Here is a 57,671-nt window from a genome sequence, read left to right on the forward strand (position 1 = left end):
ACCGAAGTTCGATGAAAAAGAAGCGTTCGACTTGCATGTATTAGGCACGCCGCCAGCGTTCGTCCTGAGCCAGGATCAAACTCTCATTAAAAAAGTTGAAACAATCTTTCGATTGTTAAGCTCAAAAATTTTGCTAGCTTAATTGCTTGCTTGTTGTGTTTGTTTCTATTAATAGAAACATCCTACACTTTGGTTCGTTTGCTTGCTTTGTTCAGTTTTCAAAGGTCTACATTGTTGCTTTTAGTAACTTTATAAGTATAACAGATTCCAACGTCAGAAGCAAGTGTTTTTTTAGAATAACTTTTCTTTCGTTTGTCCTATCGAACTCATGCTGTTCACTAGCAACTTTTACATTATAACAACTCTCTTGTTATTTGTCAACAACTTTTTAAATTGTTTTTCTAACATTCATCGGCATTCGATAAGACGAAAATTGTTATTTTATAGTCGGTCATTTTTTTTATTTCTTTCAAAACCAACGTTTATCAATTTACCATTTATAGGAATTAATGTCAATCATTTTTCAATTCTTTTTTCCGAAAAATAAAACAAGGTCTGGTACTTCCTCTTCCGACCTTGTTCTTTTTTCGTCTATTATATAGTAACTTTTCCTTTAATGCGTATCTTGAATTCGTTTAAACATCCGTTCCATTTCTCGATTACTAAAGTGAATTAAAACGGGGCGACCATGTGGGCAGTTAAACGGATTTTCACATTGGGCTAAATCCGCTAATAAAACGCGCCCCTGTTCTGCATTTAAATAGTGGTTGGCTTTAATTGATTTTTTACAACTCATCATAATTGCCGTAGCTTCGCGAAATTTCGCGAAGCTAAACTGACCAGTTTCTAAAACAATTTGAATAATCTCTTGAATTACAACTTCTTCTTTGCCTTTTTCATACCACGTAGGATGCTCACGCACGATAAAACTTCGCTGCCCAAAATCTTCTAGATAAATCCCAACTTGTTCTAGCGCCGGCTTTTTCTCAACGATTTTCAGCCATTCATCTTGTGGGTATTCTAAAACAATTGGTACGAGTAAGCTTTGCAAGTCCTTGCCAACCTCGCCAATTTTTTTACGGTAATATTCGTACTTGATCCGTTCCTGCGCTGCATGCTGGTCTACAATATAGAGTCCTTCTTCGCTTTGTGCAAATAAGTAGGTTCCGTGCATCTGTCCAAAATATTCAAGGTGCGGGAAAACATGCGTGTTGCTTTTACGGGACAATGATTGCTTTTCGCTCTCCGTTTTCGAGTTATCCACAACACTCTCTGTTTCTTCGACTTTCGGAGAGTCCTCAAAACTATCTATCCTATCAAGCTCGCTTGCTCTTTCTTCTCCATGAAGCGTGCGTTTTCCACCTTCATCCCCAGTGTTTTCCACATTTTTATCCACATGTTTGACTTCTGTGCTTTCCGCTACATAAAAATGCCCAGTCGCTTGATCAAAACGTAAATCAGAGGTTGATTTTTTCGTTTCCGTCAAAGGTATTTGTAACTGTTCACTTTCAATGGTGCGCGTTTTTTTCTTTTGGAAGTGTTCGTCATAGTTTACTTTTGGAATCAGATTTTCTTCTTTTAGACTTTCTTGAATCGCTGTAGTTACAAAAGTGAATAACTCTGCTTCTTTTGAAAACTTCACTTCTTGTTTTGTTGGGTGAACATTCACATCGACGATACTTGGATCCATTTCAAGGGTTAAGACGACTAGTGGAAAGCGACCAACCATTAATTTCGAGCCATAACTACTGGAAATAATCCGATTCAAAGCGATATTTTTTACGTAGCGCCCATTCACAATCAAAGACATATAGTTCCGACTTGCTCGAGTCAGTTCAGGTAATGAAATGTACCCTGAAAGTTTAAAATCTAAATCTTGCGCAGAGACGGCTTGCATTTTCTTTGCGATCGCAACGCCATAGATTCCCGCAATACATTGGCGCAAATCCCCATTTCCAGTAGTATGTAACATTCGATTGCCATCATGAACCAGCCGAAACGCAATTCCTGGATGGCTAAGCGCTAAACGATTCACGATGTCACCAACGTTAGCAAGTTCCGTCTGAAGGGTTTTGACGTACTTTAATCGAGCAGGAGTATTAAAAAATAAATTTTCAACGGTTAATTTCGTACCAGGACGTGGAGAACCCGCCTTTTCTTCCATTAACACACCACCACGAAAGAATAGATACGTGCCTTCTTGCGCATCGGCTAAGGATGTTTCTAAGGTAATTTCAGAGACAGAGGCAATACTTGGGAGTGCTTCTCCACGAAAGCCAAGGGTTCGAATCCGATCTAGGTCATGCTGCGTATGAATTTTACTCGTCGCGTGGCGTTTAAAGGCATTTCGGGCATCCTCACGTGACATGCCTTCTCCATTGTCAATGATTTGAATTTTTTTTAAGCCTGCTTCTTCTAAGAGGATATCTATTTGTGTGCTCCCTGCATCAATGGCATTTTCAACCAGTTCTTTTACAACTGAAGCGGGTCGCTCAACAACTTCTCCCGCGGCAATTTGATTCGATAAACTTTCTGATAGTTCTTGAATTTTCCCCAAGCCTGTCCCTCCTTTTTCTTATCGGATGTTCTTTTGTAATTGATGTAAGGTATTTAGCGCCTCGAGTGGCGTCATTTCGAGGACGTTTAAATCTTTTAATTGGGCTAACACTTTTTGTTCCGCTTCATTGCCCTCGGTAAATAAAGAAAGCTGTTCGACCGGTGCTTGTTCTTCGACCGTTTGAACATGATGCCCATTTTCAAGTTGCACTAAAATGTAGTCTGCTCGTGCTAATAACGAATGGGGCAGTCCGGCGATTTTCGCAACGTGGATCCCGTAACTCTTATCGGCTGGACCAGTCATCATTTTATGCAAAAAGACCAACTCTCCGTCTTTTTCTACTGCCCCTACATGAACGTTGTGTAGCTGAGGCAAAGCTTCTTCTAAAACAGTCAATTCGTGATAATGCGTCGAAAACAAGGTTTTTCCACGAACCTCTTGGTGAATATACTCAATAATTGCTTGTGCGAGTGCCATGCCATCATAAGTCGCCGTCCCACGACCTAACTCATCAAATAAAATCAGACTATTCGAAGTAGCGTGTTGCAAGGCATGGTTAGCTTCCATCATCTCAACCATAAATGTACTTTGCCCAGCAATCAAGTCGTCACTCGCTCCAATCCGAGTGAAAATTTGATCGAAAATTGGCATTTCAGCGGATGTTGCCGGAATAAAGCAACCGATTTGCGCCATAATAACGGTTAAAGCCAGTTGACGCATGTAGGTACTTTTCCCTGACATGTTCGGCCCAGTAATCAGTAAAATCAAACTCTCTTGATCCATTTCAATCGAATTAGGAATATATTCCTGATGTCCGAGTACCTTTTCAACTACAGGATGTCGCCCATCAATGATTTTAAGGGTCTCTTTTGAATTAAAAGTCGGACGAACGTATTGGTATTTTTCACTAATGGTCGCAAAACTTTGAAGGACGTCTAAACGGCTTAACGCTTTGGCTAATTGTTGTAGCGGTTCAATTGATTGTTTCACTTCTTCTCGTATTTCTAAAAACAAACGGTATTCTAGGTCAACCGACTTTTCTTCTGCCTCTAAAATTAAGGTTTCTAACTCTTTTAATTCTGGATTAATAAAACGCTCGGCATTCGCTAATGTTTGTTTTCGTTCATAACGGCCTTCCGGTAAATGAACCAGATTCGCTTTGGTAATTTCAATATAATAACCAAACACACGATTAAAACCAATTTTCAGATTTTTAATCCCTGTTGCTTCTCGTTCTTTCGCTTCCAGCGCCGCCAACCATTTTTTTCCAGAAGACATCGCTTCATGGTACTGATCTAGCTGTTCATTAAAGCCTGTTTTAATGACTCCACCTTCGGTAATTGCGAAAGGTGCCTCTTCATCAATCCCTGTTTCAATTAAAGCGACCAGTTCATCCATGGGGGAGAGTTCGCTTAATAACGACTGCCATTCCCCGTGGTCAATTCCCTCTAAAATTTGACGAATCAAAGGGATTTGCTGCAACGAGGTTTTTAATTGCAGTAAATCACGGCCATTGACACTGCCAAAAGCGACCCGACCAGCTAAACGTTCTAAGTCATAGACCTTGCGTAAGGACTCTTGTAAATCCCCGCGTTCGAAAAAGGCTTCTAGCAAAGATGCAACTTGATTTTGACGAGCTTCTATTTCCTTTTGTTGGATTAATGGTCGGTCAATCCATTGTTTTAGCAAGCGTCCGCCCATGGCTGTTTTCGTTTCGTCAAGCAACCAGAGTAGGGTGCCTTGTTTTTTCCCTGTTCGAATCGACTGCGTTAACTCCAAGTTAAACTTAGAGGCATAATCTAACTTTAAAAAATGATCGACTTGGTAGGCAACTGCTTGTTGGAGGTGCACCAAGCTTCTTTTTTGCGTTTCACTTAAATAGCTCAATAGTTTTAAAGTAACTGCTTGTAAAGACGCACTCAGGTTTTGGACGAGCCTTAAAAAATCTGCGGATTCGACTTGTATTTCTTGTTTAGAAAAAAGGACTCCCAGACGTTCAGCTAAACTTTCCGTCACAGAAGTAGCTACTTCACTGGTTAAAACAACTTCTTTCGCTCCTAAAACAGAGATTTCATTTAAAACGGAAGACGTTTGCGCAAGATGAGCGGCCTTTAATTCGCCGGTGCTTAAGTCAACATAAGCGATTTGAAAGGTATTGCCGGTTTGAGCCAAGGCGACTAAGTAATTATTTTCTTTTGCCTGCAGACTTTTGCCTTCCATCACAGTTCCTGGTGTCACTAACTGAACGACTTCTCGCTTAACCATCCCTTTCGCCGTTTTAGGGTCTTCGACTTGCTCACAGATTGCAACTTTATGCCCTTGTTCGACTAATGTCTCAATGTATCCAGCTGCCGCATGATAAGGCACACCGCACATTGGAATCGGATCGACTGCATTTTTATTGCGACTCGTTAAAGTCAACTCTAGCAATTGCGCCACTTCAATCGCATCGTCATAAAACAGTTCATAAAAATCACCTAAGCGGTAGAACAAAAAAGCATCTGGATAAGAAGCTTTAATACCAAAATATTGTTCCATCATGGGTGTTTGCTTAGTTTTTTGCGGCATTTTCCTCCTCCTCTTCTGCCTCAATTGCGGAATTGACTTCTTTTTGAATTCTTTTTGAAAGATACTGCAATAATTCATCCGCTTCAACCAGACTGTCACGATAACTTCTCACTAATGGATGGTTTTTGTAAGCCTGATTCAAGCGTTCAATTTCAGCAATTGCTTGTTTTTCCGCTTCTGGTTTCTCATAATGTGCAAAATTCACTGCATCTTTTTGAGCAGCCTTAATTTGCTCCTCTAACGCCTTTAAACCTGGATGATTTTGCGCCCGGGATTGGATGCTTTGAAACCTTTGAATACTTTCATGGTTTTGTAGCAAGGCTAATAATTGATTCACTTCTTTTGCTAACGCTTGTTCTTCTTCTAAAAATCCCACATTCTTTCTCCTTTATTCCATGAATGGCCGATCTTCGCTAATTTGAAATGCTTGGATGCGCTTGGCTTTTCCAGTCGCTTCCTCTAGCTCAATCAGGCAGGCCGACAGTAAGTGACGCCCCGTTTCAATCACTTCAAAACGTCGAGGCAAAGCCGTCATAAATTTTTCCAAAACAGGTTCGCGTTTCATTCCCAAGATACCATCGTATGGACCGGTCATCCCTACATCGGTTAAATATGCGGTCCCTTGTGGCAAAATTCTTGCGTCATTGGTTTGCACATGTGTATGCGTTCCAACAAGCGCTGAAATTCGACCGTCAAGATACCAAGCGAGTGCTTGCTTCTCACTTGTAGCTTCTCCATGAAAATCAACAAAGATAAAAGGGGTTCGTGCCCGCACTTCTGCTAATAGTTCATCCATTTTTTTGAAGGGATCGTCTAATGCCACCATAAAGGTCCGCGCTTGTAAATTAATCACTGCTAACTCGATTTGGTTCACTTTCACGTAGACTACCCCAACTCCTGGTGTCCCTTCCGGAAAATTCGCTGGACGAACAAGCTTTTTCGCCCGATCAATAAATTCAAAAATTTCACGATTATCCCAAGCATGGTTGCCCAAAGTCACGACATCCGCCCCATCTTGTAAAAAACCTTTGTAGATTTTTTCGGTGATTCCACGACCGGCTGCGGCATTTTCCCCATTAATAATCGTCACTTGTGGCCGGTACTTTTTCTTTAATTTTGGAACATATTCTGAAATGGCTGCGCGTCCTAGTGAACCGACAACATCGCCAACAAATAAAATTTTCATTTTTTTCCTCTTCTCTGACACACTTTTCGCGTTCTTTTCTATTATATCGGTTTTCGAATGAAAAAAAAAGCTTCCTTACGAGCCTTTAAAAAAAGCCTTTATTTTCTCTTTCCTAAAAAAAAAGAAATAAAGGCCTTAAAGATTCAAAAGGTAAAAAAAGACTGCAATTGCTGATTGCTCCTAAAAAACTCGTCCTTTTTGTTCGAATTTTCTTGAGGGAGAATGCAGCATTCGCAGTTTCTTTCTAACTTATATTGCAATGGGACGACGATCGCCTTCATGAACAACCGTTCGAAAATCAGCGAAACCGGCCTCTAACCCTCGAATCAGCATTTCAGCGGTGCCGATGTTGGTTGCTAGTGGGATTTCATAAACATCCGAAAGACGAATGAGGGCCGTCACATCTGGTTCATGTGGTTGTGCGGCTAGTGGATCTCTTAGGAAAATCACCATATCTAGGTCATCTTCTGAAATCATCGCGCCAATTTGTTGATCGCCCCCTAAAGGACCGGATTTAAAACGATGCACGGGTAAGCCGGTTGCTTCTGAAATACGCGTACCGGTTGTTCCCGTAGCAAACAATTCATGTTGTTCCAAAATCGGACGATAAGCCGTCACCAATTTCACCATTAAATCTTTTTTTCGATCATGAGCAATTAACGCTATTTTCATCATATCCTCCTTGCATCTACCTTTAAATTAAGTTTAATTCTTTTAACGCATACCAAATACCGTCGTTATCATTGTCTTTTGTCACAAGGTCTGCTTCTTGTTGCACAAGCATCGAGGCATTCCCCATCGCCACACCAATCCCTGATTCACGTAACATTTCACGATCATTTAAGCCATCACCAAAACCAATAATATCGGCTTGAGGAATATTTAACCGTTGACCTAATGCCAATAGTGTTCGTGCCTTTGAGCCATTGGCTGGAATCACATCCACGCATTTTTCGTGCCACCGGACAAAATTAAAGGCCGGGTGTTGCCCATCAAAGTGGTGGTCTAAACTTTCGTCATAATAAGCCAACGCTTGATAAATCTCTTCCGTTCCCTCGAACACTCCTAATTCAGATGCATTCGAACCAAAAGAAGTCATCGCTTCTTGCATCCGCTTTAAGTCAAAAGAAGTCAGACGTTTCGCACCATCTAGTTGGATTAACGAAGTATCAATTCCCATTGCTTGACAAGCTTGAATCAAATCTTGTAGCGCTTTTGTCTCTAGTGTGTCTTTAAAAACTTGTTGGTGATTAAAAAAGCCTGCCGCGCCATTACATAAAATGTAATTTTCAAAAGCTAACTCACGAATCACACGCTCCGCTAAAAAACGACTACGGCCCGTTGCCAAGGTCACAAAATGTCCTGCATCACGTAAAATCGCTAATGCTTCTACTGTACTTTCCAACGGTCGCTTGTTTGAATCCAGAATCGTACCATCAATATCAAAAGCTAATAATTTTCGACTACCCAATTTTAAAAAACTCACTTTCTTTCCATCTTTTTCGGTTCTCTTTTACTTAAGCATAGAAAATGATTTTTTTCAATTGTTTGCACTGACTTTTGGTACTTTTGACTATTTTTTTACCAGTCGCTCGTCCATTGCTCATACATTTTTTCAATTAACTCGACCGCTTGCATCGTTAAATCGGGTGACACAATCGGACTAGCGGTCAATCCTTGCGCGAGACATTCGTTCACGTGATTGATTTCAAAGACAAACTCACTTTGATGCGGCAAGCAGATTTGTTCGCTTTCCCCATTCATCGTAATCGTTGCCGTCTCTGCCTTCCAAAAATCCGGGATTTCAATCTGACCTTGCGTTCCATAAATCGTTAGTACACTCGGACTAGGAAAAAGTGTTGAAATGACAAAATGCCCTTGAAAGCCAGATGAAAATAAAATCGTCACGTCACATTGGCGATCAGATTGATGAGGATCCATAACGGCCGTCCCTGCAACTTCCTCAATTTTCTCTCCTGTGATCGATTGAAAATACTCAATTGGGTAACTTCCTGAGCCATATAAGGCCCCTCCACCAGCTTCAAAGGACTGAAACCAAGGAATTTGATCTGCATTCGTATGAGATATCCGGCAATCAAGGTACTTTACTTCTCCAATATCCCCGGCAGCAAGCCAGGTTTTCACTCTTTCAGTAATCGGTAAAAAGAGGGATTTTTGCGCCTCCATCAGAAAGAGACCTTGGGCTTGAGCGATGGCAAATAACTCCTCCACTTCATCTAAAGTCAGTGTAAAAGGTTTCTCAACAAGGACGGCTTTTCCTGCCAGTAACGCTTCTTTGGCTACCGCATAGTGTCCTTGATTATAATTTGCGACATAGATGATATCGATCGTTTCATCTGCGAACAATTCACCGTAACTCCCGTAGGCTTGGGGAATTTGTAATTTGCTTGCCATCTGTTGGGCCTTTTCAAGCGTGCGAGCAGCAATTGCTACCACTTCACCCGTTTGACTGGCACGAATCCCTTCAACAAAACGCGGAACAATCGTCGCCGCGCTCACAATGCCATATTTAATTCTCATTTTGTCTCCTTTCGTTGAACCAGAGTTTGTATGTATTGTATCAAATAAGAATAAGCAAAAAAAGGAGAAAAGACCATCAAATGTCTTTTCTCCTTCACCAGTACTATCACTAGTAGAATCTTTCTTCTCCACAAAAAAAGATTCCGACACCCTACAATCCGGTAGGTGAATTTCTTCTTGTGCCTCTGTTTGAGTCGACTAGTAAACTAGTCTTTCTCGGCTCTGTCGCATAAGTCGTATCTTAGCATACTTTTTTTCGATTGACTAGTCTTTACTCATAAAAATTGATTCAATTTTGGTATTAATCAAATCAATCGCCACATGGTTGGCGCCACCTTCTGGGACAATCACGTCAGCATAACGTTTCGTTGGTTCAATAAATTGATGGTACATCGGTTTAACAACTGATAAATACTGTTCGATGACTGAATCTAACGTGCGTCCGCGTTCTTCCATGTCCCGTTTGATTCGGCGAATAATTCGAATATCGTCATCGGTTTCTACATAAATTTTAATATCCATCAACTCGCGTAAGCGCTCATCTTCTAAAATTAAAATCCCTTCTAAAATAATGACTTCTTTTGGTTCTTGTAAAATCACTTTCTCACTTCTTGTGTGTGCGACATAGTCATAGACGGGTTTTTCAATTGTTTCAAACCGGCGTAATTGTTCCAAGTGCGCAATCAGTAAATCCGTATCAAAGGCGAAAGGATGATCGTAATTGGTCGTTAAACGCTCTTCGAAAACGAGGTGGCTTTGATCTTTATAGTAAGAATCGTGCTCTAACATCATAATCGAGTGGTTTGGAAATTGATCTAAAATCGCTCGGCTAATACTCGTTTTCCCACTACCAGATCCGCCTGTCACCCCAATAATGATTGGTCTTTTATTTTTCATTTCAAAAAGCTCCTTTTTCCTTTGTTCGTTCTCCTTTTTCATTATAGCCAAATTTACTGAAATTTCTAGTTTATTCCTCACATTCTAAGAAAGGATTTCATAAAGTTCTTCCAAACATTGAATTTGATGGGTCGGTTGAATATCCGATGTGTTTTGTGTGCCAGCAGGAGCCAACCAAATCGTAGCAATGCCGGCATTCTTTCCTCCTTGAATATCAGAGGACAGTGAATCGCCGATAATCGCCGTTTTCTTTTTATCAAGGTGCGGAATTTTAGCAAAAGTATAATCAAAAAATTCAATCATTGGTTTTTGATAACCTGTGTCTTCAGATACAATGACTTCTTTAAAGTAAGGTAAGAAACCCGCATCGCCTAACCGTTGATACTGCGTTTTCGAAACCCCATTCGTGACCACGTATAAATGATGCGTTTCAGCTAGTCGTTGAATCACTGTCAGGCTATCTCCTAACAATTGGTGGCCTTGATTCAGATAGTGTCGGTACTCTTGTTCGAGTGCGGGGCTGTCTACTACCTGACCGAGTGTTTGGAAAAATGCACCAAATCGGCCATTCACAACTTCATCGCGTGAGAGGCTCCCTTGTTCAAACGCCAACCAACGTGCATCATTGATTTCTTTGTATCGTTGAACATTTTCTGGCGTGTAGGGCAATCCCTGTGCTGCAAATAATTGTTGCAAGGCAGATTTTTCGGCTGCTTGAAAATCAAGCAGGGTGTCATCCACGTCAAATAATAGTGTCGTATAGGTCATAAAATTGCTCCTTTTTCTTATCTAAAATAGGGTTTTAATTGTTGTAACTCTTCTTGCGTTAGCCTTCGATAAGCACCCAATGGTAGTTCCCCCAATGTTAATGGTCCCATTGTCGTGCGTTTAAGCTGCACCACTTTTTTCCCACACGCAAGAAACATTTTTTTTACTTGATGAAACTTTCCTTCTAAAATACGTAAACGAATATGACTGATTCGCTGTTTGGCATCGTAACCTAACCGAACGAGTTCGGCACTTTGACATACCGTTCCATCTAAAAAAACAATGCCTTGTTTGAACGCTTTTACATCAGACTCGGTCACTTCATCATTAATCCAGGCTTCATAAACTTTAAACACTTTTTTCGTCGGGTGAAGTAGATCATACCCCAATTGGCCATTACTAGTGAGTAAAAGCAGACCTTCTGTATCGCGATCAAGACGTCCAACCGCAAATAAGTCTCTTTGTCGCTTTTTTTCATCTAGTAAATCAAAAACAGTGGCTTGTTTGGCATCGCGATTGGCCGTCACGACACCTTTAGGTTTATTTAATAAATAATAGACCTCTTGCGTTTTCAATTGCTGACCTACGACTTCGATTTGGTGAAGTTGGCTATCCACATTTTTGTTCTCTTGATGCGTAACTTCCCCGTCAACTCGGACTTTCCCACGTAAAAACAAACGCTTCATTTCTTTGCGTGAAGTTTGAAATTCTTGTTCAATTAATTTATCTAAACGCATGATTCTCCCACTTTCTTTTCATATTATAACGTACTTTTATGAGAGGAAAAAGAGGGAAGCTTGACAGAACCGAAGATTCGTCCTATGGTTAAGAAGTAAAGTAAATATATGTTTCTAACTACACACAGTGTTATGAACTGGTGGAGAAAGTGACGAAAAGCTTTCTGGGTAATCTTTTTTATTACCTTTTTACGTACATTTTTTTTGTACGCACCCTTAACCTTTAAATGTGAAAGAGTAACAAAAATTTACTTCGAAATGACTGTCAACAGACAGAAAAATTAGGAGGAATTGAGTTATGTCATTATCATTAGAAGTTAGCAAAAGAGCCACACGCCCGCGTTCGAACCGGAACAAATTACGCCACGAAGGAAAAATCCCAGGGGTCGTTAACGGGTACAAAATCGAAAGTACGCCAATCACGATTGATGCCGCTACTTTCAAACGCTTTTTAAAAAATGAAGGGTTAAACGCAGTTGTCCGCGTATCGATTGATGGTGAAAACTATAATACTTTGATTCACCAAATGACAACTGATACATTTACAAAAGAAATTAATCATGTGGAACTATTATCCGTTGACATGACGGAAGAAACTGAAGTAGAAGCAGAAATCGTTCTCGTTGACGAAGCACCTGGTGTGAAAATCGGTGGTGCTTTAACACAAAACTTATATAATGTGATTGTTTCTGCAACACCAGATAAATTACCAGAGCGAATTGAAGTAAGTATTGCAGATTTACAAATTGGTCAATCCATTACCGTTGCTGACTTACCAGCTTCTGCAGACTACACAATTATCACAGATGCCATTGAACAAATCTGTGCAATTAGTGAGCCACGTGCAGTTGAAGAAACAACGGAAGAAGAAGCCGCAGAAGAAGCAGCTGAATAAAAAAAACTAACAGGAGGTTCCCACTTTGGGTACCTCTTTTTTTGAGTTTTTCTGTCTGAAAAAAATACAACCCACGAGCGCCTAATTGAAAGGACCTCGTGGGTTGTTCTATTTTTATAAAGCGTTAAATTCTGCTTCTGATACATTTTTGTAACTAACTAACCAAGCATTCATTTCATCTTCTGCATTTAAAATGTGAATGTCTTGATCAATTTGTTCGTTAACCGATGAAATTACGCCTGTCAACGGGCTCGAAAATTCACTCACGGCTTTTTCCGCTTCTACTTCGAGTAACATTTCTCCCTGAACCATTTCTTGTCCCACTTCAGGCAAATCGGCAAAAGTAATTTCTCCGAGTTCTTCTTGCGCTTCACTCGTTAATCCAACCACATATTCTGACCCATTAAACAAAATCCATAGATTCTCTTTTCTTTTTAAACATGATGTCTTCATTTTAACAAAATCCCTTCATATGCTTCTGGTTTAAAGCCATTTGTTAAGAACTGGTGGTCCTTCACTAAAATGGGACGTTTTAGTAACATGCCATCACTTGCTAACTTTTGGCTCGCCTCTTCTATTGTATAGTCATTCACGAAATCTTTCAACCCCAGCTCGCGATACTTCAGTCCACTGGTGTTAAAAAAGCGGCGAATTGGCAAATTTGCCTGTTGCAACCATTGTTCAATCGTCGCTGCTGTTGGTGTTTCCGTGACAAGATCAATCGTTTGAACTTCATAACCTGCAGCTTCTAACCATTTTTTAGCTGCCCGACAAGTGCTACATTTTGGATACCAATACAGTGTCATCATCTTTTTTTCCATCCTCTACAACTTATTCAACTTCTGCTTGATAGCGCATAGATAAAATCAGACCAATGCCAATCATATTACTTAGTAAGGCTGACCCCCCTTGGCTAATAAAAGGCAAGGGAATCCCAGTTAATGGGAGTAGACCGATATTGGCCCCGATGTTTTCAAAAACATGGAATAAAATCATCATAATAATCCCCGTTGCGACATAGGCATAAAATTCATTGTTTGTATCAAAGCAAACACGAATCATACGGTAAATGAGCATAAAGTAAAGCAAAATCACAAGGGTGCTTCCTACAAAACCAAAGTTCTCACCAATAACTGAGAAAATCATATCGGATTCACGAACTTGGACATAGACGTCGCTGACATTAAAGCCTTTCCCTAGCATGCCACCTGAGCCAATCGCCATCATTGAATGCGCCACTTGCATGGAACTTCCTTGCATGTCATGAAAGGGGTCGATCCATGCATCGATACGAGCGAATTGATAGGCTGAAAAACCAAAAGACGATAAAATCTCACGTCCGACATCGCTTAAAACTAAGTAAATGATTCCTGTCCCAAGCAACAAGGTGACTCCAATCACGGGCAAGATTATTTTCCAAGAGATACCTGACATTAAAAAAACACCGCCAAAAATCGCTAGGAAAACCAACATCGAGCCAAAATCATCTTGAAGCATGATTAAGACAATCACAGGGAACATCACGGCGAGCATTTTTGCAATCAAGAACCCGTCTGTTTTTAAATCTGCTTGCAGGCGATACTTGGCATTGTGCTTGGTGACGACTAAAGCTAACATTAAAATTACGGCAATTTTCATTAATTCCGCAGGTTGCATGCTGAAACCACCTATACGAAACCAATTTCGAGAACCCGTCACATCAAAAGTCGCTTGGTCATAAAACTTCACCAATAAACCCATAACAATCAGACCTACGGCATAAATAAAAGGGGTGAGCTTCCAAATCCATTTTGATTTTAGACGCATAATCACAATGACTGCCAAGACACCAATGCCATACCAAAGGACTTGACGCCAGACTTCTTTTGCCGGATTCCCTGAAAATACCGGACTTTGGTCATACGCGACATACACTGCGGCGAGACCGAACAAACATAAAATGAAAACAGGGAGAATGACTCCATAATCAATCCGATTATCATTTCGAAAAATGTTTTTATTCATCGCTACTCTCTTTTCTTTAAGAAATACTTCTCCATTATAGAGTGATTTCATCCTAAATGAAAGAGAAGCTCACGACATTCAGGAATTTTTTAACAATTGGTCAAAAAAAGGCGCCGGATGCTTTTCATAAAAATCTTCCTTTTCTAAAAAAAGACTTTGTTTTCAAGGAAATAATAAGGAAGGTTTCAGAGCGTTTTCTCTCAAATTTCTCATTTTATGAAAAGTATGCTATAATAAGAGGAAGTGAAAGGGAGGTTTTTTAGAACATGGCAACATTTGGCAAGTTTGAAACAACTATTGTCCCGTCAGAAATTGGTTTGGAGTTTGAAGTTGACACCCCGGTAAGCTTTTATTTTCAAGAGCAAGCAGAAACAGGTGAGGTCGTCAAACAACTACGCAACTCAGCGATTATTAAGATTAATGAAACAACCGAAAATCGTGATCTTATGAGAAGAAGTAATGGTGTCATTATTATTAACTATAAAGAATTAGCAAAAATTTAAATCATACACAAAAGACACTGCTGACGAACTTTTTGGTTCGCTCGCAGCGTCTTTTTCTTTTTCAATTGACAGCACGCTTCCAATAAAAAAGTCTCTCCCTCGAACGCTTTCGCTTTCAAGGAAGAGATTTTTTGCTTTATTTTGTACCGAATAGACGGTCCCCTGCGTCCCCTAAACCTGGAACGATATAACCACTTTCGTTTAGTTTTTCATCAAGTGCTGCTGTGTAGATGTCCACATCTGGATGCGCTTCTTGTAACACTTTGACGCCTTCAGGTGCTGCCACAAGACAAACAAATTTAATATTTGATGCGCCACGTTTTTTCAGTGCTTCAATTGCCATGACTGCTGAACCACCTGTTGCCAACATCGGGTCAACAACTAGGAGTTGACGTTTCGAAATATCGTCAGGTAATTTTACGAAGTACTCATGCGGCTCTAGGGTTTCTTCATCACGGTATAAACCGACATGTCCAACTTTAGCAGCTGGGATTAATTGCAAGATGCCATCAACCATGCCTAGACCGGCACGTAAAATCGGGATAATCGCAACTTTTTTACCAGAAATGCGTTTTTGAATGCTTTTCCCCATTGGTGTTTCGATTTCAATCTCTTCAACGGGTAAATCACGTGATAGCTCGTAAGCCATTAGCATTGCAATTTCGTCAACGACCTCACGAAAGACTTTCGTCCCACTATTTTTATCACGGATAATTGTTAGTTTATGTTGGATTAACGGATGATCAATTACTTGAAATTTTCCCATTTAAATCGCTCCTTTTACTGTTTCTATTATTGTAAAACAAATTTGGTTTTCAGACAAGGAATCTTCATAGACTTTCTCGATTTTCACAGAAAAAAGTAGTTTCAAGCGGATAGGCCTGAAACTACTTCCGGGATTATTTGACTTTTAAAGGATGTGCGTCTGTTAAGGCTAGCACTTCTTTTTTCACTTCTGCTAAGACTGCTTCATTTTCACTATTTTCAAGTACTTTAAGAATTAATTTCGCAACCGCTGCAGAACTTTCTTCATTAAATCCACGACTGGTAATCGCTGGTGTACCAATGCGAATCCCGCTTGTTTGGAAAGGACTTAATTTTTCAAATGGAATCGAATTTTTATTGACCGTAATGCTGACGGTATCTAATAGTTTTTCTGCTTGTTTCCCTGTCATCCCAAAGTCCGTAACTTCGATTAATAACAAGTGATTATCCGTAGCGCCTGAAACGAGACGCGCTTTATCAGAGGCATTAAAGACTGCGGCCATTGCTTGTGCATTTTTAATCACTTGCTCGCCGTACGTTTTAAATTCCGGTTGTAGGGCTTCTTTAAAGGCAATCGCTTTTCCGGCAATCACATGTTCTAAGGGGCCACCTTGAATTCCTGGGAAGACCGCACTATTAATTTTTTTGGCCAATGTTTCGTCGTTTGTTAAGATCAGTCCGCCACGAGGACCACGTAACGTTTTATGCGTAGTTGAAGTGACAATGTCTGCATAGGGAACTGGATTTGGATGCGCACCCGTTGCCACTAGTCCGGCAATATGTGCCATATCGACCATTAATTTTGCGCCAACTTCATCGGCAATTTCTTTAAATTTCGAAAAATCAATCGTTCTTGAATAGGCACTTGCGCCAGCTACGATTAATTTGGGTTGATGTTTTTGTGCGAGCGTACGAACCACTTCATAATCAAGAACTTCCGTTTCTGGATCAACACCATAAGCAACAAAGTGGTAGGTTTTCCCACTAAAGTTTACTGGTGAGCCATGAGTTAAATGTCCCCCCGCTGAAAGATCCATCCCTAAAACGGTATCGCCAGCTTCGATTAAAGATAAATAAGCCGCTGTATTGGCTTGTGAACCCGAGTGTGCTTGAACATTGGCAAATTTTGCACCAAAAATTGCTTTCGCACGTTCAATCGCTAAATCTTCGACCACATCAACGAACTCACACCCACCATAATAACGACGTCCCGGATACCCTTCTGCGTATTTATTCGTTAAAATGCTTCCTTGAGCTGCCATGACACCTTCTGAAACAATATTTTCAGACGCAATTAACTCAATATTATTTTGTTGGCGGACCCCCTCATTCTTAATCGCATCCCATAATTCTTGATCAAATTCTTTATAATCCATCTACACACAAACATCCCTTCAAATAAGATAAACAGATTGTATCATAAAGATTGACGACTTTGAAATGTTTTCCCTCGATAATTCCATTCTTTCTGAAAAAATACCGAAAAATAACAGAAGAACACGAACGTTCTTCTGTATTGAAAATAAAATTATTCAGATATCCAACTTGAACCTAAAAAGTATTGCTGATTGGTTGCCTTTTTCAAACGATTCATATAAGCCACTCCTAAGCCAACTTCTGAAAAAGTTGGGACGAAAATGACATCGACGTCGGCCTCATCTAAGGCACGTAAACCGGCAAAGAGTGCTTTGGTAGCTGCCTCTACTGTGTCTTCCTCGTAGACGTAAGTCGCAGCGAGCGCTGGTTGATAGGTTTGAATCCTACCAGGGTCGCCGAACAAGCCGATTCGTAGATGTCGCGCTTGTGCCTGAGCGATTGCTTCTGGCCATTCTTCTGGTCCCACCATCATCGCAGGTGTCTTCGGTGCGTAATGCTTATATTTCATTCCTGGAGATTTTGGAACCCCCTGTTCGTTCGCCAAATGTGGATCTAAGGAGACCTCAATTTTCAGTATCGCTTCTAGGGCTTCTTTGGTGATCGCACCTGGTCGTAAAATCATCGGAGGCTTCGCGGGGTCACTCAAATCCAAGACGGTCGATTCGACACCAATCGCAGTGGCCCCCCCTTCGAGGATTCCGGCAATTTTTCCGTGTAAATCATGATACACATGCTGACTTTGCGTCGGACTTGGCCGTCCCGACGTATTTGCACTCGGTCCAACAAGTGGCACTTGGGCTTCATGAATCAAAGCAAGGGTGTCCGGATGGTTTGGCATTCGGAAAGAAACTGTCGGTAAGCCCGCAGAAACGACACTTGGTAAGGCTCCTGGCTTCACTTTAAAAATCAAGGTCAATGGTCCCGGCCAAAAGTGTTCAACGATAGTCGTTGTTAACGGGTGAAAAATAGATACGTAGTCTTTGACTTGTTCAAAATTTTCCACATGGACAATTAACGGATTGTCACTTGGTCGGCCTTTGACTTGAAATACTTGTTGGACAGCTTCAGCCGAACGCGCATTGGCTCCGAGACCATAAACCGTTTCTGTTGGAAAAGCAACCAACTGACCCGCGCGCAAACATGCAGCGGCTTCTTTTATTTCTTCTGGTTTAAATATTCTTGTTTCCACAAGTTATACACATCCCTTTTCTTAAAAATTGGCGAGTTATCAACATATCCACCTAAGTTATACCCAAATTGTGGATAATCTCTTTGTCAAGTGTGGATTTCTCTGTGGGTAATTAGGTGAAAGGCTCTCATTCTTAACCTATCAAGCTTTTTTCTATTTTCTCCTCCAAAAAAATAAATAGTTACGCACAATGTTGTGGATAACTATTCCACCACGACGATACGATCCAAGCCACTTAAATCGGGACGAATCGTTACCTTTTTCTCAGGAAAGGCCGCTTGAAAGAGGCTTTGAACGGCCTTTCCTTGTTGATAACCGATTTCTAAAAAGATTTTTCCTGATGGCGCCAGTTTTTCACGTGCTTCAGTAGCCAGCTTTTGATACATAGCCAAACCTTCATTGGCTGCAAATAAGGCGAGTTTCGGTTCAAAGCTTCGAACACTCTCATCCATCATTTGCCACTCGTCGGCAGCAATATAAGGCGGATTCGAAAGGAGGATATCAATCTCTCGCGTAATCGGTGCTAACGTATCTCCTAAATAAAAAGCTACGTCTGCTTGTAAATTTCGACCATTTTGCTTGGCGATAGCCAAAGCCTCTGCTGATAAATCGACACAGGCGACTTCCCAAGTTGGACGTTCAAGTTTTAGGGATAACCCAATCGCTCCCGACCCAGTGCCTACATCTACCACATAAGCCGTCGACGTCTGACACGTCTCCAGACAAAGCGCCACTAATTCTTCTGTTTCCGGTCGAGGAATTAATGTTGCCTCACTGACTTGAAAGCGCCGATCATAAAATACTTCAAATCCCAGCAAATATTGTGGGGGATAGTGTTGCGCTAAGCGTTCAAGGTCCTTTTGCACTTGTACTTGTTCCTGTTCTGGAATTTCTTTTTGCCAATTCAAAAACCAATCGGTCTTACTCCAATTTTTCCGACCTAGTAAGACGTATAGAATATGATGGCCGTCAATTCCCTTTTCTTCTAAAAAAGAAGAAGCCCAGGAAAGGACTTCTCGATAAGTTTTAGCCATGTTGTAGCTCTTCCAATTTCGATGTTTGATCGTAAATAATTAAAGCATCCACGATTTCATCTAATTTCCCAGCTAAAATTTGGTCTAGTTTTTGAATGGTTAAACCAATTCGATGGTCGGTCACACGATTTTGTGGGAAATTGTAAGTTCGAATGCGTTCCGAACGGTCACCCGTTCCAACTGCAGATTTCCGATCAGCATCGTAAGCACTTTGCGATTCTTGTAACATTTGGTCATAAACCCGAGCGCGTAACACTTTCATCGCTTTTTCACGGTTTTTAATTTGTGAACGTTCATCTTGCATCGCAACGGCAATCCCTGTTGGAATATGAGTTAGACGCACGGCAGATGCCGTCTTGTTGACGTGCTGCCCACCTGCACCGGATGCATGATAAATATCGGTACGGATGTCTTTTTCTGCTAAATCGATTTCCACTTCTTCCGCTTCAGGTAAAACAACCACGGTTGCCGTTGAGGTATGAATCCGACCTTGCGATTCCGTTGAAGGAACACGCTGGACGCGGTGTGCGCCACTTTCATATTTTAACTTAGAAAAGACATTGTCACCAGTGATCATCATGATTACTTCTTTGTAGCCACCAATTCCTGTTACGTTGGCGTCCATCACTTCAACTTTCCAACCTTGGGCATCGGCATAACGTTGGTACATTTCAAACAAATCGCCTGCAAATAACGCCGCTTCATCTCCACCGGCTGCTCCCCGAATTTCCATGATGATATTTTTATCATCGTTAGGATCTTTTGGCAGTAATAAGATTTTCATTTGTTCTTCAAGTGCCACTTTTTCTTTCTTTAAGTCACTTAATTCTTCTTTTGCCATTTCAGCCATTTCCGCATCAAGGCTTTCACTAAGCATTTCTTCCATCTCTGCGATTCCTTCGACTACCACTTTGTAGCGACGGTAAACAGCGACGGTTTCACGCGTACTTGCTTCTTCTTTTGAAAGCGACATAAAACGATTCGTATCAGAGACCACATCTGGGTCACTTAATAACTCGCCTAACTCTTCATAGCGGTCTTCAATCGCTTGTAATTGATCGTACATAACTATCGACTCCTTTACATTAAATATGCTTCATTTTTGGATTAAAATAATGTTGACGACAAACAGGGTAATAGGCTTCATTTCCCCCAATTTGAACTTGCTCCCCTTCATAAACAGGGACGTCATCGACATAGCGTAAGTTCATGATGGCTTTTTTATGACAAAACCAACAAATGGTCTTCATTTCTTCAATTTTATCTGCATAAAGTAGCAGTGCTTTGGATCCTTCAAAGAGTTCATTTCGAAAATCATTTTTCAACCCAAACGCCATCACCGGAATATTCAACTCATCCACAATTTTTGTTAAGGCAAAAACGTGGTGCGCTTTTAAAAATTGCGCTTCGTCAATTAAGACGCAATAGGGTTTAAAATCTAATGATTGAACAACTGCATAAAGATCGGTTTCTTCAAAAATCGATCGCGCTTCTTTGCCAATCCCAATGCGACTTTTCACTTGGCCCAGTCCCGAGCGCGTATCTACCCCACTCGTCATTAAAACGACTGGCTTGTTTTGTTCTTCATAATTATGAGCCACTTTTAAAATTTCAATGGACTTGCCACTATTCATTGCTCCATATTTAAAAAATAATTGCGCCATCTCTCATCCTCCACTTACTCCTTTGGTATTATACTTGAAAATCGGAATATTTTACAGTAAAAGAAAAGAGTTTTGCCGTTTTTTAGCAAAATGCCACTCTTTCTTCCCAGATTTAAAAGAAAAAAAGGAAGCACAAACCTCGTTTTGTTTGAAGAAATGAGAGGGATTGGAATCACTGACTTTTTCAATGGTTCGTATTCCATGAAGTCTCTGAAAATACAGATTTTTATTGCCTGTTTCTCTGTCAAATATTTGTAACAGACGAAGGGGGCTGTGACATCTGCCACAGCCCCTCACCTTTTTTGCTCGTTAGGGTGCTTCTCGCTTAAAGCGGGTAATCTTCTTTTCTTCCAAAGCACGCCATTCTTCCTGAAGCAAACCAAAATCAATTTGATCGTACCATTTGCCACTTTGATAAATGCTTTTGCGGTTCAAGCCCTCTTGTACAAAGCCTAATTTTTGATAGAGCGCGATGGCTGGTTGATTAAAGGCATGCACATGCAAGCGCACTTTATTCAAACCTAAATGATCAAACGCATAGGCTAATAATAATTCCACCGCTTCTTGCCCGTAGCCTTGTCCACGATAGGCTTCGTTTGGAATACCAATTCCCAAGATGGCTGAACGGTTTTTCAACATCACAGTCGTTAACGAAATAAAGCCCACCAATTCGTCATCTTCTGTTTGACGAATCGTAAAGAAGAACGCTTCATTACTATCAGGGTCTCCAAATAAATCCTCCCAATCATCCACGCCAAAGGGATGGAAAACATCATCGCTAATGCCACGCATAAATGTTGGATCCCACTGCCACTCAGCAAATAATTCCGTATCCCCTTCACGTAGCTCTGCTAAATACACTTTTTTTCCTCGCATTTTTTTACTCCTCTAACCGTAAGTCCAATTCCACCCATAACAATCCGTGGTCAGAAAGACTGGTTTCTTTCATGCCAACGGCTTCGATTTGGAAGTTGGCACTCACTAAAATATTATCAATGGCAAAGTTTTTCATCGTTTCATCTTCCAGCAAGAAGGTGTCAAACCACTGACCTTGAAACCCATTTACCTTCTGAAATTCTGCAAAAACTTCCCATTCGTTTAAGGTTTGATCAAAATTAAAATCACCAACAATCACTTGCCACTGACAATTATTTTGCAGAATTCTCGCTTTTAATTCTTCCACCTGTTTCGCCCGTATTTCCGGTGATTCAAAAGACAAGTGTGTGTTATAAAAAGCGATTTTCTGTTGATTCGGACCTTCAAAAATTACCTCTTGAAAAACACGTGGCTCTTCCCCTGTTGTTTGGTAAACATGATGGTCTATTTTTTGTGGCTTGACTTGGCTTAAAACGCCCATTCCGTATTCCCCGCCATCTGAAAAAGGAAAAGCGCTCTGATAAATTTGATAGGGATAGGCTTCTCCAGCAATTTCTGTCAACATATCTTTCGGGTTGCGTTTTGAAAAGAAATCGACTTCTTGTAACCCAAGCATCGTGAAATTTTCTTGTTCAAGTACTTTTTTGATTTCTTCTGTTGCCGGATTTAACCCCGCTGCAATATTAAAGGTGCCGATTTTCAGTCTCACTTTACTACTCCTTTATTTTTCTTTTAAAAAAACTACATGCCTCTGCTTCTCACTTTCAAAGACTGCGGTGGCAAGCATTAAATGAAAAGAACTTTTTCGACCACTTCAATTTTCGGGTCAATGGATTGAATGACTGGACAATTTGGTGAAATCAATTTGACACAACGCTCCGCTTTTTCTTGATGTAAGACAGGTACCCTCGTGTAAATTACAAGATCAATCGATTGGATGGGGTTGGTTTTTTCGGCCATATTTCTCGTATAGCTCGCCGTTATTTTTTCAATTTCATGGGGTACTTTCGATTTTTCTAAAACAGAAGCGTACACGTACCCTGCACAAGCAGCCACTGAAGTGACGAGACTTTGAACAGGCGAATAACCGTCCTCTCTCGTTAAAATCCAAGGTTCACTTTTTGTCTCTAAGGTAAACGCCTGACCGACTTTATTTAAAGTAAATGTTTCAACTGACATCACAATCACTCTTCCTTTTCTTTTTCATTTTTTAGAAAAATGCCATCTGATTTAATGGCCAGTAGCGCCAAATCACTTTCCCCTCAACATACGATTCATCAACCATACCAAAGGACCGACTATCTTTAGAGACAAGGCGATTGTCCCCTAAGACAAAATACTTGCCTCGTGGGACGGTGACTTCAAAATCATCGGTAAAAGTGGTGGCATTGGCCGCAATTTGTTGAAAATGATCATTATAAGCGTAGGTTTCAATTAACTCCCCTTGCCGAAATAAGTTCTGGTATTCCGCTAAGTAGGTTTCGTCGAGCACTTTTCCATTAATACTTAATTGATCGTTTTTCATGGTAATCGTCTCACCTGGTAACCCTATGACTCGTTTCACCGCTAACTTATTTAAGTCATCTGGTTCTTGAAGTGTAATAATATCTAAACGTGATAATTGATTGGTTTTTAAGGTTAACATTTTTTGACCATCGGCTAAAGTCGGATCCATTGAATGTCCCTTCACCGAAACGGGTGTAATAAAATAGACGCGCAAGAGCACAAAAACCGCTAAGATGAGAATAAATGCGCCCCAATTCTTAAGAAATTCTTTCAAATCTTTCCTCCTTCTTTCATAAAACCTTGATTAAACGTAGTATAACATAGCTGAATTACCAAAGTCCTATGCTTCTTTTCTTTTTTATGAATTTTATAGGATTTTCTTTGGTATACTACACATACAAACAAATACTTAAGGAGGGTTGTCGCATGTCCTGGGAAAGAAAGCTTCGCCTTTTTTTTCGACGCAATCGAATTTTCTTATATCAACACGTGTCTTCCATTCAAATGATTGTCATTTATTACTTACTTGTGACGGCTTTGGCCCTCGGTCTGTTTTACTTACCTTTTTTTCGACAAGAAGGAAGTCAGGTTGCTTTTATTGATTTATTATTTATGGCCGTTAGTACCATTAGCGTCACGGGTTTGTCTACATTTCCGATTAATGAAGTCTTTAACCGAAACGGTATCGTCTTACTCTCAATCTTATTTCAAGTCGGTGGGCTAGGCATTATGATGATTTCAACCTTTTTCTTTATTTTGTCAAATAAACGGATTTCATTAAAACAACGACAACTGATTATGACCGACATGAACCAACCAAAGTTAAGTGGCATCGTCCGTTTGATTCGAACGACCTTTTTGATTTTAATTAGCTTTCAAATTGTCGGTGGCATTATTTTTGGCTTTTATTTTAAGATGACTGGCCACTATCACCACTGGCTGGATGCCTTTTTCAACGGCTTTTATCAATCCATTTCTGCCGTAACAAATTCTGGTTTCGATGTCACGGGCCATTCGATCGTGCCCTATTCAAACGATTATGCCTTTTTATTTATGATTATGTTTTTAATTTTCATTGGTGGAATTGGTTTTCCAGTCATTATGGATGTGCGCTCATGGCTGATTACAAAATGTAAAAAGAAAAAGCCGCATCAGTTACCTTACCGTTTTACCTTATTAACCAAAATCGCCTTTTTATCCTTCATTATTTTATTTACGGGTGGGACCCTCGCGATTTTTTTATTAGAAAAAAATCACCTATTTCAAGGCACTACGCCGATGTATCAATGGATCACCAGTATGTTTTACTCTGTCACGACCAGAAATGCTGGCTTACAAATCCACGATATTAGTGAATTTCAAACGACGACCTTATTGATTTTTTCTTTACTCATGTTTATCGGTTGTAGTCCGAGTTCTGTGGGTGGGGGTGTCCGAACGACGACGATTGCGATTATCGGCTTATACCTCTTTTCTTTCTTGAAAAGCGAAAGTCGGGTCAATGTTTTTGGCCGTCAAATCGATGATGATGACTTACAAAAATCCATTGTGGTTTTTATGCTTTCATTAATTATGTGCTTTAGTAGCGTGGTTTTCTTAACTGCCATTGAGGATTTTTCATTAATTGCGATTATCGTGGAAGTCGCCTCTGCCTTTGGAACAACGGGCATGTCTCTGGGCATTACACCCGAACTTTCAACGATTGGAAAGGTGGTAATTGGCGCTTTAATGTTTATTGGACGGATCGGGATGCTTTATACACTCTTATTATTCGTACCGAAAGAAACCCGAGATTTAGGCTACGAATACCCAACAGAAAAAATTATTATTGGATAAGGTGCAAACCTTATCCTTTTTTTTGTATGGGGAGAAAAATGATGAAAATTAACTCATTAAATATTCTGAAGAAGTTTAAAATAAATAATATGGCGATTATTCGAACGAGTCAACTAGTTAAACACTTAAATTTTAAACGTATCTCAAAAATATACAAGATATTCAGATATCATTTAATTAATAGGAGAAATCTATAGTCAGGAAACCAGTTATCCAAAAAAAAAGACCAATCATCAAGAAAAGGTATAAAAAACAGATTAATTCTTTTACAATTTAACTAAAAAAAGACAAAGGAGGATTTGTATGGAAGTAAAGTTTGAAAAAAACCATTTATTAGAGGATCATTTAGTCCTTATACAAGCAAAAGAGAAGACTGCCGAAATCGAATCCATTATTGGGAAGATAGAAAATACTAAAACAGTTTTAAGGTGTTCTCATAATGATCAGAATTTTATGGTTCCTTGCAATGAGTTTATTCGATTTTTTTCGGCAAACAAAAGAATCTATGGTGAGACTTCGAGTTCTGAGTATCTCTTTCCTTATCGACTTTATGAATTAGATACAATGTTACAAAGTAATTTCATTAGAATTTCCAATACGGAAATAATTAATGTTAACTTTATTAAATCTTTAGAATTAACCAGCTCTGGCATCATTATTATCTATTTTAAAAATGGAAATCAGACGAGTTCTTCTAGAAGATATTTAAAACTCATAAAGGAGTGTTTACTATGACAAACAAAATAGCTTTAAATTTAATTAATGGTTTTATATTAGGTGTATTTATCGGACTTTTATTTTCAATATTTTTTTCTTTTATCTACTCAGGGGATACCTATATTCCTATGACACCAGGTTTTAAAGAAATTTTTTCTAATGAACTCTTTGCATTCCTCATTTCAGTGCTACTTTGGGGCGTAATTGGTTTAATCTTCACTGCTACTAATTTTATTTTCACTAGCACAGATTGGGGTATTGCTAAAATGACTGCTATCCATGCCTTAGTTTCTTATATTTTATTTTTACCAATTGCTCTTTATTTAAATTGGATTCATTTTACAGTTGCAAATACCATAATATTTACGATTATATATATTATGATTTACATAATAATTTGGAATATCTCAATGTTTAAAGTAAAGAAAGATATTCATAAAATAAATAGCAAGATACAATAACTCATTTGAATACTAAGGTTATTCGAGGTCACCAATATATGAAAAAACACTAAAATGCCTCAGAAACATTCTGAGGCATTTTCACTCTTGATGACTTCCAAACATATCAACACCGGCATTAAACCTCTCTTTACAAATGCGAAGTATCGTTAAACTTCGTTACAATACTTTGCTGATAATGATTTGTACTTAATAAGGTGATACTACCTACATCAGCTTGAAAATAGGCCTGATGTAACATTTCAGGAGCAAACTTTAACCACCAGGCTACAATATAGCTTAAAGTTCCTCCATGAGTGACGATGATCAGATTCTCTTCTTTTTCTTTTTTCAGAATACTATTCATCGTATCAGAAACTCTATGATCGAATTCTCCTCAACTCTCACCTTCGTCAAACATCCGATGAGCCAAATCAAATTTATTGTCTTTCAGTGGATTTCGATGCTTTTTTTCCCATTCCTTTATCTGCCCAATGGCCACACCTGTGTTTCATTCTCTCAATCCCTTTTCAAGATGAACCTTTAAATTTAAATGTTCTCCAATAATATCCGCTGTTTGAGAGGCTCGTAATAAGTCAGACGAATATAATCTAGGATTCTCAAATTGCTCGACAACACTTTTTAAACTTAAACCTATTTTTTTCGCTTGTTCTCTTCCCAGTTCCGTCAAATTTGATTCAGTCCAACCGCCAGACATCTTATTGATATGATGCTCCGATTGACAATGCTGGACGAGAATGATTTTCTGCATTTTTATTCTCCTTTAAATCGCTCTTTTTTAAATTAAATCAGTCGCTTACTTATAAACAACAGCAAACTTCTCAAATACCACGATCATATCCCATTGAAATTGGTACCCCGTTTGTTTTCCAACAATATTAAAAAATTCCATATGCTTAGCTTGCCATGTTTTCAATGTCAAATCTTCGCCTTCATATTTGCATAAATCATAGGTCATCTCCTCAAATGGAAGTTTCATCACTTCCATGGTTTGGATAATACATCGCGGTCGCCCCTTAAAATCAGTCACAATGGAGTAATCGTTGACCTTTGGTTCTCTTTCATTATTCAAAACATATTCTTCTTGAGCAGAACTAGTCGCCGTTTTTTTTCCATCTAAAACGAGATTCAATAAATGATTCGCAGATTTTTCATCACTTCCAAAATAAAAAGCTTCAAAACATCTTGTCTCCAAAGGTAGCTTCTTTTCTTCTAAAAATTTTTTCCAGTAGGCTTGAACGTCCATTAATCTCTCACATCCTTTTCACAATCATAGCGCATTCACATCCTTCTTAACAAACCTTTAAATCCCATAAAGAGGTTTTCGGATGACTCATAAACTGTCCAAGAAGTGCTGCATTTGTTTTTTATTTTTAAAGAGAATGATTTCTTTTGTTTGACTGACTTTATTTAATCGTTCTTCCACTTGCAGTTTTTGTTTTTTCGGGTAATTCCAAATAAATTTCAAAAAGTCAAAATCAAGTTTTTCAGGACACTCTGCTTGCATATCAGGTCTCGACTTTCCTTTAAATTGAAAATATCTTTGAATCACACGATAAAGACATAGCCAACGATTCAGATCAAAGAAGATAATTGCATCCGCAGCATTGATTCTTAGATCCATCGTACCATTATAATTGCCATCGATAATCCAAGATTCTTTTTTCATTAATTCTTCTTGAATGCTTATTTGTTCCCTTCGAGTCGTCATCTCCCAATTAGGCTTCCACAGCAAGGTATCTAAATGAAAGACGGGAATACCGATTTTTTCACTGAGTTTTCTTGAAAAAGTCGATTTCCCTGCTCCACTAGAACCAATAATAATGATTTTTTTCATCGTTCATCAGATTCCTTTCCTACATATTAGTAATTATTAATCTCTAGATAGTATTCTTCATGTAAATTCTATCATTCCTGTGTTCTTTTCCTCAACAGAATCCTACATACTTTTTTAGTGATTGCCAAAACAATTGATACCGACCACCTCCCACCTTCCTCCAACAAAAAACTTCTTTAAATTAATTCATAAACTCGCCATCGCCTTTTTATCTTTTGAGCAGAATATGGTATGATTAGTTGAATTTGACTACCTATAGTCAAACCAAGGTGTCGACACTTACGATGGAGGTTTCAAATGAATATACGTCATTATTTTGCGTCAACGGTCGGAAAGACAACGCAATGGCTTTTACAAACATTCTTTAAAGGAGGTTCTAGTTACCCTGGAAAACTTGCTTTAAAGCTTGACCCAAAAATTTTAGATCATCTGGCAAAAGATTATGAAGTGATTGTCGTTACAGGAACAAATGGTAAAACCTTAACGACTGCTTTAATTGTGAAAATTTTACAACAACAATTTGACAATGTCTTAACGAATACCACTGGTGCAAACATGGTCCAAGGAATCGTCTCGACTTTCTTATCGGCTCGTTCAAAAAAAGGGCAAAAGAAATTTGCGGTCCTGGAAATTGATGAAGCGAGTCTCAGTAAGGTGACTCCATACATTAAGCCAGAGCTCTTTGTCTTTACCAATATTTTCCGCGATCAAATGGATCGTTACGGCGAAATTTACACGACCTACCAAATGATCGTAGATGGTGCTGCGAATGCCCCTCAAGCAACCATTTTGGCAAATGGGGATTCTCCGATTTTCAATTCAAAGGAAACTCCAAATCCACGCATTTATTTTGGTTTCGATCATGAGGCGGACCACGAACAAATGGCCCATCCAAATACCGATGGCGTCCTTTGTCCAAAATGCCAACATATTTTACATTATCAAATGATTACTTACGCGAACTTAGGGAAGTACTATTGTCCAAATTGTGACTTCAAACGTCCTGAACTCACTTATACACTCAACGCTTTAGGTGAAATGACCAATGTTTCTTCCGAATTTACAATGGATCAAGAAGCGTACAAAATTGAAGTCGGTGGACTCTATAACGTCTATAATGCGTTGACTGCAGCTGCTGTTGGTGAGCATTACGGTGTCACTCCTGAGAAAATTCGCCGTGGCCTTGGTTACGATGAAAAAGTCTTTGGCCGACAAGAAGTCATTCAAATTGGCGCAAAAAAATGCACCCTTGTATTGGTGAAAAACCCGGTAGGCTTAAACCAAGTAATTGATACGATGAACTTGTCTCCAAACGACTTCTCACTCGTTTGCTTACTCAATGCCAATTATGCCGATGGGATTGATATCAGCTGGATTTGGGATGGTACATATGAGAACTTAACCAAACGAGTCATTCCACAAGTCCTAACCGGAGGCGAACGCCGAGAGGACATGACTTTCCGCTTAAAAGTGGCCGGCATTGCTGAAGAGACATTGACTGAATGCGCAAACTTTGATGAAATCATTCAAAAAATCCCACAACTACCGACGGACCATGTCTATATTTTAGCAACCTATACAGCCGTCTTACAACTCCGTCAAAAATTGACGGAACAAGGCATCTTAAAGGGAGGGAAATAAGATGACCAAACGTGAACTACGTGTCGCCCACCTTTACGGCAACTTACTCAATACTTATGGCGATAACGGCAACTTACTGGTACTCGACTATTTAGCAAAAAAAATGGCTGTTGCTTTTAACATTACGATTGTCAGTCTTTATGAACCTTTTCATGCAGAAGATTATGACTTTGTTTTCTTCGGTGGCGGTCAAGACTATGAGCAAAAAATTGTTTCAAAAGACTTACAAAGTAAAAAAGAAGCATTGATTACTTACATTGAAAATGACGGTGTCTTACTAGCAATTTGTGGTGGCTACCAGCTCCTAGGTGAATACTATGTCACAGCAAATAACGAAAAAATTGAAGGCATTCATGCACTCGATCATTACACGATTCGGCAAGACAACAATCGTTTTATTGGCGATGTGAAGATTTTCAATGAAGCATTTAACGAGACTTATGTGGGTTTTGAAAACCATAACGGCAAAACCTATTTGGGTACAAATGAACGTCCTTTAGGAAAAGTCTTAGAAGGTCACGGAAACAATGGCGAAGATCAAACCGAAGGGGTTATTTATCGAAACGTCTTTGGCTCGTACTTCCATGGGCCGATTTTAGCCCGCAACCCACACCTGGCTCAAAGACTGCTAGACCTTGCCTTAACTAAAAAATATGGATAAAAATAAAAACAGTAGGTAACGACAGTTTTTCCCGTCGTCACCTACTGTTTTTATTCAGCTAAACGCATCATCACACCGAAGTGGTCACTTACTAAAGGCTCTTTTACGCCATCAAATAAGACTTCATGGTGTGCGACTGTTAGTGCCTCACTCACAAAAATATAGTCAATCCGTAATTTCCCTGCATGATCGTTCCAACCATCAATTGGACCTTCAATCGTTGCTTCTCCAATTACGATTTCTGCTGCCTCAAACCCATCTTTCAATTGTAAGGAACTTTCCAAAACGAGCTGATGGCCGACAGTGCCTGCAATCTGATTAAAATCGCCGGCTAAAATCATGGGATACGGGGAATCTTTCAAAATCGCTTCGGCTTTTTGCCATTCAATTTTAAAGGCGTCCTCCGCCCACCAGGAATGATGGACACTCCCAACAGTATAGAGCGTGCCATTTTTTTCTGTCACACCGCTCACTAAAATCCGACGACGTGAATCGTGGATATCCGTACAATCTGACAGCACAGAGACGGCTGCTAATAAGGGTTCTTTCGAAAGTAGCGCGAGTCCTTCTTCGTAATGTTCGTAAGCGTAGTGGCTAAAGCCCCAAGTCCAATAATATTCTTTGTCCTTCACTTGCAAAGCTTGTGCTAGAACAAGCGCAAAATTATCGGCTAAAATCGGCCAGCTCTCATCATTTAAGCAATACCATTCATCTAAAACAGCGAGTTCCCCGTCTTTTCTTTGGTTGACCTCTTGTAAAGCAATCACATCAAAATCTTCTAAAACGATTTTCTCAACGAGCGCTTGTAATTTTTCTTGGCTATTTTCTTCAATCCAACTATGACAATTTAAAGTCAATACTTTCATTTTCAAACTCCTTTATTTTTATCTTCTTTGAGTATAACATAGGCAGATTTCTCCGCCTACTCCGCTTGACTATGCAACCGATTGCGCTTATGATAGAGGCAGACGAAAAAGATGACTCATTTCAATAAAACAATGAAATCAACTAGATTTTGCTTGAATTTTAACGTAGACAAGTGAGACCTGATTCGGATATTTTTATTAAAGGAGTGCAAGGCCAATGAGTACTACTGTAAAAGATGTGGCAAAAAAAGCCGGCGTCGCAACTTCCACCGTCTCACGTGTGATTAACGATCATCCAAGTATCTCCGAAGAGACAAAAAAACGCGTTCGTAAAGTAATGGACGAACTCGGTTACACCCCTAATCTTGCGGCACGAAATTTAGGAAAAAGAAGTGCCAGTGCCATCGGAGTCATTCTTCCCCCATTGAACTCAAAAGAACGACTTGGGAACCCTTTTTACTTGGAAACAATTGAAACGATTAACGAAGAAGCACGGAAATCACAAATGTCCGTAGCTATTGCTTCCGCAAGAGACTTCGCAACTCTTTTAGCGAACGTGGAGCGCATGCATCGCCAAAAACAAGTCGATGGTTTTATTTTGACTTATTCCGATAAATACGACCCGATTATTACCTATTTAATGGCGAATCAGATTCCCTTTACCTTGATTGGGCAACCGTATCGACAAGAAGAACAAATTGTTTATGTGGATAATGACAACCAACTACTCGGAAAACAAGCGACGGAGTACTTAATCGAACAAGGCCATCAAAAAATCTTATTTATCACGAACACCACCCACGAAAATCTCTATTATGAACGTTTCTTTGGTTATCAAAAGGCGATGATGATGACGGGGTTGACCGTCTTTCCCGCAGTTTCTTTTGAAAAAACCGAAGATTACCCCAACTTTGCTCAAGTTTTAGAAGAGACGCAAGCAACTGCTTTGGTGGTGATTGATGATCTATTCGCCGTTCGCATCATGCAATTAGCTGATTTACTAGGCTATAAAGTGCCGGATGATTTGTCCGTGATTAGTTTTAATAACTCCATTTTCACCACGTTAACGCATCCTTACTTAACAAGTATGGATATTGACGTCGCTTCGTTAGGTGAAATTGCAACACAACAACTGATGGCTCAACTTCAAAAAAGCGAAGTCCAAAGCAGTTTACGAGTCGTCGTTCCTCATGAGTTAATTCAAAGAGAAACAGTGCTCAATCGAAAGAAACAATCACGCATATTTTGAGTTGCTCAAGCAATCGTCTCTCGTTGGATTTTTGCACCTAGCGAGAGACGATTCTGTTTCGCGATGCCTTTTAAATGAAAAAAACTCCAAGCATAGAAGAAGCTATGCTTGGAGTTTTCCCTTTATTCAATTACTTCCCAGGTTCTGAAGCGATAATGGTTAAGTCGCCTTTGATTTCCCAGCTTTCGATTTGGTTTGGTAGGATGAAGCTTGTACCCATTGCTAGATCATAGGTTTCACCATTAACGAGCAGTTGTCCTTCACCAGTAATAACCGTTGCCAAGGTATAAGGAGCTGCTTTTTCTAAAGCCAATTGGCCTCTTACTTGCCATTCGTAAACGTTGAAGAAGTCTGTTTTTACGTAAGTCACAATTGTTGAGTCGCCTTTTTTCTCTTCAACAATGTTGTTTTCTGGACGATTGGAAGGAACCGTTGTCACATCGACTGATTGTTGAATGTGTAATTCACGTGTTTGTCCGCTATCGTCTTTACGATCATAATCGTAAACACGGTAAGTTGTATCTGAACTTTGTTGTGTTTCTAAAATCATAATTCCTTTCCCAATTGCATGGATCGTTCCGCTTGGTACAAAGAAGAAATCGCCTTTTTTGACAGGTACGTGCGTCAAGAGTTCTTCCCAGCGACCTTCTTTAATCATCGCTTCTAGTTCTTCTTTTGTTTCGGCATGATGGCCGTAGATGATTTCTGCACCAGGTTCGGCATCGATAATATACCAACACTCTGTTTTTCCTAATTCACCTTCATGTTTTAAGCCATAGACATCATCTGGATGCACTTGAACAGATAGATCGTCTTCTGCATCTAAAATTTTAATTAATAAAGGAAACACTTCTTCCGTTGGATTGCCGAATAATTCTTTATGGTTGGCCCATAATTGGTCCAGTGTTTCGCCTTTATAGGGACCATTTTCAATCACACTCACACCGTTTGGATGCGCGCTGATTGCCCAGTCTTCCCCAATTTTATCATTTGGAATCTCATAGCCAAAAACGGTACGTAAACGACTCCCACCCCAAATTTTTTCTTGGAATACAGGTTGCATAAATAATGGTTGCATAGTTTTCTCCTTCTTATTGCATATTTCTTTGCCATTATAACATGTTTTTCGAATGGATTTCAGCTAAATATGTAGCAATTAACTCTTCGCGATGTTTTTTATAGGCTTCACGTTGATCGTTTGGATGAATGCGATTGGATAAAAAAATCCAAGCTTGTTGCGTTTGCGGATTGAGCAATAGGAAGGTGCCAGTATAACCCGTATGAAATAAAAAGGGGGCCGCCGGATTTCCTTTTAAATCCCAGCCTAACGAACGCCCTCCCTGCCGATTTGGTGTTTGGTCTTGGAGGAGGTCTTGGATATTCGTAGGCGCTAAAAATGCTGGAATGGGTTCAAAATATGCATGAACAAAACGAAGTACATCCGAAATCGTTGTAAAAAAACCCGCATTGCCAGCATGCACACCTAACACGCGCGCTTTGGGATCGTGCGTAACCCCTCGCAAGATTTCTCCTGAAGAAAGTCGTGCTGTTGATACGATTTTTTTTTGTGGAGAAAAAGGAGGGAAACCGCTTTGATTCATTTTTAAAGGCGTCAGAACCTCTTCCTGAAAGACTGCTGTGGTTGTTTTACCTGAGATTTCTTCAATTAAAAAACCAAGAATAATCGTCCCAGCATCGGTGTAGACCACCTTTTTTCCAAGATCTCGACCCGCCCTTAATCCTAAATAGGCTTGGCGTAAGGCCAACGCATCTAATTGATCACGATTCGCAATCCAAGTGACAAAATCAGCCGTGTGAGTCAGTAAGTGTCGCACTGTTACTTTCTCATCTTGAAAAGTTGGCAAATGTTTTTGAATTGCATCATCGATTGCCAATAAACCACGTGCTGCATACCGTAAAATAACACTCGTCGTACAAATGACTTTGGTTAGGGAAGCCACATCAAAAAGATGATCGATGGTCAGGACCTCTTTTTCTGGCAAACAAGCTGCGTGTCCAAGTACCGACACTTCTTCGTGCTTTCCGTCTACAAAAGCAGAAATGACGCCTGGAAAAATCCCTGCTTCATATTTGTCTTGTAGCATTTTTTTGGTTTTTTTATACATTGCTTTCTCCTCAAAAAAGAGCCGTGACAGCAATCACAGCCCGTTTATTCTCTTCACTTTTCTTATTCGTTGACACACCCAACCTGTCCGCTTGTTTCAAGAGCTAGCCGATTATTTTGTTTGTTGACGAACAAACCACCATTCTACTCCCAATGGATCAAAGACGGTTAAAATGCTTTTCTTCTTATCGATATAAAAGGCTTGTCCTTGTCGCTCTAAGTGCGATTCTAATGCAAGTAGACAGGGTTCTTCTAAGTGAAATTTTAAGAAGTCTAAGCCGAGCACTTCATCTTCTGGCGTTAAGTACTGTTCCCCTTTGGTATCCGTCCAAGCAAGTTCTAGCGCTGCCGGAGTTAAACCTAGAATTGTTTGGTAAAAAGTCGTTGCTTCTTCCAAATTTGGTACGTTTAGATGCACACCAGTTACTTTCGTTTTTTCAGTGAGTGGGGTATGATAATCACCGATTTCTCGTAAGGCTTGAGGCGTCATTCTTTTTTCTTCTTCTTGTTTTGCTTGAATTTTCAAGGTATTTTCTTCAGGATCTACAATCGTTAGTTCTACATAGTCCTCATAAAAATGAATGGTCAAGGCCTCTTCGTCTGCTTTTAATAAACGACAATAAATTCCCGCCAGTTCTTTCATACTCGCAACGGTTAAGGTAAAACTCATTAATTTTTTCATTTCACCAAAATGTGGGTAGGCGCGCGGGCTTTCTTCTAGCCATATTTGTTCACACGGACTCCCCTTCACTCCCATAATCGCGAGGGCATTTTCTTCTTGTTTTAAACCAAAGCCTATCATCCCTCGATAAAAATCAATCATCCGATCTCTGTCTTGTACACGGATCGTAATTGTCTCTAAAGTCGCCGTCTTTCCTAATGTAAAACTTGACATTTCAAACTTCCTCTCTATTACTTCTTTGACTATTGTACTGTTGAACGCTTTTTTAGGCAACTAAAAACCTAAGTGTTTGTGAGTAAAAAAACATTATTTTTTTCTAAGGCTTTTTTTAAGCATTTTTTCTCTTCTTTCAAGAAATATGATACAGTATAGAAAAGATTAAAAAGGAGACAGGCCCTTATGGAAAATTGTATTTTTTGTAAAATCATCAAGAAAGAAATCCCTAGCTATCCCATTTACGAAGATGAAGCGGTCTACGCATTCTTAGATATTTCTCAAACGACACCCGGACACACCTTGCTTATTCCGAAAAAACATGTTTCAGATATTTTTGATTACGACGAAGATTTAGCCCAAGCCCTCTTCACACGGCTACCTAAAGTTGCCCGAGCAATTGAAGCAGCTTTTCCCGAACTTGAAGGATTAAACATTGTGAATAACAATAAAGAACTTGCCTATCAAACCGTCTTTCATTCACACGTGCATCTCATTCCACGGTATTCAAAAGCGGATGATTTTTCCATTCATTTTGGAAATCATATGGCAAAGTACACGCCTGAAGAGATGACTGCCTTAGCCAACAAAATTGCAAAGCAGGTGAAATAGATGGGCTTTTTCAAAGGACTCTTATTTGGTAGCACCTTAGGCGGCATTGGAGGCTTACTTTTTGCACCACGTAAAGGTGCAGAAACTCTCGAAAAGTGGTCGGAACCGATTGAAATCATACGAGAAGATAGTCAAACCCTACAAAAAGACTACCAAGCGGTGAAACAAAACTTGGCAAAGACACAAGCATTAAGTACGACGCTTCTTCCCCAGTTCCAAAAAGAACTTGAAAAAGAAATCGACGCCTTTAAGTTTCAATCTGCTCCACGCATCACACGAATAAACGAACAATTAAATGTTTTACAGCAACATTTAGCTGCATCTCCTTTAAATAAAGCCAAAGAATAAGAAGATTCTTTGAATTTTTATTAGTTTTTTTTTTGAAGGCGTTCTTTTATAAAATAGAGTGTGGTATAGTAGAAACGGTTCATCAACAGCAATGAAAATAGAATTTAGATAACAGGAGTGCAATTATCCATGAATAAGAAAAAAATTATTTTAGCTTTAGCAACATCCATGAGCGTTCTGGCTTTGGCTGCCTGCTCAACCAATCAAAAAAATACTGAGATTGCTACGATGAAAGGCGGCACGATTACAGCTCTTGATTTTTATGACAATGCTCGTACACAACAAAGTAGCCAACAAATTGTTTTTGATATGATTTTATCAAAAGTTTTCACGAAACATTATGGGGAAGACATTACGGATAAAGACATCGAAAAAGAGTTAAAAGAAGTCTTTGGAGATACAGATATCGATGCACAATTAAAACAAGCCAATATGACTCGAAAAGAAGCGGATAAATTAATGCGTGACCGTCTTGCTTTTGATAAAGGCCTACGTGCGCATGTTGAGCTAACCGACGCTGATTTAAAAGCAGCCTGGGAAGCATTCCATCCAGAAGTCAAAGCAGAAATTATCCTCGTCACTTCAGAGGATGAGGCAAAAGAAATTTTAGAAGAAGCGAAGAAAAAAGATGCTGATTTTGGGAAACTTGCAGAAGAAAAATCTTTACACGCTTCAAAATCTGACAAAGGACTTGTGACTTTTGACTCTGCTACTGAAGCAACCGAAATCCCAACGGAAGTGAAACAAGCTGCTTTTGAATTAAAAGACGGCGAAATTTCTGAAATTGTTCCGGTTCAATCTCAATACGGGACTGCCTTTTATATCATTCGAATGGTTGAAAACACACCAAAAGGCAATGATATGAAAAAATTCGAAAAAGAAGTGAAAGAAGCAGCAACAACAGCACAATTAGCTGACCAAGCTTTCGTGAATAAGGCAATCGGTAAAGAATTAATTAAAGCCAACGTGAAAATCAAAGATGAAGCTTTCGGTACCATCTTAACAACCTTCATTGATGCGGCAAACCCACCGAAAGAAACAGAAGAATCAGAAGCAACAGACGATTCTGCTGATAAAAAAGCAGACACAGAATCTTCTGACAAGAAAGAAGAAACAGAAACAACCGATTCGAAATAACAAGAAAGAAACTGGACTCTTAATCAACAGAGGCCAGCTTCTTTTTTTGTGGTTATACTTCTTTTGGTACATAAAAGCTACGGTTGTCCATCCCAAAGATACGATCTGTATACTCGCCCGGCGTCGCTTGGCGAATCGAGGTTAACATCATTTGCATGGACGCATCTAGATTATCGATTTGATGCAAAATTTCTGCTTCCATCACACGTGGTCGTACTGGTGAGCCGTATTCTAATAACCCGTGATGGGCAAGCACCATGTGTCGTAAAATCACGACATCTTCTGCACTATCATCAATTTTTAGTTGCAAACATGCTTTCGTAATTTCTTCATCGACAAGAACTAAATGCCCCACTAAATTACCGACCAATGTATATTCGGTCGTCAGCGCCCCACTTAATTCTAAAACTTTCCCTAAATCGTGTAAAATAATGCCCGCATAAAGTAACGAAGCATTTAATTCAGGATACTCTCTCACCAGCGCTTTGCCTAGGCGTAACATCGTAGTTGTATGATAAGCCAAGCCACTCGCAAAGGCATGATGATTGCGTTTTGCTGCAGGATAATCGAAAAATTCTTTTTGGTATTTTGTCAAAAGATAGCGAACAATTCGATTCCAATGCGGATTCGTAATTTCAAACAAGGTTTGATTGATCTCCTCTTCCATCGCTTCTTTTTTCAAGGGTGCTCGCTCCATATATAGCGTAGGGTCCGCAGGTTCCTCTTCTTTTGCGAGGCGCAGCTGTAAAATTTTCACTTGGGGCATCCCTTGATAGACCTCACGTTTCCCCGTTAAAGCAACCACTCGACCGGCTTGAAAACGCTGAACTTCATCTTCTGATGCGTCCCAAAATTTTCCATCGACAGTACCCGAAGTATCTTGAAAAGTGAACGCAATAAAGGTTTTTCCATTTTTCGCCTTACGAATATCTGCGTTTTTTACTAAACAGAACAATTGAAACTCTTCATCGACAACTAATTCACGTATTTTTTTCATTTTTCTCGTTTTTGTTTCCACAAAAACGTTCGTCACATCCTTTGCGTCAGTATTTTTACTGATTGATTTCGTTCTTGGTAATAGCTTACCATTTCTTGGTCGGAAGACAAACAGATGATTTGATAGTCTTCGCCAAATGTGGCAAATAAACGAGCCAATTGACGTTTACGCTGGCTGTCATAGTGTAACCAACCGTCATCAATGATGACGGGCGATAAAATCGTCTCTTTTTGTAAAAACAAATAGGCGAAACGAATGGCCATAATCAACTGGTCTTTTGTACCTGTTGACAGTTGATAAATTCCTTGCACACCCATGGTCGATTCCACAAACAACAGGCCTTCTTCTAAACGAACGGCTTGGTATTCCTGATTTGTCAGTATACCGAAATAATACGAGGCTTGTTGCAGCAATTGCGGTAATTGTTGGTCAGAAAGCGCGGTTGCCAAGTCTGTTAAAAAAGCCCCTAATAAACGATTTTTCCCCCATTGCACCAGATTGGATTCAATCTCTGCCCGACGTTTTGTTTCTTCTTGATACAACTGATCAAGCGTACCGTCTGCTTGTAGCTGTTCCAGTCGTAACTGCAAGCGTTGTTTTTCTTCTAAGTCGAGATTTAAAGACTCCTGTAAACTTGCTTGGCTTGCATGAAGGGCTTCCTTTTGTGCTTGTAATTGTGCTTTGGTCATTTTCTCAGGAAATAAGGGCTGTAAAAGTTTTGTGAGCTCTTTTTTACGTGCGACTTGTTTTTCTTGTCGTTCCCACTGCTTTTTCCATAAAGGGATCTCCGTGGGATGTGTCAAGCCAAAAGTAGCGAACAATGCTTCACATTTTTCAAACAGTGCTTCGCGGTCCGCTTTTTGGCGCCGTAATTGTTGGGCCAATAAGGTACTTGGTTGCTGGAGTCGATTCATTTTCACTTCTTGCATTTCCAAATGAAAATCTTCCAAGCATTGAATTTTCTCCGCCAATTCTTTGCCTTTTAAGGGCAACCATTCATCAAAGGGGGCAAAAGAAGCTGAAAAGCGTTGTAATTGTTCACGAAGTGCTTGCTCTCTAGGGCCTAAAGCGGTCAGTTTGTGATGGAGCCTTTCAAAAGTTGCAACCTCTTCGTCGTAGTCTTGAACCATTTGTAACCATTTAGAGGTGTCCGTTTCTTGCCCGAAAGCAGGTTGGAGTTGACTTTTTGCTTGTGCCACGTTTTCTTTCATTTGCGTCACTTGTGCAACTTGTTGGGCTTGCTGCGTACGTAATTCTTGCTGCTTATGGATTTTTTCTTGCCATAGAGGACGCACTTGCCGTCCCTTACTTTGTTGCAATTGAAGGAAAACACCCCCCAAGAAAACGAGTCCCCCTAACACAAGCCCCCCTAAACGAACACCACCGCTTAAGAACCAACTTGTTCCAATTCCCAACGCCCCGACACTTAATAAGCCATAACTCAGACGTGCATGAGACGGTTTGGTTGCAAATAATTGTGGATGTGCTTTTTCGAGGCTTGCGATTTCTTGTTCAAGTTGCTCGTGTTGTTCGGTGAGCCAATCAAGACGTAAGTTGGCTTCCCTTAACTGACTTTCAGCCATTTGTAACTGTTCAATTCGTTCAGGAATTTGTGCGTCACTTTTTTCAGGTGCTTGTTGCCAGCCTCGCTTTTGCTGCAAGGCTGTGAACGTCGCTTGCAACTTGTCTTTTTCCATTTGTTGTCGTTGGCTTTCATCTAAGAGTCGCATCATGGTGACTTTCTCTCTTAAAATTTGTTGAATCCGCGCCTCCTCATCTAGATAGAAGAAATAACGTTCCGATCCTTGACCACTTTCTAGTTGTGCGAGTTCCGCTTCTTTCTTTTCGATTGCTTCGCTAATTTGTTGATATTCTTGATAAAATTGTTGGATTTTTTGGCTTTCAGCTGAGGAAATCGTCGACTCTTTCACTCCTTGCAAGGCTTGCAACTCCTCATATAAGGGCCAGTTTAATTGCTGTTGCTCGAGTAATTGGTTCTTTTGTTGCAAGGCAAGCACTTTTCCTCGATTTTCTTTGGCTTGTTTTTCATAGTAAGCCATTTTTTGATACGCTTGTTGGACTTGTCTTTCTTGTTGCTCTTTTTCTTGGATTTTTTCTTTCAGCTGCTGCCACTCAATTAGTTGTTGATTCAAGCGGAGTTTCTGTCCTTTTAGTTTATACATTTGTTGATTTTCTTTTTCATATTGTTGGACTTGGCTCATCACTTGCGCACTTCCAGTAATTCCTAAAGAAATGAGGGCATCGTGGAGTTCTTTTTCTTGGAGTCGATCCAATTCTGAGAGTTGTTCTTGTTGGAAAGTAAACACTTCTTGAAAGGTTTCTAGCGTTAAGGGTGCAAGCAACTGAGCGAGCCAAGTCTCATCCCCTTCCATCTCTCCTACTCGAATTTTCGCCCTTCCTCGATTGATCCGTCGGAAACGTTCGATCTGAACTTCTCCATAACCTGGGAGCTCAATCCAAAGCCGCCCTCCAAAAGCTGCCCCATCTGTAGGAGTATAGTCTCTTTTTTTACTGCTCTTTTTAGCAAAGCCAAAAAGCATCGTTTGAATAAAATGATAGAGGGTTGATTTCCCGGTTTCGTTTTCGCCAAAAAACAATTGATTCCCCGTGGAGAAATCAAAAGTCGCTTGACGATAATGACCGAAGCCACTAATTTCTGCTCGTATAAGTTTCATTTTCTTCCGCTTTCCAAATATATTCTTGTTCTAACTCTTTACTTGCTGCTTCTAAAATTGCTTGCTGCAACGTCTCCAGCGAAGTCACCTTGCTGGCAATCGGATGCTGCAATAACTCTTCCATCATTCCACGAAAAATGGCAAGTTCTTGGTATTGTTGAAAAATTTCTTGTTTCAATGCCGGGCTGACATGCACGGTCATCTTTTGATCGAGAACCAATTGGACTTCTTCCATCTGATACACTCGTTGCTCAAAACCTTTTTCTTTTAGTTCATAATTTAAATAAGCAATTAGTTCACTTTTTTCTTTAGGTTGTAGCCATTTTTTAGGTAAACTTTCTGTTTCACTTAACACCAGTTTCACTAATGCTTTTTCTGATTGTTTCCATCGCTCTTGGATTCTTTCTAACGCGGCTTTTTGCGTATGAATTCCTCGCATCGAAATCGGCAGTTCTTGCCAACTCAATTGATGAACCGGAATCGCTTGCCAAGTTGCGGGTCCTTGCGATAAGGTCACCAAGAGAACGCCTGGTGTTTCCACTTCTTTTTGAGTATGCCCTTGCGGCGTCCCGGGATAGAGGATTGGTGGTTGTTCCGAAAGCGTGGTCGCTACATGGATATGCCCCAAAGCCCAATAGTCATAGCCTTTTTGCTTCATTTCTTGCAGGTTAAACGGCGCGTAACGCTCGCCAGCTTGTTCCCCGTGATACATGCCAATTTGATAGGTCGCTTGCCGTGGAGGAAATGACGGGACTTTTGATTCCGTTAACCAAGGGCTTCGATAACTAAAGCCGCTAATTGCATAAGTCTCGCCTTTTTTCGTGCGTCCAGTCATCGTTTCAACAGCTTCTTCCTTGAATAGATGGACATTTTCAGGAAAATCAAACCAGTATCGAGCCTCTTCATAATAATCATGATTGCCAAAACTCAAATAAACCGGAATCTCTGCTTCTTTCAAACGATTCATTTGCACAAAAAATTGATGTTGTGTTTTTAAACTAGGGTGATTTTGATGAAACGTATCACCGACAAGCAAGACAAAATCGACCGCTTCTTGAATTGCCACCGATACAATGGATTCTAAGACTTGTGCATTCATTTTCGGCAACTCTTCTAATCCCTCATTGACCAAGTAGAGGCCTTCAAACGAACGATCAAGATGTAAATCTGCACAATGAATAAAACGTAACATAAAAAAACCTCCTCTTTTTCTCTATATTTTACCATTTCAATAAAAAAAAGCTAGGCGAACACGAAAGTTTGTTCGTGTCACCTAGAAAAAAAGCTTTAAATAGCGGGCGGATTCATTTGCTTAAGCACTTGTTTCAAAAAATCAAAAATCGGTTGTTGCTCGACATCCATCGTTTCTTTTTCTTCTTGACGGGTTAATTCGGATTTGAACTTGTTCACTCCTGGGATGATTTGAATGGAAGCAAGGGGATACCCTGGATCGATCACGGTACTTTTTCGGTTCACAAACCTTCGAGACGCGGCACTTTCAAAGGTCACAACCTGCCCTTCAAAAACAAAAGCAACTCCTTTAACAAAGGTACCTGCTAAACAACCTGCTGTTCCGTATCGATTCACCAAAGCTAAATAGTGCGTAATCATTTCTTCATCATTTAATCGGCGCCCCTGTACGCGTCGCACATGAACCCCCGGTTGTTCTGTTGAATCCAACCCTTCAAAATACAATCCCTCGTCTAAAGCAATCGTTGGTAACCCACTCATTTTTGCATAAGCTTGCGCTTTGATTTGCGCATTTTCAATCGGCGTGTCGCCTGTTTCTTCTACTTCTTCAACAATCCCAAGATCCGCTAAGGTCACAATTTCAATCCCTTGCTCAAGTAAGCGTGTCGCATAAAATTTCACTTTTGCTGGATTGGTTGTTGCAAACAAGATTTTCATATTTTCGTCCTCTTTCAATGGATTTTTTTAAGAATCGTTTTCCCCAACAAAAAGGGGCTGTGACATAATGTTGTGACCCCAAAAAGTTAGACCAAAAATCCTAACTTTTTGGGGTCGCTACATAAATCTGAGGAGTTTTTAATTTGTATAGAATAAAATTTACTTTTTAGTGGCTAATAGCCTGTCATTTTTCTTTTTAAATGGCAATAATTTTATTTTCTAGATGGCAAAAAATCTACGTAATTTCGTGTATTGATAAAAAATATTTTTCGCTTTATTTGCAAAAAGATCAATCCCAATAAACGAGGATTGATCCTTTTTTCTAGTTAATATATTTCTTTAAAATAACCTCATCACCGTTTGTTTCACCAGTTAAAGTAAAGCCAAATTTCTTATATAAGCGTAATGCATTGTCGTTATCTGATTTTGTCGATAGAGTAATGACTGGAACGGATTTGCTCCTAAACTGTTCAACAATGATTTCCAATGCTTTTGTTCCGTATCCCTTATTTTGATACGACTTATCAATGGTAAATTGCCATAGCCAATATCGATCTTCTTCATTGGGAATCGTTTGATCAAACACAAGCGCAGCGTAACCAATGACTTCATTATTCAAACAAATGAAATAAGGTTCTGCATATTCAGTCACAAAAGCGGATTTAATTGCCTCTGGGATTGATAGAACTAAATTTGAATGTATCTGTTCACTGGTAACAACTACATTATTTCCTAAGAAAGAATTCTTTTCATCCACTGGAAGTAAATGAATCCAGTCCTCAGGTTTATTTGTAAGTTTTTTTTGAAGTTCAATTTCAACAGAATTTGTTTCTATTTGATTTACGTTATAGATGTTTATTATCTTATCGAAACCTGTGGATTTCCAAAATTTTAAACCTATGTAGTTATTGGTCGATACAACAAGCTCTGCTTTTTTTAGTTGTTTCTCAGCATAAAGATTCTCCAATTCTCTTATAGCAAGTTTACCAAATCCACAGTTTCTATATCTCTTACTTATATAGAAATGAAGAATATACATGCTTGATGGATAGTCTTCAAATACCCATAAATACCCAATTATCGTATTAAAATAAAAAATACTCAAACAATGACAATCGTCATTCGAAAGTTCAGGGATTATGCTTTCGATATTTTCTAGAGGGGGTATGGGATCACGACCTTCCACATTGTTGAAATGTGGCTTTGCCTCTTCAAAGATGCAATTGAGAGCATTTTTTTCAACGGCTGTTGAAGGTTTTAATGTTATTAAGCTCATAAATTTTTTCTCCTTATTAAATAATATGAAATTATTTAACAAAAAAAGTTGGTCTGCCCATATAGTTATCCTCCATGTTCTTCTTTTAATTAATTCTACAATACTTTCCCTTTTTTCGAACCCCCTTTCTATATTGAGGGGTAGTGTCCAGAAAACCAGGCGTTTCGGTATGCCTGGTATTGAAAAAAGGTTGTCTCGTTATCCGCAACTTTTCTCTCACATGAATTTGATAACCTTAGTAAGGATGAAACACATCATATTTTGGAATACAAATGATCAGACTTAGGAATTGACATTAAGTTAGAAGATTTTTCTGATTATGAGGCTGTCACAACTATTATTAAAATCACAAAAAGAAATTTTAGGTTTATCCATCGTTTATTTACACAAATTAATCGTATTTTAAGATTCAATCAAATGGATAAGATTACTGTAGAAGTTGTCGAAACAGCAATAGATAGTTTAGTGATAGGCATATAAAAAGCTACCAAAAGTTGGTAGCTTTTGTCATTTATTACTGAAAAATTTTGCCATTTAAATAGAAAAGTGACACTCGTCTTTCTAGGAGTTTTAACGCCCCGTTTGAAGAACGTATCATCTGTAATCAAATTGTCTAGGATTATTCAATGACGGAAGATTGAGCATTACATATATAATTAAGATAGTCAGTTATCTTAATATTGGACAACTGATTTTCTTCTTTCTTATTCAGGTTTATAGTTAGGGTGAGTAAATAAATTTATTGTAGTATTAGTCAATAAATTTATTTTATCTTTGACCATGTGAATAATCTTGGTAGCTTCTAGGAAAAAATGTTTTACAAATATTTTTTTGAGTAGATTTATGTCTCTCAATAAAGAGGTATACTTCAGAAAAACTATAGTCTTCAATGGGTAATACTGGATTAACTAATAAAAACTCACAGTTAATTTTAGTTCTGTTATTAGCTCTATGTCTCCATTTTAATTGGGTATCGTTATTTTCAATTAAAGAAGTTAAATTAATCAAATAAACCAATCTTTCTTTAGCTTCTTCTATGAATGAAGATTTCTTAATATCAGAAAAAGTAAGTTCATCATTTAAAATGTCGTCAAATATATCTTCAGTCTTTCTAGTTCTGTAATGTAAGTCCTTTAATTTATGAAGTCCTGCGATATGGAAAAAATCTGATTTGTTGAAAATTAAATTGATTGTGTATGTATTCCTTTTTTTACCAAGTAAGAAATAATATTCAGTATTCAACAGCCTTCTAAATTCAAGAGCTGCAGCTTTTAATAGATCCATATCTCATAATCCTCCAGAATACAAAAAAGAGAGAACTCTTATTAGAATTCCCTCTCATTTTGAGTATTTTATTTCAGCTTTCGCCTAGCTAGTATGAGGTGCTTCTACTCTAACCCTTATAAAGCTCATTTGATCAGTGGTTACTAGCCCACCAGTCAAAGTCAACGCTTGACAGGTACTCAAGTTACCTGTTCTTCACTTTTAATATACCATGATATATATAAACAGTCAATGAAATTGAAAATATATAGTGGTGACTGTTTTTTTTCTAGTTAAATAATTTTTTTAAAGTAGTTGATGAATAATCGAAATGAATTAAAAAAGAAAGAGTTCTAATTTTCTTCATTGTAGTATTCAAAATCTAGTACCTTTACCTTATTTTCAATTTCTTCATAGTTAATAATTACGATGTTTTTTCCATATTCTTTTCTAACGCTAGGGTAATGTATAGCATCAAACCCAGCAGAGAGTGCTACATCTGCGATAAATCGAGTAAAGACATAGTGTGGTTTATGGTAACCTTCACCTTCAGCTGGTGAACTAAGAAGTGAAGACCATCTGATTGCCTGGATAATCTTATTTCCCTTAAATTGTTCATCAAATAAATTTAATATTTTTATCTTTTTAGATATTTCTATCCTAGAAAGCATGATCCCTTTTTCAGGTTTTCTGATCTCTTGAAAGCAAGTGGAACTATCTTCTGCTAAATAGAGAACTTGTCTCCCAGCATGATTGAATCTACCTTCTAATATAATACTTTTACCTGGAGCTAAAAAATCATCTTTATTAAATTTTTTATTTCTTTTATAATTTCTTGCTCTATAAAGAGGTACTTCTAGTTCTGAACTATTAATTTTTTTGGATAATTCATGAATTTCATTATAAACTGACTTGGCAAAGGGATGATCTAATATTAAAAATGGGTTTTTTTCTGATAATAAGGCTATTTCTTCAAGATACTTTTCAAAATTTAAAGGTACATCAAACGTAATCTCATAAGGCCATATATAGCTGTAATTAGTACTCCCGCAATTAGGGCATTCAATTTTTGAAATTAGATTGTTAAATTCATTTTCTTCAAAAGAGTCTTGTAATCGACTAGCATGATAAAACTCAGTAATACTGATAGATTTCCGTTGGAAATCATTACTCCAGTTACAAATACCTGGCCAGTTTTTTTCAAATTCATCGATGCAATAATCACAGTAATAAGTTGATGAAATGAAGTAAGTTTCTAAATCACGATATAAAAAGGCTTCTAGTACCTCTATTAGTTCGTCCTCACTTAAGCTCTCTTTCCATTTTTTCCATTGCTCCATTTTACTCACTCATTTTCTTTATTATTTCAACGAACTTTTAATTCGATAGACCGTTTGTCTAGTTATGCCGTTAGTCCTGGCAATATGTGAAATTGATTCCCCTATCTCCAACATAGCAACTACTCGTTCATAGACAACCCTTTTCTGTGGGTCTTTAGCTGTTGGAGAATACAAAAGTGGTCGTCCTTTGTAAATACCACGCTCTTTCGCCAATTCAATTCCTTGTCGTTGTCTTCTCTTTGATTCTGTTCTTTCCTGCTCTGCTATCATGGCCAATATCTGAACAATTAAATCCTTAATGAATTTATCGAGAAGAGGGTTGCCAATTGCCTCAGCCATTATCGGTAAACTCGTAATAACTAACTGAACTTCCTTTTCTTTTAAAAGATTTACAGTCTGAATAATCTCATCGTAATTTCTTCCAAGACGATCGATTGCTTCTACCATGAAAATATCACCAGAGCGAACAAATTCTATCGCCTTTTGAAATTCCTCTCGATTAATAATTGAAGCTCCTGACTTTTTTTCTGTAAAAATTTTTTCTGCTCCAAATTTCTTTAAATTTTCTAACTGCCTCTCTAAATTTTGATTTTCAGAAGATACTCGTGCATAAGCAACTTTCATAGATAAATTTCCTCTTTTCTACCACCAATTAGCATACACCCTAATCATACAATCATGATGCAATAAAATCAACAACATCTGATTGTCTATTTAGGGTACACTCTAATAAATCAACAGAACTAACGACGACGAGTCCTCTCGTTCTCTTTGCAGTTTCGACGACATCAACTGTAATAACATCTAAATTGAATACGGCATTGGAATACGTCCAGTGAAGCGGTACTTTCGTCCACTGAGTGCGAAGGAATCGTCCAATAGATGCGAAAAGAATCGTCCATCTTATTGATCAGAAAACGACACAAGCAGAGCTCCAAATGAGCTCTGCTAATGATCTTACAATAGAAAAATTAGGCATTGGGATTATTTTAATACTTGTTTAAGCTATTTTATTTTGAAGTTAGTCATTTCATCAGCTAGAGATTATACTTTACTATCCAAGTTATAAAGTAATAACAAAGAATCTCTAACTTAAATTAACCTCTTACGAGGGGAATGCAGAAAAGAAAAGTTTGAACTATGATTAAACTCACCTTCTATTTTCTAGACCGTGTCGCTCTCGCATAGATACTTCGCCATCCACTAGTATTTGATAAGAATTATGTTTGATTCTATCTAAAATTGCATCAGCTAATTGAATATTTTTTATTTTACCATGCCATCCTTCCGGCGAAAATTGAGAACAAAATATGGTGGAAGTTTGTTTTAACCTAGCTTCGATGATCTCAAAAATATGAACGCTATCTTCTAAAGATAAATCCATTAATAACCATTCATCAATAATTAGTAGTTCAAATTTCGTATATTTTTTAATCAATTTACGGTAAGAACCATCTGCCTCATACTTAGCTAAGGCAAGTTCATCTATAAGTTCTGGGAGACGAATATATTTTATTTTTCTGAACTGACGACAAGCTTGAATACCAAAGGCGTTCGCTATCCAAGTTTTTCCGTTTCCAGAAGCTCCCATTAAAATAATATTCTGATGATTTTCAATATAACCCCCTTGAGCCAATTTAGAAATAAAATGTTTATCAAGGTTTCGATCAGGATAGTATTCGATACCTTCGATAGAGGCATTTGAATCACTAAATGTAGCTTGTTGGATAAAGCGTTCTAATTTGTTTGACTTTCGACGAGCAAATTCAGCGTCTACGAGTAATTCAAAGCGTTCTTCAAACCCTAAGGAATCGCTTGTTTTATCCATTCCTTGTTGTTCGTATAAGTCTGACATCCCAATTAATCGCATGGATTTTAATTTTTCAAGTGTTTGTTCATTTCTCATTTCTTTTCCCTCCAAAGTAGGATGCACCTCGGACAAATCCAAAATTACTGTCCGTCTGCTCCTCAATAATTGATTCTACTAATCGAGCATCTAACGTTTTATTTCGTTTTTTTGCACGACTGAGAATTGATTTTAGTAATGAGTTTGTAGGTTCTTTTGCAATAGAAATCAATGTATGACAGCCAGCTTCTAACTCTTCTATCGAGTATTTAGAGGCTATATTTCTTAAGGTAGCAAGTAATTTCAGGGCTTTTTTTTCTACATTATTAGAAAGAATATAATCGACGTAAGCGTAAGTATTTGTGCCAATCTCCTCTGCCCAAAGCAAGTTTTCTTTAGGAGTATGATTTAAATAGCGACGATGATTATCTGGCATGTGATCGACAATTGTAGCGTATTGACCAATATCACCCCGAAGTCGTTTATGAGATGCAATTCGATGTTCATTGAAGTACACTTCTATTAGGTTATCAGTTATTCTTACTTCTACTTCGCTATTAACATACTCATAGGGGACAGAATAAAACATACGATCAATCTGAATATGATAATCTAATTGGACTTTAGATATTCGCCATTGAGACTGTGTAAAGCGTGGGTGACGAAGTGAACTTAAGAATGGAAGTTCTTCTTCTTGAAAAACTGTGTACCTTGAACCAGGTCTTTTTTGAAAGGCTTCTCGATTCAATTCTTGTGTCTTCTCAAAAATTTCTTGGTTCAATTCATTTAAACTAAAGAATGTCTTACTACGAAAGGCTGCAATGACTTGTCGGCTAATAAACCCAACGTTCCCTTCAACCGAGGGTTTATCTTTGGGTGATCTTACACGTGCAGAGACAATAGTAAAACGGTAATAATCACTTATTTGACGATAGCCTTCATTTAAAAGAGGCTCGGAATAATCAGTTTTTGTTACACCTGTTTTTAAATTATCTGAAACAATCGTTTCAGGGACCCCCTGGAAAAATTCTAAGGTGTGAATATGAGCTGTCAACCAATTATTTATTTTCATATCATAAAAACCCTCGACATAACTATATTGGCTAAATGGCCAAGTAGCTACGAAAATATAAACTTTGATATCTTATCCACTATCACTACTTCTAACAGATAACGTACTTCCTGCCCAATCTACTTCAAGAATTTCACCAGGTTTTCGATGAATCGGCATGGTTAATTTATACTTCTTGCCATAATATCCATACTTCTCACAAAATGTGCGATAAGCGTATGGCATCAAGTTCTGTATTCTTTCCTCATGTTCATACTCTTTGTGTAAAAGTTTAAGTGTGACATTCTTCTTTAATAGTTCTTTATGGATATAATTCCAGTCAGGATTGAAATATCCACGCTGGTTAGCATTTTTATTCGGGAACAGATAGTCTTCCAACCAAGAATTAGTCATTTCTTCAGTAAGTTTATCTAAATTCTTAGCTTTGAATTGATTCACCACCTCTCTAATTTTGTCTCTTGAATGTCCAGTGCTAGAAGAGATTGTGCGTTGAGAAATTCTTTGTAGGTGCATTTCAAGAATCTTACGATAATCGATCATAAAAAATAACCTCCAGTAACTTATTTGTATGAAAACCCATACATAATATAAGTATACCGAAGGTTATAGATTTGGACGATTATTTCCGCACTTGGTGGACTTTTTGTCCGCACTCAGCGGACGAAAGTATCGCACTGATGGACGATTCCCCGTGCCGTATTCATAAATTATTAATTTTTAGTATTCTATCATTTTTAATAAATAAACCATGAATTAATCTAAAGTTATTTTTAGTATTTTTTATCATATTGATTATTTTTTACATTGAAATTTTCGACCTGAAATAATTAAATAGACTTCTTTTCCATTCATTCGATATTCTTGAATTTCACGAGAATAGTAAGAGCAGATAGTTGTTGGACTTTTTGACAAACAGGACACTTGGCTTCTTTATTGTTTAAAATGCAATGAAGTTCATAAGATGATTATTTTCCTCATTTCATTACTCATAATATTTGACAAAGAGAAAAAAAGCTAGTTGAAAACAACTAACCCTTTCTGAACCATCTTTATTTATTATTTTAGATACAGAATAAAGATTACTAGAAGAAAACTTATAAACTAAAAAAAGAAAATTACTTACCTGAAGGTTGTTTAGTTTAGTATAAAATTTGTTTACATTAGAAAAGATTTTTTAAAATTGGGTCAATATTATTATTTTGAATATCTGCTAAAACTTTAAGCATAATACCTTTATCCAATTTACTAGGAACAGTCAAAATATATTGATTATAAATAGCGTCAACAATTTCTTGATTTGTTTCTTCTGCATTATTTCTATTTCCTAAAATAACTTTATTGTAATCAACTAATACTAATGCAATTGAATCCCATACCCACCGATCCTTATCTACTAGTTTTTCACCGGAATCAATTACAGAAGTATGATCTTGTATCATTGATGCCAGCCATTGGGGAAGATAATTAGCAACAGTGTCAGGAAATACGTGTCCGATTATTTCAACACTCATCGATTTATCTGAAATGGAAATATCTGAATCATATTTTAACTTATATTGATTCTTTGAAGCGTATACTATTTCTCTTGTATGGTTTTTGTAGTCTAATGTTAGATATGATTTTAATAAATCATCATTTTTAATATGGATCACTTTTGGGGTAACCCAGTAGTTTATCGCTTCAGGAATCGATGTAGCCGAGACATTATAAAATGGGGTTAAAAGAAATAGTAACAATGTAAGAATTGATAATACACTAATTATTTTTTTCATTAATATTCAACCTACCTTTATTATTTTTTTAGTGTAATAACTACTGTTGCTCTATGATTTTCATTTTTTACAGAGATTGAACCTTTCATTTTTTTAATCATTAAATCTGACATGTAAAGACCCAGTCCAAAATGATTTTTTTCTCTTTGAAGTTGATTCGAATAAAATGGGGTAAATTCCCCCTCTAAATATTCATCTGGAAATAGAGATCCTGTGTTAATAATAGAAATTGTAACTTCTACAGAACTTTCTATAATTGAACATTCAATTTCTCCATCTATACATACATGTTCCACTGCATTCAATAAAACATTTTGAATAATTCTTATAATCATTAATTCATCACAATATATAGTTATTACTTTAGCACTATAGATTTCTCGGATTTTTATTTTATTCATTCTAAATAATGATTGAAACTCTAATATAGTATCACGTAGAATATCAACAATATTAACTTCTTCATATTTCACAGTGTATCCGTCGGCATTTAAACGAGCTATTTTAAGTAGTTCCGTCAATAACTGATCAATTCTAGAAACTTCAGAAATAATCACAGAGCACCGTTCCTGAACGCTTAAATCTTCCGAAATGATTTCTAATAACTCTGCTTCAGCATTTATTATAGTCAATGGTGTTCTTACATCATGTGCAATAGAAGAGAATAATTGTTTCTGCATTATAGATTTTTTTTGAGATTCGTCCAATAAATTTTTTAGCTCAATCCTCATCTTATTTACCTGTCTAGATAATTCACCAAATTCTTTATCATTAAATTTAGGTAATGGCGTTAATAAATTTCCTGCTTCAATTTCTTTTAAATGGGATTCTACTATTTTAAATTTCGAAATAATTAATCGGTACAACCTAGTAGTAAAAACACTAAGAAAAACTATAAATATTACGAAAGGACTAACTATTATAAGATATTGTAATACAACATTTATGTAGTCTACTATCTGATTCCCTGTTGAAAAAGCAGGATAGATCATCAATATTTTGACGGTTGGATATTGATCAAATACCTTAAACGAATATACGCTATTATTTTCCACAAATGAATGAGTTCCTTTAGATGTTGAACTCAAATTAATCTGACTTTCTGGAAAATCGCGGCTTTTTATTGATCTTTTCTCATCTATGGTTATTAAATATTGAAATTTAGGATCATCGTTCTGCATATTTTTTATTTTACCTGATAAAATATCTGGCATTCTTTTTTCTACAGAACTCAAAAAAGTTTCTGAATAAACTTTATTATAATAATCTCTAGGAAATATAGTTAACCAAACCAGCCAAATGAAAAGAATAGCAAGCAATAAGGCGACTGTAGAACCTACTACTTTTATAACTAAAAAGTTGAACGAACGTTTTAAAGAATAATTATTTTTCATGTTTAGGTTCCCAAATATAACCTAATCCATACTTTGTTTGTATATACGTAAAGTTAGAATCCACATTCGCAAGTTTATATCTAATTTTTTTGATGTGCTCAGTAACTGTACTCAAACTACTTTCACTATCAAATCCCCAAATTGTCTCAAATAGTTGCTCTTTGCTTAACACATTTCCAATATTGCTAATTAATTTTTCAACAACTAAATATTCTTTTTTTGGAAATATAACAATATTACCATTTACAAAAATCTGCTTTTTTTCTTTATTTAAAACTACATTTTGAGTATGAATCATTCTTTTAGGAGTACTATTTCTATTTTCTCTTCTTAGATGACTATCTATCTTTACTTTTAGTTGTTTTAAACTAAAAGGCTTAGTAATGTAGTCATCTCCACCACTTTCGAGACCATAAATGATATCTTCTTCCAATCCTAAAGCGCTAATAAAAATAATTGGATATAAAATCGAATCTCTAATTTTTTTACATATATCAATACCATTAATATTAGGTAACATAACATCTAGTAACATCAAATCAAAAAAAGATAAATCTATTTTATTTAATTCTTGAAACGAGTGAACAATGGTTACCTCATATCCATTCATTTCCAAGTATTTTTTTACCAAATCTGTAATTTGAAGGTCATCTTCAACATAAATAATCTTAATCATAAAATAACATCCCTTTGTCTGACTAATCAAGTAAAAATACTGCATCCCAATTTGTCTTTTTATTACCTAACATAGATAAAAGAGAGAGTAAAATACCTGTTACACCATCCAGTATACCAATAGTATTAATCGATTTCATCTCTTGTTGATTTTGATCATTTATATTCTGTTCCCAATTAGGAAATCCAAATGGAAGATTTTCATCATAATAAGATATAGCCTTAATCATTAATCGTTTAGATTCGTAATCAAAAGTGTCCACTTTTGTATACTCATAAAACTTCTTATATATATATGATACACCTATATATCCATGACAAAATGATGGAGATATAAGTCCAATTTCTGAATTAATACCAGAATTCATAGTTGTACAAGCAATATTAAATAAAGTCTTATCTTCTAATGCTTGAGAAGCTTTTAGTAATGCATAAGCCACACCGGGCCTACCGTAACACCAAGCATCACGACTTTCTTCAAATACTGTATTTATATTTGTTAGCTGGTTTATATCTATCATACTAGGCCAGTTATTATTCTTTGTATCCAGACTATTGGTTAGTAGTTCACTTATATATATAATAGCCTCTTCTAGTCCTTGAACTTTAATATTAAGTTCCAATGCTTTTGACATAACAATTAAAGGACCTGATATTCCATGAGATACTCCCAAATTTATTGCCCCATCTGGAAAAAGACTTCTTTCTTCTTTAAGAAATAAATTTTCTGAACTAATTCTCCAATAAGGAACTTCAATCCCTTTAAACTCATATTTATTTGATAATTGTACAAAATAATTAAGAATATCATTTATTTGTTTAAAGAAGTACTTTTGACTTATAGCATCTATCAACATGTAATTAAGGATACCTGTTAGACCTTGAATAGTATCATAATCGAACATCAAAGTATCTTCATGTGAGTGAATTTGTTTAAATTTTTCTTGAACTAATTCTATCAGAAATGCATCCAAACTGGCTTTGAATTTTCCATAATATTTTCTATTATGCGAACATTCAAGTATAGTTAAACAAATACCACTACATCCAGAAAAAAGTGAAGGTTCCTCAATTCCATAGACTTTTATCATTTCTACTAATTTTTGTACATAAATATTACAATAATCCATCCATTTTTCATCTGGAAATTGTCTATCTAGTTCAGCATAAAGTAAACATAACCCAGGAATTCCATGACTCATTGTCCTGGGTGAATTAGGTAAAATTTTCTCTTCTCCATAATTCAAATAATTTTCTGGCTCTAACAAAACTTGTTCCACGTATTCAAAATCTTTTAATCTTAATGCAATTTTTTTTACATAACAATTTATATCATTCATAGTATTTCTCCCTTCAGTAAGAATTTTCTTTTTCATAAAGATCTCTGTAGGTAAAACAGCTAGATAAAAGCTGTTCATGTGTTCCAGTACCTACAATATAACCATCGTCTAAAACAACAATTTTACTTGCATTTTTAGCAGCTCCTATTTTATGAGTAATGAATACTCCAATTTTCTCTTCAGATAACTTGAAAAATTCATCAAAAATCTTAACTTCAGCAGTAGAATCTAGTGCCGAACTCGGTTCATCTAAGAAATATACGTCGCAATCCCTGTAGTGCGTTCGTGCCAATGCAATTTTTTGCCATTGTCCACCAGAGAGTTCTTGTCCATCATCAAACCAATTACCTAACTGATTATCCAGAAAGTATTGATCATCAAATTGATTTTCCTTTAAAAAATCAACATCTAGCTCATTTAATATTCTGTTCACCTTTTGGCGATTTTGTCTATTACTCTGTTCTCCTAAAGCGATATTATCAATCAAACTCATTTCTAGTTTCAAAAAATCTTGAAATAGAACTGAAATTCTTGCTCTATAACTATTTTTATCTAATAAATCAAGTGGTATCTCATTAATATAAATGGAACCATAAGATGGAGTATAAAGCCCCCCTAGGAGCTTTAATAAAGTGGTTTTACCCGAACCGTTTTTACCAATAATTGCTACTGTGTCTCCATTTTTTATTTCAAAATTAATATTTTCTAATACGATATTTGATCCATATGAATAGGATATTTGATCAAACCTAATTGATTTAATTTGTTCTACTTCTTTTCCATGATTTGATAAGTCACAAGGTAATGTCATAAAGACATCAAGTAAATCCATATACATATTACTATTATAGATAGCATATAGAGATGTAATAATCGCCATGGTGTTGCTTTGAATCATACTAACACTTTTAATATACGAAGTAACATTACCAAGAAGAAGTTTACCTTCAAATCCTTCTATAATCGCAAGAATTAATACAATAGAACTTACTAATTCTTGTAATAAATTGAACAATACAGATACGATTCCTTGTTTCTTATTAATAGCATTCTCTTGAATAATAAAATCATCCTTCAAGTCCCAATGTTTTTTTAAAAAGAAATCTTTAAGATTATTTACTTTTATCTCTTTAAATGAAAAATCATGAGTCATAAGATAGCTAAGATACCAACTTTCTCTCTCCTTTTTGCTTCTGTTATACCGCATTTCAAACTCTTCTTTCCCAATTTTCAAATAATAAAACGCAGATACACAAGGAGCTGCCATCACTAAAAAGATTGTCCAATACTTCCATAAGAATAAAATTGATGCAACTGATATTAAAGTAACTAGTGATGAAATGAAAGATAAAATTGCTTGGAAAGTTTGATAGGGTTTAGTAGAAATATCATTTTCTAGTCGAGTAATCTGATCATAAATATCAGAACTTTCAAACTGTTCAACTGATAAGTCACCACATTTTTCCATAATCATATAATTCAGCTTATAGTTTAACAATATTTGTAACTTACTTGAGTAATATGAACTGATACTACTTATTAGATCTGCAAGTACTGAAAATAAGATATAAAACAAAAAAATTTGTATTGTAGTTCTTATTCCCCCTATTTGCATTTGTAAACTATTTAGTAAAGACTGAGATAATAAAACAGAAATTGTAGGTGCGAGACCAGTTAATATCGTAAGAATAAAAACAGTTATTGAAAGTTTTTTATCAATTGAAAAAATTAAATATATTGTTTTTAATATACGTTGAATATTACTTTTAATCACTTGTTTCATTTTCCATCATCATCTTTCGTTTGTAACTTTGCCCTTTCAAGGTATGGAGTGCAAAGAAATGTATTTTCTTCTCAAATTCCCTATCTGTTCCGAACAGTCGATTACAGTGTAAGTGAATCACGCTAAGAATGATGTCTTCAAGATAATTTGTTAGATTACTACTATTACTTAATGTTTTAGCATATTCTTGTATAGTATTTTTTCGTTGATCCAATAACTTAATAAGTTCTTTGTTCTTTTCTTCCTTCTTAAATATATGCCAATTATTATAAGAATCTATGGTAGTGATATATTCCTTTTTTAAATCTTTAAATTCTGCTATAAAACTATCTTTTCCGACGCTTGACTCTAATAACTCTATTTGACTTTCAAATGCTATTCCAAATGAACTTAAGTAATGAAGAATTGAAACTACTCCTATTTTTTCTTTTTGTTCATCACAAGCCATTAGCTTTACTACTACTTGACTGTCTATTTGAAATATCTGTTCCGCTAAAGGCATCAGTTCTTGACCACCATATCTTTCAATTTCGGGATAATACGTGTCAATTATATATTTTGAGATTAATTTAGAATGCTGAAGTGGAGAAATAAAACGGTTAAATCGTTCTGCAATCTGAAACATCATCTTCTTATCAGCCTTAATCCGTAAACGTATATGAGGTAATGTATCTGAATATCTCATGAAGTAATAGGTATCAATCAGTAATTCTTTCGAAAGGTCTTCAATAAAGTAATGAACATAGTTAATAATTTCTTCTTCGTTCTCATTAGAACAATAAATTTTGTAGAATATCCAATTGTCAAACGGTGCAAAACTATTGTCGGTATAATTTTTGTTGTTTATACTTGTATAC

General features: G+C 37.5%; 58 protein-coding genes, 1 rRNA gene and 2 pseudogenes (1 of these 61 running past the window's edge). 12 read left to right on the forward strand and 49 right to left on the reverse strand.

Going from position 1 to position 57,671, the window contains the following annotated elements; genetic code table 11:
• From ACYSNO_RS04525 to ACYSNO_RS04575, 11 genes are all read right to left on the reverse strand, one after another.
• Positions 1-91 (reverse strand): 16S ribosomal RNA (locus tag ACYSNO_RS04525); the annotation flags it as partial.
• A gap of 522 nt (positions 92-613) precedes the next feature.
• Complete coding sequence (gene mutL / locus ACYSNO_RS04530; protein ID WP_461729890.1) at positions 614-2,557, reverse strand: DNA mismatch repair endonuclease MutL; 1,944 nt, start codon at positions 2,555-2,557, stop codon at positions 614-616.
• An 18-nt stretch (positions 2,558-2,575) separates the two neighbouring features.
• Positions 2,576-5,125: a DNA mismatch repair protein MutS gene (gene mutS, locus ACYSNO_RS04535; RefSeq protein WP_461729891.1), complete on the reverse strand. Its 2,550-nt coding sequence runs from the start codon at positions 5,123-5,125 to the stop codon at positions 2,576-2,578.
• Positions 5,109-5,501 (reverse strand): YlbF family regulator, encoded by a 393-nt coding sequence (locus ACYSNO_RS04540; RefSeq protein ID WP_461729892.1) that lies wholly within the window; start codon positions 5,499-5,501, stop codon positions 5,109-5,111. The genes mutS and ACYSNO_RS04540 overlap by 17 nt, the downstream gene beginning before the upstream one ends.
• Before the next feature lie 12 nt (positions 5,502-5,513).
• Positions 5,514-6,311 carry a TIGR00282 family metallophosphoesterase gene (locus ACYSNO_RS04545; protein ID WP_461729893.1) on the reverse strand — a complete coding sequence of 266 codons (798 nt, stop codon included), beginning with the start codon at positions 6,309-6,311 and terminating at the stop codon, positions 5,514-5,516.
• A 249-nt stretch (positions 6,312-6,560) separates the two neighbouring features.
• Positions 6,561-6,983 (reverse strand): methylglyoxal synthase, encoded by a 423-nt coding sequence (mgsA, locus tag ACYSNO_RS04550; RefSeq protein ID WP_461729894.1) that lies wholly within the window; start codon positions 6,981-6,983, stop codon positions 6,561-6,563.
• A 22-nt stretch (positions 6,984-7,005) separates the two neighbouring features.
• On the reverse strand, positions 7,006-7,797 hold the full coding sequence (locus tag ACYSNO_RS04555; protein ID WP_461729895.1) for an HAD family hydrolase: 792 nt from the start codon (positions 7,795-7,797) through the stop codon (positions 7,006-7,008).
• 95 nt (positions 7,798-7,892) lie between these two features.
• A complete protein-coding gene (locus ACYSNO_RS04560) occupies positions 7,893-8,852 on the reverse strand; it encodes a Gfo/Idh/MocA family protein (protein ID WP_461729896.1) in 960 nt (319 codons plus the stop codon).
• A 264-nt stretch (positions 8,853-9,116) separates the two neighbouring features.
• Positions 9,117-9,791 (reverse strand): uridine kinase, encoded by a 675-nt coding sequence (gene udk / locus ACYSNO_RS04565; RefSeq protein ID WP_461729897.1) that lies wholly within the window; start codon positions 9,789-9,791, stop codon positions 9,117-9,119.
• Between the two features lie 42 nt (positions 9,792-9,833).
• Positions 9,834-10,517: a YjjG family noncanonical pyrimidine nucleotidase gene (locus tag ACYSNO_RS04570; protein ID WP_461729898.1), complete on the reverse strand. Its 684-nt coding sequence runs from the start codon at positions 10,515-10,517 to the stop codon at positions 9,834-9,836.
• A gap of 17 nt (positions 10,518-10,534) precedes the next feature.
• Positions 10,535-11,254: a pseudouridine synthase gene (locus ACYSNO_RS04575; RefSeq protein WP_461729899.1), complete on the reverse strand. Its 720-nt coding sequence runs from the start codon at positions 11,252-11,254 to the stop codon at positions 10,535-10,537.
• Between the two features lie 298 nt (positions 11,255-11,552).
• Between ACYSNO_RS04575 and ACYSNO_RS04580 the strand changes: the two genes are divergently transcribed.
• Positions 11,553-12,149 carry a 50S ribosomal protein L25/general stress protein Ctc gene (locus tag ACYSNO_RS04580; RefSeq protein WP_461729900.1) on the forward strand — a complete coding sequence of 199 codons (597 nt, stop codon included), beginning with the start codon at positions 11,553-11,555 and terminating at the stop codon, positions 12,147-12,149.
• Positions 12,150-12,263: 114 nt separating this feature from the next.
• On the opposite strand, the gene ACYSNO_RS04585 is transcribed toward ACYSNO_RS04580, so the two are convergent.
• The 3 genes from ACYSNO_RS04585 to ACYSNO_RS04595 are packed head-to-tail and all read right to left on the reverse strand — an operon-like array spanning position 12,264 to position 14,153.
• Positions 12,264-12,602, reverse strand: a complete 339-nt coding sequence (locus ACYSNO_RS04585; RefSeq protein ID WP_461729901.1) for a glycine cleavage system H family protein — start codon at positions 12,600-12,602, stop codon at positions 12,264-12,266.
• Positions 12,599-12,958, reverse strand: coding sequence for an arsenate reductase family protein (locus ACYSNO_RS04590; RefSeq protein WP_461729902.1), 360 nt, complete (start codon positions 12,956-12,958; stop codon positions 12,599-12,601). Before ACYSNO_RS04590 ends, ACYSNO_RS04585 begins: the two co-directional genes overlap by 4 nt.
• Before the next feature lie 22 nt (positions 12,959-12,980).
• Positions 12,981-14,153 carry an FtsW/RodA/SpoVE family cell cycle protein gene (locus ACYSNO_RS04595; RefSeq protein WP_461729903.1) on the reverse strand — a complete coding sequence of 391 codons (1,173 nt, stop codon included), beginning with the start codon at positions 14,151-14,153 and terminating at the stop codon, positions 12,981-12,983.
• Positions 14,154-14,419: 266 nt separating this feature from the next.
• Between ACYSNO_RS04595 and ACYSNO_RS04600 the strand changes: the two genes are divergently transcribed.
• A complete protein-coding gene (locus ACYSNO_RS04600) occupies positions 14,420-14,656 on the forward strand; it encodes a hypothetical protein (RefSeq protein WP_461729904.1) in 237 nt (78 codons plus the stop codon).
• Between the two features lie 136 nt (positions 14,657-14,792).
• Here the strand turns inward: ACYSNO_RS04600 and upp are convergent, their stop codons facing one another.
• From upp to lepB, 10 genes are all read right to left on the reverse strand, one after another.
• Positions 14,793-15,422, reverse strand: a complete 630-nt coding sequence (gene upp / locus ACYSNO_RS04605; protein WP_461729905.1) for a uracil phosphoribosyltransferase — start codon at positions 15,420-15,422, stop codon at positions 14,793-14,795.
• Positions 15,423-15,555: 133 nt separating this feature from the next.
• Positions 15,556-16,797, reverse strand: coding sequence for a serine hydroxymethyltransferase (gene glyA / locus ACYSNO_RS04610; RefSeq protein WP_461729906.1), 1,242 nt, complete (start codon positions 16,795-16,797; stop codon positions 15,556-15,558).
• Between the two features lie 152 nt (positions 16,798-16,949).
• A complete protein-coding gene (locus ACYSNO_RS04615) occupies positions 16,950-17,987 on the reverse strand; it encodes an L-threonylcarbamoyladenylate synthase (RefSeq protein ID WP_461729907.1) in 1,038 nt (345 codons plus the stop codon).
• A gap of 203 nt (positions 17,988-18,190) precedes the next feature.
• The gene (prmC, locus tag ACYSNO_RS04620) at positions 18,191-19,021 is read right to left on the reverse strand and encodes a peptide chain release factor N(5)-glutamine methyltransferase (RefSeq protein WP_461729908.1); all 831 of its coding nucleotides are present in this window, start codon (positions 19,019-19,021) and stop codon (positions 18,191-18,193) included.
• The gene (gene prfA, locus ACYSNO_RS04625; protein WP_461729909.1) at positions 19,014-20,087 is read right to left on the reverse strand and encodes a peptide chain release factor 1; all 1,074 of its coding nucleotides are present in this window, start codon (positions 20,085-20,087) and stop codon (positions 19,014-19,016) included. Before prfA ends, prmC begins: the two co-directional genes overlap by 8 nt.
• 19 nt (positions 20,088-20,106) lie before the next feature.
• Positions 20,107-20,685 (reverse strand): thymidine kinase, encoded by a 579-nt coding sequence (locus tag ACYSNO_RS04630; RefSeq protein WP_461729910.1) that lies wholly within the window; start codon positions 20,683-20,685, stop codon positions 20,107-20,109.
• 309 nt (positions 20,686-20,994) lie between these two features.
• Complete coding sequence (locus ACYSNO_RS04635; protein ID WP_461729911.1) at positions 20,995-21,561, reverse strand: GNAT family N-acetyltransferase; 567 nt, start codon at positions 21,559-21,561, stop codon at positions 20,995-20,997.
• A 4-nt stretch (positions 21,562-21,565) separates the two neighbouring features.
• On the reverse strand, positions 21,566-22,270 hold the full coding sequence (locus tag ACYSNO_RS04640; protein ID WP_461729912.1) for an endonuclease/exonuclease/phosphatase family protein: 705 nt from the start codon (positions 22,268-22,270) through the stop codon (positions 21,566-21,568).
• 77 nt (positions 22,271-22,347) lie between these two features.
• On the reverse strand, positions 22,348-22,740 hold the full coding sequence (locus ACYSNO_RS04645) for an OsmC family protein (RefSeq protein ID WP_461729913.1): 393 nt from the start codon (positions 22,738-22,740) through the stop codon (positions 22,348-22,350).
• A 31-nt stretch (positions 22,741-22,771) separates the two neighbouring features.
• Positions 22,772-23,341: a signal peptidase I gene (gene lepB, locus ACYSNO_RS04650; RefSeq protein ID WP_461729914.1), complete on the reverse strand. Its 570-nt coding sequence runs from the start codon at positions 23,339-23,341 to the stop codon at positions 22,772-22,774.
• 152 nt (positions 23,342-23,493) lie between these two features.
• On the opposite strand from lepB, the gene ACYSNO_RS04655 reads away from it, so the two are divergent.
• The 3 genes from ACYSNO_RS04655 (at position 23,494) to ACYSNO_RS04665 (ending at position 26,081) form a co-directional block, all read left to right on the forward strand.
• A complete protein-coding gene (locus ACYSNO_RS04655) occupies positions 23,494-24,903 on the forward strand; it encodes a TrkH family potassium uptake protein (protein ID WP_461729915.1) in 1,410 nt (469 codons plus the stop codon).
• Positions 24,904-25,206: 303 nt separating this feature from the next.
• Positions 25,207-25,638, forward strand: coding sequence for a LytTR family DNA-binding domain-containing protein (locus ACYSNO_RS04660; protein WP_461729916.1), 432 nt, complete (start codon positions 25,207-25,209; stop codon positions 25,636-25,638).
• Positions 25,635-26,081, forward strand: coding sequence for a DUF3021 domain-containing protein (locus tag ACYSNO_RS04665; RefSeq protein WP_461729917.1), 447 nt, complete (start codon positions 25,635-25,637; stop codon positions 26,079-26,081). Before ACYSNO_RS04660 ends, ACYSNO_RS04665 begins: the two co-directional genes overlap by 4 nt.
• A gap of 130 nt (positions 26,082-26,211) precedes the next feature.
• On the opposite strand, the pseudogene ACYSNO_RS04670 reads toward ACYSNO_RS04665, so the two are convergent.
• From ACYSNO_RS04670 to ACYSNO_RS04680, 3 genes and pseudogenes are all read right to left on the reverse strand, one after another.
• Positions 26,212-26,832: pseudogene (locus tag ACYSNO_RS04670) on the reverse strand (histidine phosphatase family protein).
• Between the two features lie 45 nt (positions 26,833-26,877).
• On the reverse strand, positions 26,878-27,327 hold the full coding sequence (locus ACYSNO_RS04675; RefSeq protein WP_461729918.1) for an ASCH domain-containing protein: 450 nt from the start codon (positions 27,325-27,327) through the stop codon (positions 26,878-26,880).
• 87 nt (positions 27,328-27,414) lie between these two features.
• Positions 27,415-27,918 (reverse strand): DNA topology modulation protein, encoded by a 504-nt coding sequence (locus tag ACYSNO_RS04680; RefSeq protein WP_461729919.1) that lies wholly within the window; start codon positions 27,916-27,918, stop codon positions 27,415-27,417.
• A gap of 297 nt (positions 27,919-28,215) precedes the next feature.
• Here ACYSNO_RS04680 and ACYSNO_RS04685 point away from each other — a divergent pair, with 297 nt between their 5' ends.
• Together ACYSNO_RS04685 and ACYSNO_RS04690 are read left to right on the forward strand one after the other, a co-directional pair.
• A complete protein-coding gene (locus ACYSNO_RS04685) occupies positions 28,216-29,559 on the forward strand; it encodes a MurT ligase domain-containing protein (protein ID WP_461729920.1) in 1,344 nt (447 codons plus the stop codon).
• Between the two features lies 1 nt (position 29,560).
• A complete protein-coding gene (locus ACYSNO_RS04690; RefSeq protein ID WP_461729921.1) occupies positions 29,561-30,220 on the forward strand; it encodes a type 1 glutamine amidotransferase in 660 nt (219 codons plus the stop codon).
• Between the two features lie 50 nt (positions 30,221-30,270).
• On the opposite strand, the gene ACYSNO_RS04695 is transcribed toward ACYSNO_RS04690, so the two are convergent.
• Positions 30,271-31,086, reverse strand: coding sequence for an endonuclease/exonuclease/phosphatase family protein (locus tag ACYSNO_RS04695; RefSeq protein WP_461729922.1), 816 nt, complete (start codon positions 31,084-31,086; stop codon positions 30,271-30,273).
• A gap of 217 nt (positions 31,087-31,303) precedes the next feature.
• Between ACYSNO_RS04695 and ACYSNO_RS04700 the strand changes: the two genes are divergently transcribed.
• Positions 31,304-32,335, forward strand: coding sequence for a LacI family DNA-binding transcriptional regulator (locus ACYSNO_RS04700; protein ID WP_461729923.1), 1,032 nt, complete (start codon positions 31,304-31,306; stop codon positions 32,333-32,335).
• A gap of 130 nt (positions 32,336-32,465) precedes the next feature.
• Here ACYSNO_RS04700 and manA read toward each other — a convergent pair whose 3' ends face one another.
• From manA to ACYSNO_RS04715, 3 genes are all read right to left on the reverse strand, one after another.
• Positions 32,466-33,413: a mannose-6-phosphate isomerase, class I gene (manA, locus tag ACYSNO_RS04705; RefSeq protein WP_461729924.1), complete on the reverse strand. Its 948-nt coding sequence runs from the start codon at positions 33,411-33,413 to the stop codon at positions 32,466-32,468.
• A 34-nt stretch (positions 33,414-33,447) separates the two neighbouring features.
• On the reverse strand, positions 33,448-34,461 hold the full coding sequence (locus ACYSNO_RS04710; RefSeq protein WP_461729925.1) for a serine hydrolase domain-containing protein: 1,014 nt from the start codon (positions 34,459-34,461) through the stop codon (positions 33,448-33,450).
• A gap of 111 nt (positions 34,462-34,572) precedes the next feature.
• Positions 34,573-35,355, reverse strand: coding sequence for a CppA C-terminal domain-containing protein (locus ACYSNO_RS04715; RefSeq protein WP_461729926.1), 783 nt, complete (start codon positions 35,353-35,355; stop codon positions 34,573-34,575).
• A gap of 186 nt (positions 35,356-35,541) precedes the next feature.
• Here ACYSNO_RS04715 and ACYSNO_RS04720 point away from each other — a divergent pair, with 186 nt between their 5' ends.
• The 3 genes from ACYSNO_RS04720 to ACYSNO_RS04730 all read left to right on the forward strand — a co-directional run bounded on the left by ACYSNO_RS04720 (position 35,542) and on the right by ACYSNO_RS04730 (position 37,452).
• Positions 35,542-35,967, forward strand: a complete 426-nt coding sequence (locus tag ACYSNO_RS04720; RefSeq protein ID WP_461729927.1) for an HIT family protein — start codon at positions 35,542-35,544, stop codon at positions 35,965-35,967.
• Positions 35,968-36,315, forward strand: a complete 348-nt coding sequence (locus ACYSNO_RS04725) for a YtxH domain-containing protein (RefSeq protein ID WP_461729928.1) — start codon at positions 35,968-35,970, stop codon at positions 36,313-36,315.
• A 129-nt stretch (positions 36,316-36,444) separates the two neighbouring features.
• Positions 36,445-37,452 carry a peptidylprolyl isomerase gene (locus ACYSNO_RS04730; RefSeq protein ID WP_461729929.1) on the forward strand — a complete coding sequence of 336 codons (1,008 nt, stop codon included), beginning with the start codon at positions 36,445-36,447 and terminating at the stop codon, positions 37,450-37,452.
• Between the two features lie 52 nt (positions 37,453-37,504).
• Here ACYSNO_RS04730 and ACYSNO_RS04735 read toward each other — a convergent pair whose 3' ends face one another.
• The 5 genes from ACYSNO_RS04735 to ACYSNO_RS04755 form a co-directional block, all read right to left on the reverse strand.
• Positions 37,505-38,449, reverse strand: a complete 945-nt coding sequence (locus ACYSNO_RS04735; protein ID WP_461729930.1) for a 3'-5' exoribonuclease YhaM family protein — start codon at positions 38,447-38,449, stop codon at positions 37,505-37,507.
• A gap of 32 nt (positions 38,450-38,481) precedes the next feature.
• Complete coding sequence (locus ACYSNO_RS04740; protein WP_461729931.1) at positions 38,482-41,145, reverse strand: ATP-binding protein; 2,664 nt, start codon at positions 41,143-41,145, stop codon at positions 38,482-38,484.
• Positions 41,120-42,337 carry a metallophosphoesterase family protein gene (locus tag ACYSNO_RS04745; protein ID WP_461729932.1) on the reverse strand — a complete coding sequence of 406 codons (1,218 nt, stop codon included), beginning with the start codon at positions 42,335-42,337 and terminating at the stop codon, positions 41,120-41,122. The genes ACYSNO_RS04740 and ACYSNO_RS04745 overlap by 26 nt, the downstream gene beginning before the upstream one ends.
• Before the next feature lie 95 nt (positions 42,338-42,432).
• Positions 42,433-43,053: a non-canonical purine NTP pyrophosphatase gene (locus tag ACYSNO_RS04750; protein WP_461729933.1), complete on the reverse strand. Its 621-nt coding sequence runs from the start codon at positions 43,051-43,053 to the stop codon at positions 42,433-42,435.
• Between the two features lie 322 nt (positions 43,054-43,375).
• Positions 43,376-44,329, reverse strand: coding sequence for a GNAT family N-acetyltransferase (locus ACYSNO_RS04755; RefSeq protein WP_461729934.1), 954 nt, complete (start codon positions 44,327-44,329; stop codon positions 43,376-43,378).
• Positions 44,330-44,495: 166 nt separating this feature from the next.
• On the opposite strand from ACYSNO_RS04755, the pseudogene ACYSNO_RS04760 reads away from it, so the two are divergent.
• Positions 44,496-44,809 (forward strand): annotated as a pseudogene (locus ACYSNO_RS04760) (TniB family NTP-binding protein); the annotation flags it as partial.
• Positions 44,810-45,097: 288 nt separating this feature from the next.
• Here ACYSNO_RS04760 and ACYSNO_RS04765 read toward each other — a convergent pair.
• From ACYSNO_RS04765 to ACYSNO_RS04825, 13 genes are all read right to left on the reverse strand, one after another.
• A complete protein-coding gene (locus ACYSNO_RS04765) occupies positions 45,098-45,613 on the reverse strand; it encodes a PBECR4 domain-containing protein (RefSeq protein WP_461729935.1) in 516 nt (171 codons plus the stop codon).
• Between the two features lie 332 nt (positions 45,614-45,945).
• Entirely contained in the window at positions 45,946-46,932 is a 987-nt protein-coding gene (locus ACYSNO_RS04770; RefSeq protein WP_461729936.1) for an RES family NAD+ phosphorylase, read from the reverse strand.
• Between the two features lie 21 nt (positions 46,933-46,953).
• Positions 46,954-47,556 (reverse strand): recombinase family protein, encoded by a 603-nt coding sequence (locus ACYSNO_RS04775; protein ID WP_461729937.1) that lies wholly within the window; start codon positions 47,554-47,556, stop codon positions 46,954-46,956.
• Between the two features lie 526 nt (positions 47,557-48,082).
• The gene (gene istB, locus ACYSNO_RS04780; protein WP_461729938.1) at positions 48,083-48,838 is read right to left on the reverse strand and encodes an IS21-like element helper ATPase IstB; all 756 of its coding nucleotides are present in this window, start codon (positions 48,836-48,838) and stop codon (positions 48,083-48,085) included.
• Positions 48,828-49,850 carry a Mu transposase domain-containing protein gene (locus ACYSNO_RS04785; protein ID WP_461729939.1) on the reverse strand — a complete coding sequence of 341 codons (1,023 nt, stop codon included), beginning with the start codon at positions 49,848-49,850 and terminating at the stop codon, positions 48,828-48,830. The genes istB and ACYSNO_RS04785 overlap by 11 nt, the downstream gene beginning before the upstream one ends.
• 72 nt (positions 49,851-49,922) lie before the next feature.
• Positions 49,923-50,390, reverse strand: coding sequence for a transposase (locus ACYSNO_RS04790; RefSeq protein WP_461729940.1), 468 nt, complete (start codon positions 50,388-50,390; stop codon positions 49,923-49,925).
• A gap of 252 nt (positions 50,391-50,642) precedes the next feature.
• On the reverse strand, positions 50,643-50,771 hold the full coding sequence (locus ACYSNO_RS04795; RefSeq protein ID WP_461729941.1) for a transposase family protein: 129 nt from the start codon (positions 50,769-50,771) through the stop codon (positions 50,643-50,645).
• 239 nt (positions 50,772-51,010) lie between these two features.
• The gene (locus tag ACYSNO_RS04800; protein WP_461729942.1) at positions 51,011-51,622 is read right to left on the reverse strand and encodes a hypothetical protein; all 612 of its coding nucleotides are present in this window, start codon (positions 51,620-51,622) and stop codon (positions 51,011-51,013) included.
• Between the two features lie 20 nt (positions 51,623-51,642).
• Positions 51,643-53,016, reverse strand: coding sequence for a HAMP domain-containing sensor histidine kinase (locus tag ACYSNO_RS04805; RefSeq protein ID WP_461729943.1), 1,374 nt, complete (start codon positions 53,014-53,016; stop codon positions 51,643-51,645).
• Positions 53,006-53,692 (reverse strand): response regulator transcription factor, encoded by a 687-nt coding sequence (locus ACYSNO_RS04810; RefSeq protein WP_461729944.1) that lies wholly within the window; start codon positions 53,690-53,692, stop codon positions 53,006-53,008. Before ACYSNO_RS04810 ends, ACYSNO_RS04805 begins: the two co-directional genes overlap by 11 nt.
• 22 nt (positions 53,693-53,714) lie before the next feature.
• Positions 53,715-55,031, reverse strand: coding sequence for a lanthionine synthetase C family protein (locus ACYSNO_RS04815; RefSeq protein ID WP_461729945.1), 1,317 nt, complete (start codon positions 55,029-55,031; stop codon positions 53,715-53,717).
• Between the two features lie 13 nt (positions 55,032-55,044).
• Complete coding sequence (locus ACYSNO_RS04820; RefSeq protein ID WP_461729946.1) at positions 55,045-56,814, reverse strand: ATP-binding cassette domain-containing protein; 1,770 nt, start codon at positions 56,812-56,814, stop codon at positions 55,045-55,047.
• Positions 56,798-57,671: the 3' portion of a lantibiotic dehydratase gene (locus tag ACYSNO_RS04825; RefSeq protein ID WP_461729947.1), read on the reverse strand. It continues 2,183 nt past the right edge of the window; the window shows 874 of its 3,057 coding nt (coding positions 2,184-3,057); its start codon lies beyond the right edge, outside the window; the stop codon is at positions 56,798-56,800. Before ACYSNO_RS04825 ends, ACYSNO_RS04820 begins: the two co-directional genes overlap by 17 nt.

It is taken from the genome of Enterococcus sp. LJL98 (assembly GCF_054871745.1).

Bases quoted from the DNA above. Each gene is read 5' to 3' on its own strand.
- istB (WP_461729938.1), bottom strand. From the start codon at position 48,838: ATGAGAAATGAACAAACACTTGAAAAATTAAAATCCATGCGATTAATT.
- ACYSNO_RS04570 (WP_461729898.1), bottom strand. From the start codon at position 10,517: ATGACCTATACGACACTATTATTTGACGTGGATGACACCCTGCTTGAT.
- ACYSNO_RS04545 (WP_461729893.1), bottom strand. From the start codon at position 6,311: ATGAAAATTTTATTTGTTGGCGATGTTGTCGGTTCACTAGGACGCGCA.
- ACYSNO_RS04725 (WP_461729928.1), top strand. From the start codon at position 35,968: ATGGGCTTTTTCAAAGGACTCTTATTTGGTAGCACCTTAGGCGGCATT.
- ACYSNO_RS04765 (WP_461729935.1), bottom strand. From the start codon at position 45,613: ATGGATCTATTAAAAGCTGCAGCTCTTGAATTTAGAAGGCTGTTGAAT.
- ACYSNO_RS04720 (WP_461729927.1), top strand. From the start codon at position 35,542: ATGGAAAATTGTATTTTTTGTAAAATCATCAAGAAAGAAATCCCTAGC.
- ACYSNO_RS04600 (WP_461729904.1), top strand. From the start codon at position 14,420: ATGGCAACATTTGGCAAGTTTGAAACAACTATTGTCCCGTCAGAAATT.
- ACYSNO_RS04790 (WP_461729940.1), bottom strand. From the start codon at position 50,390: ATGATCGATTATCGTAAGATTCTTGAAATGCACCTACAAAGAATTTCT.
- upp (WP_461729905.1), bottom strand. From the start codon at position 15,422: ATGGGAAAATTTCAAGTAATTGATCATCCGTTAATCCAACATAAACTA.
- ACYSNO_RS04745 (WP_461729932.1), bottom strand. From the start codon at position 42,337: ATGTTACGTTTTATTCATTGTGCAGATTTACATCTTGATCGTTCGTTT.
- ACYSNO_RS04770 (WP_461729936.1), bottom strand. From the start codon at position 46,932: ATGGAGCAATGGAAAAAATGGAAAGAGAGCTTAAGTGAGGACGAACTA.
- prfA (WP_461729909.1), bottom strand. From the start codon at position 20,087: ATGTACGATCAATTACAAGCGATTGAAGACCGCTATGAAGAGTTAGGC.
- ACYSNO_RS04685 (WP_461729920.1), top strand. From the start codon at position 28,216: ATGAATATACGTCATTATTTTGCGTCAACGGTCGGAAAGACAACGCAA.
- mgsA (WP_461729894.1), bottom strand. From the start codon at position 6,983: ATGAAAATAGCGTTAATTGCTCATGATCGAAAAAAAGATTTAATGGTG.
- ACYSNO_RS04590 (WP_461729902.1), bottom strand. From the start codon at position 12,958: ATGATGACACTGTATTGGTATCCAAAATGTAGCACTTGTCGGGCAGCT.
- ACYSNO_RS04595 (WP_461729903.1), bottom strand. From the start codon at position 14,153: ATGAATAAAAACATTTTTCGAAATGATAATCGGATTGATTATGGAGTC.
- ACYSNO_RS04580 (WP_461729900.1), top strand. From the start codon at position 11,553: ATGTCATTATCATTAGAAGTTAGCAAAAGAGCCACACGCCCGCGTTCG.
- ACYSNO_RS04820 (WP_461729946.1), bottom strand. From the start codon at position 56,814: ATGAAACAAGTGATTAAAAGTAATATTCAACGTATATTAAAAACAATA.
- udk (WP_461729897.1), bottom strand. From the start codon at position 9,791: ATGAAAAAGGAGAACGAACAAAGGAAAAAGGAGCTTTTTGAAATGAAA.
- ACYSNO_RS04585 (WP_461729901.1), bottom strand. From the start codon at position 12,602: ATGAAGACATCATGTTTAAAAAGAAAAGAGAATCTATGGATTTTGTTT.
- ACYSNO_RS04680 (WP_461729919.1), bottom strand. From the start codon at position 27,918: ATGAAAAAAATCATTATTATTGGTTCTAGTGGAGCAGGGAAATCGACT.
- ACYSNO_RS04710 (WP_461729925.1), bottom strand. From the start codon at position 34,461: ATGTATAAAAAAACCAAAAAAATGCTACAAGACAAATATGAAGCAGGG.
- ACYSNO_RS04660 (WP_461729916.1), top strand. From the start codon at position 25,207: ATGGAAGTAAAGTTTGAAAAAAACCATTTATTAGAGGATCATTTAGTC.
- ACYSNO_RS04700 (WP_461729923.1), top strand. From the start codon at position 31,304: ATGAGTACTACTGTAAAAGATGTGGCAAAAAAAGCCGGCGTCGCAACT.
- ACYSNO_RS04560 (WP_461729896.1), bottom strand. From the start codon at position 8,852: ATGAGAATTAAATATGGCATTGTGAGCGCGGCGACGATTGTTCCGCGT.
- ACYSNO_RS04815 (WP_461729945.1), bottom strand. From the start codon at position 55,031: ATGAATGATATAAATTGTTATGTAAAAAAAATTGCATTAAGATTAAAA.
- ACYSNO_RS04675 (WP_461729918.1), bottom strand. From the start codon at position 27,327: ATGGACGTTCAAGCCTACTGGAAAAAATTTTTAGAAGAAAAGAAGCTA.
- manA (WP_461729924.1), bottom strand. From the start codon at position 33,413: ATGCAACCATTATTTATGCAACCTGTATTCCAAGAAAAAATTTGGGGT.
- ACYSNO_RS04740 (WP_461729931.1), bottom strand. From the start codon at position 41,145: ATGAAACTTATACGAGCAGAAATTAGTGGCTTCGGTCATTATCGTCAA.
- ACYSNO_RS04800 (WP_461729942.1), bottom strand. From the start codon at position 51,622: ATGAAAAAAATAATTAGTGTATTATCAATTCTTACATTGTTACTATTT.
- ACYSNO_RS04575 (WP_461729899.1), bottom strand. From the start codon at position 11,254: ATGCGTTTAGATAAATTAATTGAACAAGAATTTCAAACTTCACGCAAA.
- ACYSNO_RS04785 (WP_461729939.1), bottom strand. From the start codon at position 49,850: ATGAAAATAAATAATTGGTTGACAGCTCATATTCACACCTTAGAATTT.
- ACYSNO_RS04775 (WP_461729937.1), bottom strand. From the start codon at position 47,556: ATGAAAGTTGCTTATGCACGAGTATCTTCTGAAAATCAAAATTTAGAG.
- ACYSNO_RS04630 (WP_461729910.1), bottom strand. From the start codon at position 20,685: ATGGCGCAATTATTTTTTAAATATGGAGCAATGAATAGTGGCAAGTCC.
- ACYSNO_RS04715 (WP_461729926.1), bottom strand. From the start codon at position 35,355: ATGTCAAGTTTTACATTAGGAAAGACGGCGACTTTAGAGACAATTACG.
- ACYSNO_RS04655 (WP_461729915.1), top strand. From the start codon at position 23,494: ATGTCCTGGGAAAGAAAGCTTCGCCTTTTTTTTCGACGCAATCGAATT.
- ACYSNO_RS04755 (WP_461729934.1), bottom strand. From the start codon at position 44,329: ATGAGCTTAATAACATTAAAACCTTCAACAGCCGTTGAAAAAAATGCT.
- ACYSNO_RS04635 (WP_461729911.1), bottom strand. From the start codon at position 21,561: ATGCGAGGAAAAAAAGTGTATTTAGCAGAGCTACGTGAAGGGGATACG.
- ACYSNO_RS04690 (WP_461729921.1), top strand. From the start codon at position 29,561: ATGACCAAACGTGAACTACGTGTCGCCCACCTTTACGGCAACTTACTC.
- ACYSNO_RS04645 (WP_461729913.1), bottom strand. From the start codon at position 22,740: ATGTCAGTTGAAACATTTACTTTAAATAAAGTCGGTCAGGCGTTTACC.
- ACYSNO_RS04665 (WP_461729917.1), top strand. From the start codon at position 25,635: ATGACAAACAAAATAGCTTTAAATTTAATTAATGGTTTTATATTAGGT.
- prmC (WP_461729908.1), bottom strand. From the start codon at position 19,021: ATGGCTAAAACTTATCGAGAAGTCCTTTCCTGGGCTTCTTCTTTTTTA.
- glyA (WP_461729906.1), bottom strand. From the start codon at position 16,797: ATGGATTATAAAGAATTTGATCAAGAATTATGGGATGCGATTAAGAAT.
- ACYSNO_RS04695 (WP_461729922.1), bottom strand. From the start codon at position 31,086: ATGAAAGTATTGACTTTAAATTGTCATAGTTGGATTGAAGAAAATAGC.
- ACYSNO_RS04730 (WP_461729929.1), top strand. From the start codon at position 36,445: ATGAATAAGAAAAAAATTATTTTAGCTTTAGCAACATCCATGAGCGTT.
- ACYSNO_RS04750 (WP_461729933.1), bottom strand. From the start codon at position 43,053: ATGAAAATCTTGTTTGCAACAACCAATCCAGCAAAAGTGAAATTTTAT.
- ACYSNO_RS04805 (WP_461729943.1), bottom strand. From the start codon at position 53,016: ATGAAAAATAATTATTCTTTAAAACGTTCGTTCAACTTTTTAGTTATA.
- ACYSNO_RS04735 (WP_461729930.1), bottom strand. From the start codon at position 38,449: ATGAAAAAAATACGTGAATTAGTTGTCGATGAAGAGTTTCAATTGTTC.
- ACYSNO_RS04810 (WP_461729944.1), bottom strand. From the start codon at position 53,692: ATGATTAAGATTATTTATGTTGAAGATGACCTTCAAATTACAGATTTG.
- mutS (WP_461729891.1), bottom strand. From the start codon at position 5,125: ATGCCGCAAAAAACTAAGCAAACACCCATGATGGAACAATATTTTGGT.